The 57,110-nt window shown below is 61.3% G+C and carries 56 protein-coding genes and 1 other RNA gene; 36 read left to right on the plus strand and 21 right to left on the minus strand.

Features of this window, described 5'->3' with window-relative positions; translation table 11 throughout:
• From AW06_RS17430 to AW06_RS17510, 18 genes are all read left to right on the plus strand, one after another.
• Positions 1–1,020, plus strand: a 1,020-nt coding sequence (locus tag AW06_RS17430) for a hypothetical protein (RefSeq protein ID WP_273704844.1), incomplete at its 5' end; no start/stop codon positions are given.
• A gap of 18 nt (positions 1,021–1,038) precedes the next feature.
• The gene (locus AW06_RS17435) at positions 1,039–1,893 is read left to right on the plus strand and encodes a Pvc16 family protein (protein WP_034952784.1); all 855 of its coding nucleotides are present in this window, start codon (positions 1,039–1,041) and stop codon (positions 1,891–1,893) included.
• 150 nt (positions 1,894–2,043) lie between these two features.
• Positions 2,044–3,297 (plus strand): phage tail sheath subtilisin-like domain-containing protein, encoded by a 1,254-nt coding sequence (locus AW06_RS17440; protein WP_034952785.1) that lies wholly within the window; start codon positions 2,044–2,046, stop codon positions 3,295–3,297.
• 9 nt (positions 3,298–3,306) lie between these two features.
• The gene (locus AW06_RS17445) at positions 3,307–4,437 is read left to right on the plus strand and encodes a phage tail sheath subtilisin-like domain-containing protein (RefSeq protein ID WP_034952787.1); all 1,131 of its coding nucleotides are present in this window, start codon (positions 3,307–3,309) and stop codon (positions 4,435–4,437) included.
• A 182-nt stretch (positions 4,438–4,619) separates the two neighbouring features.
• Positions 4,620–5,054, plus strand: a complete 435-nt coding sequence (locus tag AW06_RS17450; RefSeq protein ID WP_034915949.1) for a phage tail protein — start codon at positions 4,620–4,622, stop codon at positions 5,052–5,054.
• A 58-nt stretch (positions 5,055–5,112) separates the two neighbouring features.
• Positions 5,113–5,490, plus strand: coding sequence for a hypothetical protein (locus tag AW06_RS17455; RefSeq protein WP_034952904.1), 378 nt, complete (start codon positions 5,113–5,115; stop codon positions 5,488–5,490).
• Positions 5,491–5,516: 26 nt separating this feature from the next.
• The gene (locus AW06_RS21500) at positions 5,517–5,642 is read left to right on the plus strand and encodes a DUF6760 family protein (protein ID WP_308240066.1); all 126 of its coding nucleotides are present in this window, start codon (positions 5,517–5,519) and stop codon (positions 5,640–5,642) included.
• Positions 5,643–5,657: 15 nt separating this feature from the next.
• Complete coding sequence (locus AW06_RS17460; protein ID WP_034952789.1) at positions 5,658–6,212, plus strand: phage tail protein; 555 nt, start codon at positions 5,658–5,660, stop codon at positions 6,210–6,212.
• Complete coding sequence (locus tag AW06_RS17465) at positions 6,212–8,380, plus strand: hypothetical protein (protein WP_034952791.1); 2,169 nt, start codon at positions 6,212–6,214, stop codon at positions 8,378–8,380. Before AW06_RS17460 ends, AW06_RS17465 begins: the two co-directional genes overlap by 1 nt.
• Complete coding sequence (locus AW06_RS17470) at positions 8,371–9,060, plus strand: LysM peptidoglycan-binding domain-containing protein (RefSeq protein WP_034952793.1); 690 nt, start codon at positions 8,371–8,373, stop codon at positions 9,058–9,060. Before AW06_RS17465 ends, AW06_RS17470 begins: the two co-directional genes overlap by 10 nt.
• A gap of 12 nt (positions 9,061–9,072) precedes the next feature.
• A complete protein-coding gene (locus AW06_RS17475) occupies positions 9,073–10,146 on the plus strand; it encodes a contractile injection system protein, VgrG/Pvc8 family (RefSeq protein WP_034952795.1) in 1,074 nt (357 codons plus the stop codon).
• Positions 10,143–10,778 (plus strand): phage baseplate assembly protein V, encoded by a 636-nt coding sequence (locus AW06_RS17480; protein WP_034952798.1) that lies wholly within the window; start codon positions 10,143–10,145, stop codon positions 10,776–10,778. Before AW06_RS17475 ends, AW06_RS17480 begins: the two co-directional genes overlap by 4 nt.
• A gap of 3 nt (positions 10,779–10,781) precedes the next feature.
• On the plus strand, positions 10,782–11,177 hold the full coding sequence (locus AW06_RS17485; protein ID WP_034952799.1) for a PAAR domain-containing protein: 396 nt from the start codon (positions 10,782–10,784) through the stop codon (positions 11,175–11,177).
• Positions 11,178–11,185: 8 nt separating this feature from the next.
• The gene (locus AW06_RS17490; RefSeq protein WP_034952801.1) at positions 11,186–11,584 is read left to right on the plus strand and encodes a GPW/gp25 family protein; all 399 of its coding nucleotides are present in this window, start codon (positions 11,186–11,188) and stop codon (positions 11,582–11,584) included.
• Complete coding sequence (locus AW06_RS21085; RefSeq protein ID WP_273704845.1) at positions 11,581–14,634, plus strand: putative baseplate assembly protein; 3,054 nt, start codon at positions 11,581–11,583, stop codon at positions 14,632–14,634. The genes AW06_RS17490 and AW06_RS21085 overlap by 4 nt, the downstream gene beginning before the upstream one ends.
• Before the next feature lie 5 nt (positions 14,635–14,639).
• Positions 14,640–15,545, plus strand: coding sequence for a baseplate J/gp47 family protein (locus AW06_RS17500; protein ID WP_034952803.1), 906 nt, complete (start codon positions 14,640–14,642; stop codon positions 15,543–15,545).
• Complete coding sequence (locus AW06_RS17505; RefSeq protein ID WP_273704846.1) at positions 15,542–16,201, plus strand: phage tail protein; 660 nt, start codon at positions 15,542–15,544, stop codon at positions 16,199–16,201. The genes AW06_RS17500 and AW06_RS17505 overlap by 4 nt, the downstream gene beginning before the upstream one ends.
• Positions 16,202–16,221: 20 nt before the next feature.
• Complete coding sequence (locus AW06_RS17510) at positions 16,222–19,185, plus strand: hypothetical protein (RefSeq protein WP_034952805.1); 2,964 nt, start codon at positions 16,222–16,224, stop codon at positions 19,183–19,185.
• Between the two features lie 1,332 nt (positions 19,186–20,517).
• Here AW06_RS17510 and AW06_RS17520 read toward each other — a convergent pair.
• From AW06_RS17520 to AW06_RS17580, 14 genes are all read right to left on the minus strand, one after another.
• A complete protein-coding gene (locus tag AW06_RS17520; RefSeq protein WP_138677703.1) occupies positions 20,518–20,934 on the minus strand; it encodes a ClpXP protease specificity-enhancing factor in 417 nt (138 codons plus the stop codon).
• Positions 20,935–21,005: 71 nt separating this feature from the next.
• Positions 21,006–21,602 (minus strand): glutathione S-transferase N-terminal domain-containing protein, encoded by a 597-nt coding sequence (locus AW06_RS17525; RefSeq protein WP_034929884.1) that lies wholly within the window; start codon positions 21,600–21,602, stop codon positions 21,006–21,008.
• A gap of 94 nt (positions 21,603–21,696) precedes the next feature.
• Positions 21,697–22,407, minus strand: coding sequence for a cytochrome c1 (locus AW06_RS17530; RefSeq protein WP_034952807.1), 711 nt, complete (start codon positions 22,405–22,407; stop codon positions 21,697–21,699).
• Positions 22,408–22,420: 13 nt separating this feature from the next.
• On the minus strand, positions 22,421–23,740 hold the full coding sequence (locus AW06_RS17535) for a cytochrome bc complex cytochrome b subunit (protein ID WP_046536202.1): 1,320 nt from the start codon (positions 23,738–23,740) through the stop codon (positions 22,421–22,423).
• A 3-nt stretch (positions 23,741–23,743) separates the two neighbouring features.
• Positions 23,744–24,340, minus strand: a complete 597-nt coding sequence (gene petA, locus AW06_RS17540) for a ubiquinol-cytochrome c reductase iron-sulfur subunit (RefSeq protein WP_034952809.1) — start codon at positions 24,338–24,340, stop codon at positions 23,744–23,746.
• 100 nt (positions 24,341–24,440) lie between these two features.
• Complete coding sequence (recR, locus tag AW06_RS17545) at positions 24,441–25,043, minus strand: recombination mediator RecR (protein ID WP_034952811.1); 603 nt, start codon at positions 25,041–25,043, stop codon at positions 24,441–24,443.
• Complete coding sequence (locus AW06_RS17550) at positions 25,043–25,366, minus strand: YbaB/EbfC family nucleoid-associated protein (RefSeq protein WP_034952813.1); 324 nt, start codon at positions 25,364–25,366, stop codon at positions 25,043–25,045. The genes recR and AW06_RS17550 overlap by 1 nt, the downstream gene beginning before the upstream one ends.
• Before the next feature lie 23 nt (positions 25,367–25,389).
• On the minus strand, positions 25,390–26,961 hold the full coding sequence (gene dnaX / locus AW06_RS17555; RefSeq protein WP_034952815.1) for a DNA polymerase III subunit gamma/tau: 1,572 nt from the start codon (positions 26,959–26,961) through the stop codon (positions 25,390–25,392).
• 104 nt (positions 26,962–27,065) lie between these two features.
• An RNA gene (ffs, locus tag AW06_RS21090) (signal recognition particle sRNA small type) lies at positions 27,066–27,164 on the minus strand.
• Between the two features lie 18 nt (positions 27,165–27,182).
• On the minus strand, positions 27,183–27,443 hold the full coding sequence (locus AW06_RS17560; RefSeq protein WP_273704847.1) for a hypothetical protein: 261 nt from the start codon (positions 27,441–27,443) through the stop codon (positions 27,183–27,185).
• Positions 27,444–27,461: 18 nt separating this feature from the next.
• Positions 27,462–27,716, minus strand: coding sequence for a MoaD/ThiS family protein (locus AW06_RS17565; protein WP_034952820.1), 255 nt, complete (start codon positions 27,714–27,716; stop codon positions 27,462–27,464).
• Positions 27,716–28,966, minus strand: a complete 1,251-nt coding sequence (locus AW06_RS17570; RefSeq protein WP_034952822.1) for an FAD-dependent oxidoreductase — start codon at positions 28,964–28,966, stop codon at positions 27,716–27,718. The genes AW06_RS17565 and AW06_RS17570 overlap by 1 nt, the downstream gene beginning before the upstream one ends.
• Position 28,967: 1 nt before the next feature.
• Complete coding sequence (locus AW06_RS17575) at positions 28,968–30,815, minus strand: aldehyde ferredoxin oxidoreductase family protein (protein ID WP_034952824.1); 1,848 nt, start codon at positions 30,813–30,815, stop codon at positions 28,968–28,970.
• 12 nt (positions 30,816–30,827) lie between these two features.
• A complete protein-coding gene (locus AW06_RS17580; RefSeq protein ID WP_034952826.1) occupies positions 30,828–31,301 on the minus strand; it encodes a 4Fe-4S dicluster domain-containing protein in 474 nt (157 codons plus the stop codon).
• 302 nt (positions 31,302–31,603) lie between these two features.
• Here AW06_RS17580 and AW06_RS17585 point away from each other — a divergent pair, with 302 nt between their 5' ends.
• From AW06_RS17585 to AW06_RS17595, 3 genes are all read left to right on the plus strand, one after another.
• Entirely contained in the window at positions 31,604–32,299 is a 696-nt protein-coding gene (locus AW06_RS17585; protein WP_034952827.1) for a hypothetical protein, read from the plus strand.
• 105 nt (positions 32,300–32,404) lie between these two features.
• Positions 32,405–33,214 carry a hydrolase 2, exosortase A system-associated gene (locus AW06_RS17590; protein WP_138677701.1) on the plus strand — a complete coding sequence of 270 codons (810 nt, stop codon included), beginning with the start codon at positions 32,405–32,407 and terminating at the stop codon, positions 33,212–33,214.
• On the plus strand, positions 33,211–34,185 hold the full coding sequence (locus AW06_RS17595; RefSeq protein WP_138677700.1) for a hydrolase 1, exosortase A system-associated: 975 nt from the start codon (positions 33,211–33,213) through the stop codon (positions 34,183–34,185). Before AW06_RS17590 ends, AW06_RS17595 begins: the two co-directional genes overlap by 4 nt.
• Positions 34,186–34,317: 132 nt before the next feature.
• On the opposite strand, the gene AW06_RS17600 is transcribed toward AW06_RS17595, so the two are convergent.
• A complete protein-coding gene (locus AW06_RS17600) occupies positions 34,318–37,143 on the minus strand; it encodes an Rne/Rng family ribonuclease (RefSeq protein ID WP_034952830.1) in 2,826 nt (941 codons plus the stop codon).
• A gap of 401 nt (positions 37,144–37,544) precedes the next feature.
• On the opposite strand from AW06_RS17600, the gene AW06_RS17605 reads away from it, so the two are divergent.
• From AW06_RS17605 to AW06_RS17615, 3 genes are read left to right on the plus strand one after another with little or no spacing between them, the layout of a single operon-like run.
• Positions 37,545–38,549, plus strand: a complete 1,005-nt coding sequence (locus AW06_RS17605) for an RluA family pseudouridine synthase (protein ID WP_034952925.1) — start codon at positions 37,545–37,547, stop codon at positions 38,547–38,549.
• A 5-nt stretch (positions 38,550–38,554) separates the two neighbouring features.
• Positions 38,555–38,914 (plus strand): Rieske 2Fe-2S domain-containing protein, encoded by a 360-nt coding sequence (locus AW06_RS17610; RefSeq protein ID WP_034952833.1) that lies wholly within the window; start codon positions 38,555–38,557, stop codon positions 38,912–38,914.
• Entirely contained in the window at positions 38,911–39,864 is a 954-nt protein-coding gene (locus AW06_RS17615; RefSeq protein ID WP_034952836.1) for a S49 family peptidase, read from the plus strand. The genes AW06_RS17610 and AW06_RS17615 overlap by 4 nt, the downstream gene beginning before the upstream one ends.
• An 88-nt stretch (positions 39,865–39,952) precedes the next feature.
• Here the strand turns inward: AW06_RS17615 and AW06_RS17620 are convergent, their stop codons facing one another.
• Positions 39,953–40,663, minus strand: coding sequence for an SAM-dependent methyltransferase (locus AW06_RS17620; RefSeq protein ID WP_034952838.1), 711 nt, complete (start codon positions 40,661–40,663; stop codon positions 39,953–39,955).
• Positions 40,664–40,693: 30 nt separating this feature from the next.
• Entirely contained in the window at positions 40,694–41,278 is a 585-nt protein-coding gene (locus AW06_RS17625) for a Maf family nucleotide pyrophosphatase (protein ID WP_034952839.1), read from the minus strand.
• Positions 41,279–41,456: 178 nt separating this feature from the next.
• Here AW06_RS17625 and AW06_RS17630 point away from each other — a divergent pair, with 178 nt between their 5' ends.
• From AW06_RS17630 to AW06_RS17670, 9 genes are all read left to right on the plus strand, one after another.
• Positions 41,457–41,897 (plus strand): YceD family protein, encoded by a 441-nt coding sequence (locus AW06_RS17630; RefSeq protein WP_273704848.1) that lies wholly within the window; start codon positions 41,457–41,459, stop codon positions 41,895–41,897.
• Between the two features lie 23 nt (positions 41,898–41,920).
• Entirely contained in the window at positions 41,921–42,100 is a 180-nt protein-coding gene (rpmF, locus tag AW06_RS17635; protein ID WP_034952844.1) for a 50S ribosomal protein L32, read from the plus strand.
• 63 nt (positions 42,101–42,163) lie between these two features.
• On the plus strand, positions 42,164–43,177 hold the full coding sequence (gene plsX / locus AW06_RS17640) for a phosphate acyltransferase PlsX (protein ID WP_034952847.1): 1,014 nt from the start codon (positions 42,164–42,166) through the stop codon (positions 43,175–43,177).
• 1 nt (position 43,178) lies between these two features.
• Positions 43,179–44,138: a beta-ketoacyl-ACP synthase III gene (locus AW06_RS17645; protein ID WP_034952849.1), complete on the plus strand. Its 960-nt coding sequence runs from the start codon at positions 43,179–43,181 to the stop codon at positions 44,136–44,138.
• 100 nt (positions 44,139–44,238) lie between these two features.
• Positions 44,239–45,180 carry an ACP S-malonyltransferase gene (gene fabD, locus AW06_RS17650; protein WP_034952851.1) on the plus strand — a complete coding sequence of 314 codons (942 nt, stop codon included), beginning with the start codon at positions 44,239–44,241 and terminating at the stop codon, positions 45,178–45,180.
• A gap of 7 nt (positions 45,181–45,187) precedes the next feature.
• Positions 45,188–45,928 (plus strand): 3-oxoacyl-ACP reductase FabG, encoded by a 741-nt coding sequence (fabG, locus tag AW06_RS17655; RefSeq protein ID WP_034952853.1) that lies wholly within the window; start codon positions 45,188–45,190, stop codon positions 45,926–45,928.
• Positions 45,929–46,081: 153 nt separating this feature from the next.
• Positions 46,082–46,318: an acyl carrier protein gene (gene acpP / locus AW06_RS17660; RefSeq protein WP_034899680.1), complete on the plus strand. Its 237-nt coding sequence runs from the start codon at positions 46,082–46,084 to the stop codon at positions 46,316–46,318.
• Between the two features lie 107 nt (positions 46,319–46,425).
• Positions 46,426–47,664 carry a beta-ketoacyl-ACP synthase II gene (gene fabF / locus AW06_RS17665; protein WP_034952927.1) on the plus strand — a complete coding sequence of 413 codons (1,239 nt, stop codon included), beginning with the start codon at positions 46,426–46,428 and terminating at the stop codon, positions 47,662–47,664.
• Positions 47,665–47,730: 66 nt separating this feature from the next.
• Positions 47,731–48,174, plus strand: coding sequence for a protein YgfX (locus AW06_RS17670; protein WP_273704849.1), 444 nt, complete (start codon positions 47,731–47,733; stop codon positions 48,172–48,174).
• Here the strand turns inward: AW06_RS17670 and nadB are convergent.
• The 4 genes from nadB to AW06_RS17690 all read right to left on the minus strand — a co-directional run bounded on the left by nadB (position 48,140) and on the right by AW06_RS17690 (position 52,159).
• On the minus strand, positions 48,140–49,729 hold the full coding sequence (nadB, locus tag AW06_RS17675) for an L-aspartate oxidase (protein ID WP_034952858.1): 1,590 nt from the start codon (positions 49,727–49,729) through the stop codon (positions 48,140–48,142). The two genes, AW06_RS17670 and nadB, sit on opposite strands and share 35 nt — an antisense overlap.
• A gap of 72 nt (positions 49,730–49,801) precedes the next feature.
• A complete protein-coding gene (gene galU / locus AW06_RS17680; RefSeq protein WP_138677704.1) occupies positions 49,802–50,710 on the minus strand; it encodes a UTP--glucose-1-phosphate uridylyltransferase GalU in 909 nt (302 codons plus the stop codon).
• A gap of 233 nt (positions 50,711–50,943) precedes the next feature.
• Complete coding sequence (locus AW06_RS17685; protein ID WP_034952862.1) at positions 50,944–51,261, minus strand: hypothetical protein; 318 nt, start codon at positions 51,259–51,261, stop codon at positions 50,944–50,946.
• Between the two features lie 76 nt (positions 51,262–51,337).
• Entirely contained in the window at positions 51,338–52,159 is an 822-nt protein-coding gene (locus tag AW06_RS17690) for an SAM-dependent methyltransferase (protein ID WP_034952864.1), read from the minus strand.
• Positions 52,160–52,274: 115 nt separating this feature from the next.
• Between AW06_RS17690 and ylqF the strand changes: the two genes are divergently transcribed.
• The 3 genes from ylqF (at position 52,275) to AW06_RS17705 (ending at position 56,924) form a co-directional block, all read left to right on the plus strand.
• Complete coding sequence (ylqF, locus tag AW06_RS17695) at positions 52,275–53,204, plus strand: ribosome biogenesis GTPase YlqF (RefSeq protein ID WP_034952930.1); 930 nt, start codon at positions 52,275–52,277, stop codon at positions 53,202–53,204.
• Between the two features lie 3 nt (positions 53,205–53,207).
• Positions 53,208–54,104, plus strand: a complete 897-nt coding sequence (locus AW06_RS17700) for an acyltransferase (RefSeq protein ID WP_034952867.1) — start codon at positions 53,208–53,210, stop codon at positions 54,102–54,104.
• Positions 54,105–54,236: 132 nt separating this feature from the next.
• Positions 54,237–56,924 (plus strand): LuxR C-terminal-related transcriptional regulator, encoded by a 2,688-nt coding sequence (locus tag AW06_RS17705; RefSeq protein WP_034952870.1) that lies wholly within the window; start codon positions 54,237–54,239, stop codon positions 56,922–56,924.
• The last annotated feature ends 186 nt before the right edge of the window (positions 56,925–57,110 follow it).

Raw genomic sequence — 57,110 nt, forward strand, 5'->3', positions numbered from 1 at the left:
GTGACCGCGCACGGTATACCACGCCTACAGCGTTTGACCGTGCCGCTGGCAGGCTGGGGTGAGGTGCCGCGATCCATGGACGACTCCAACATGGAGATCAACCTCCGCGTCTCGCTGTTGGTCGGTGGACAAAGAACGGTGGAACGTACTTTTTCCAGCAGTCAACGAGAAAGTATTTCCATCCCTTTGAACACCAATGCCTCTCTGCAAATTGCAGGCTCGGTCACCGTTGAGCGCGACGACCCCATACTCAACAACACCAACTCCTGGGACGTCGATTACACATGGCGGGTTGCGGTGGATGAACGTGGCGCGATAAGACTTTATGCCCCAACGCACGGATTGACGGGTGGCGCCGGGGATGCGCCCTGGTCTCTCAGCGTCACGCCGGTTCAGGGGGAAAGCAGCGTTGGACTGGCTCTGACGCTTGGCTCGACCGAGTCGACGAGCGTGGGCAATGAGATCCCGGTGGAATTTGGCGGCAGCTTTGAGCCGTTCGGTATCGGTGTAGACGCCAGCGCTGGATACTCCCGCTCATGGGGAACGTCTACCGGTTCGACCCTGACCGCCGGACGCGGATTCGTCGTTGACATCGAAACGCCCGCACCCCCGCCGGAGATCAGCTTCGGACCGATCACCGTGATACGACACCACGCTTACTATTTCAACACCGGTCAGGCGACACCAGGGACGAATCCCTCGACACGAGAAGAAGAAAGCATACGTTTGACCACTTTTCTCATGAATCTTGATCCATATGGCGAAGGGGGAAGCGATCTCTCCGGTTTCGTTGACGGCTATGCAAGTCCCCTTGGCAACTTCGAGCGCAACCGGGAGTTGGCGCGCGCGCGCGCTCATTACATCCTCAGTAGAATCAGGGACATATTGCCGCGCGCCAACTTCTTGCCGCGCGTCTATGGCGAAGAAATTTGGCGCGAGGAAGGTGTTCCGGACGTTGATAATAGCGAAAGACACCGGGTGGTCATCCTGGAGATACGGCAGAGTTCACCAGCGGAATAGACGGGATATTCCTGAAGCATGATTCGCGACCTGAGTCTGACACTGCGATCTCTGCTGGACGATCCAGCCCTGGCAAGTGCTTACCCGGAGCTTGCCGCGGCGCAGGTCGTTTTTGACCGGCCGGCGGAGTCCTTCAACCCGGCGCAGACGACGCTCAACCTGTTCTTGTACGACATCCGCGAAAATCTCGAACTGCGCAGCAGCGAGCCGCTGCTCGAACGCCACAGCGGTCAGGCGATCATCCATCCGCCGCCATTGCGGGTCGCCTGTGCGTATCTGGTCACCGCCTGGCCGGTCGGCGGCACCGAGCTACCATTGCAGGAGCATCGTCTGCTGAGCCAGACGCTGCAGGTGCTCGCCCGCTATCCGACGATTCCCGCCGCTTTCCTGCAAGGCCAGCTGCTGGGACAGCAGCCGCCGTTGCCGATGCTTGCCGCGCAAGCCGACGGCCTGAAGGATCCCGCCGATTTCTGGACGGCCATCGGCAACAAGCTGCGTCCGTCAATCACCCTCACGGCAACGCTGGCCATGGAGAGGTTTGCAACGATTACGGAACCGCTCGCGATCACCGGGCAGGTTGATCTCGGGGAACGCATGAACGCTACAGGCGAAGACCTGAAGCCGGCTACCCGGCAAGTCCTCCTGCGCGTCGCCGGGAGGGTTACCGATGCCAGAGGTCTTCCTGTAGCGCACGCCCGGGTGACGCTGCTCCGGACGGGTATCGAGACGGTGACCGACGCGGCAGGCCGCTATTCACTGACGGTACCGGAGGCGGGCACCCATGACTTGCGGGTACAGGCGGGCGCAACCCAGATCACGACCAGCATCACTGTTCCAGTCACCGCTGGACACCACTACGACGTGCAACTTTAGGCTATCCAAACCGCTAACGGTCATGACTTTTCCAGGCCCCCCCGATCATGAATGTCATGACCGTTTCCCTCTCCCCCGACCCCTCCCCCCAAGTGGGGAGGGGAGATTCGTGAGTCGCATACGCGACTTTCACATTAAGGAGTAAGGCGTATGTCACAATACCTGTCACCCGGTGTCTATGTTGAAGAAGTCCCGTCGGCGATCAAGGCCATCGCTGGCGTCAGTACCAGCACGGCCGGTTTCGTCGGCGTCGTACCGGACAAGATCCACCTCCTTGCCAAAGACCCGGCAGCGGCACCCGGAACGACCAAGTTCGTGGACTTCAGCCTCCCAACACCTGCCGGCACTCCCAGGCTGATCACCAGCTGGACGCAATTCACCAAGGCCTTTGGCGACCTGATCGGCAGCGAGGCGGTGGCAGCCACCATGGACCCCGGTCCGGTGATCGACACCGGTCATCGTAACCTCGCCCATGCGGTCTATGGCTTCTTCAACAACGGTGGTAGCCGCTGTTACGTGGTACGGGTTCTCTCGGCGACCGACTTCGACGATGCCCTCAGGGCCTTCGCGGCGATCGACGAAATCGCTCTGGTCGCCGCGCCCGGCATGACCGACGAGGCCAGCCGTGACAAGCTGGTGACGCACTGCCTGCGCACATCCGATCGCTTTGCGATTCTCGACGGACCGGAGAGCGTCAGCGATTTGACGACGCTGACCCGGATTCCCGCTGACGCCAATCCCGGCGTGATGCCCAAAAATACCGATTACGCAGCCTGGTATTTCCCGTGGATCAAGGTGTTCGATCCCGCTGCCAGACTGCAGGGCAGTGATGGCGTGATCGGTGTGCCCCCCAGCGGTCACCTGGCGGGCATTTACGCACGCGTCGACAACCAGCGGGGCGTGCACAAAGCCCCGGCCAACGAAGTCATCCTCGGCGCGCTCAATGTCACGCAACCCCTGAGCAAGGCGGAGCAGGACGGTTTGAACCCGCAAGGGGTCAATTGCATCCGCGTGCTCAACGACAACATCATTGCCTGGGGAGCGCGCACCGTCGGCGGCGACGCCAACGCCGATCTGAAGTACATCAACGTGCGCCGCACCTTGTTGTTCCTGCGCGAATCGATCGATGAAGGTCTGCAATGGGCGGTGTTCGAACCCAACAATCCCGCGCTGTGGCAGAAAATCAATCGCAACGTCACGGCCTTTCTCACCAACGTCTGGCGTTCGGGGGCACTGTTCGGCACCACCGCGCAGGAGGCCTTCTATGTCAAGTGCGATGCGGAAACCAACCCGCCAGAGTTGCGCGAATTGGGTCAGGTAGTCACCGAGATCGGAGTATCGATCGTGCGGCCGGCGGAGTTCGTCATCTTCCGCATCAGTCAGTTCGTTGCACCCGGCAAGTAGGCGACGCGGATGGCCGCCACCTACCAGGCTCCCGGCGTCTACCGCGAGGACGTCTTTCTCCAGCCAGCGAGCGGCCTGCCGACCGGCATCGCCGGTTTCGTCGGCCTGGCGGCGGCCACCGCAGCGGCTGTGCCCGCTCCGATTCTGTTGCATCGCCAGGAAGAACTCGTCGGCACCCTGCCGTCCCCGCCACATGGCTACCTCGGAGCGGCCATCACGGGTTTCTTTGCCAACGGTGGTCGCCGGTGTTATGTGGCACTTGCCAATCCCGCCGCTGGCGACCGGCTGGCCGCCCTGAAAACGGCTCTGGCGAAGCTGGGAGCGCTCATCGACGTCGACCTGGTGGCGATGCCGGACGCTGTACTCCTGCCCGACCCTTCCGCCACCAACGAGGTGCAACACGCCCTGTTGAACCACTGCGCCGAGCACGGCGATCGCCTGGCAATTCTCGATACGGCACCGAACAGTTCGGTAGACAGTGTGCTCGATCAGCGCCGACGCATCACGCAAGGATTGACGGAACCACTGAACGGAGCTCTGTATTATCCCTGGCTGCAAACTGGCCAGGATCAATGGGTCCCGCCTTGCGGGCATGTGGCCGGGATCTTTGCGCGTACCGATGCCCGCGTCGGCGTGTTCAAGGCGCCGGCCAACGAGGAAGTACGCGATGCCCTGGATCTGGAAGTGGCGATCGACAAGCCGTTGCAGGATCGACTCAACCCGGAAGGCGTGAATTGCCTGCGTGTGTTTCCGGGGCGCGGCATCCGCGTCTGGGGCGCGCGCACGCTGAATCGCGATCCCGCCTGGCGCCACATCAACGTCCGACGGCTGTGCCTGACTGTCGGCCGCTGGGTCGACCGGAACATGACCTGGGCGGCTTTCGAGCCTAACGATCCGCGTTTATGGGTACGGATTCAGCGCGAGCTGCATCCGTACCTGACCGGCTTGTGGCGAGCCGGGGCTTTGCAGGGGCAAACGTCGGCCGAAGGGTTTTACGTCAGGTGCGATGCCGATACCAATCCGCCGGAGACCCGCGAGGTCGGGCAGGTGGTGACCGAAATCGGTCTGGCCGCCACAGCACCTGCCGAGTTCATCGTGGTACGCATCATCCACCGGGCGGGGACGACGGACTCCGTCTAACGGTCATGACTTTTCCAGGCACCCCCGATCATGAAAGTCATGACCGCTTCCCTCTCCCCCGACCCCTCCCCCGCGAGGAGGGAGGGGAGATTCGTGAGTCGCATACGCGACTTTCACACTAACCTGCCCGGTCAAATGAGAATCTGTTTTCCCTTTCACCCAACCCAAGCGAAGGAGCTTCCATGCCTACCGGAACACGTACCGATCCCTATCGGGGCTTCAATTTCATGGTCGAAATCGATGGCATCACGCAAGCTGGTTTTCAGGAGTGTGGCGGCCTGGATGTCAGCACCGATCCGGTCGACTATCGCGAAGGGACCGACCCCAATCATGTCCGCAAACTGACCGGCTTGAACAAATACGTCCCCGTCACTCTCAAGCGTGGCATTACCGATTCGGACGAATTGTGGAAATGGCGCCAGACGGTCATCGATGGCAAAGCCGAGCGGCGGAACGGTTCGATCATTCTGCTGGACGAAACCGGCGCGGAAAAGCTGCGCTGGAATTTCGTCGGCGCCTGGCCTTCCAAATGGACTGGTCCGACATTCAACTCGACCAACAATGCCGTCGCCATCGAGGCTCTGGAAATTACGCACGAGGAGCTGAAGAAGGCCTAGCAGCCCGACCTGGAGTCTGATGTGATCATTCATGATTTTCTACGAGACAGGAAAGATGATGCTGCAGACCGAGTTCCCATTCACCCTGCCGATGGGCTATATCGACAGCGAAGGCAACCTGCACAAGGAAGGTGTGATGCGTCTGGCCACAGCTTTTGATGAAATCGCACCGCTGAAGGATCCACGGGTGCACAACAACCCGGCGTACCTGCTGATCATCCTGTTGGCGCGCGTCATCACTCGCCTGGGCACTCTCGAGCAGATCAATCCCAAGATCGTCGAGGGTTTTTTCGCCGCCGATCTGGGATACTTGCAGAATCTTTATCGTCGCCTGAACGATAGTGGCAGCAACCGGTTGCATACCCAGTGCCCGTACTGTGAGAAGGAATTTGAAGTGGAGTTGAGCGAGCAGGGGGAGTCTGGCGCTACCCCGTAGAGCGGCTCTATGAAGAGGTAGCGTACATCGGATTTCATTTTCACTGGCCGCAACACGAGATCATGGATCTCGACCACCTGGAACGGCGCCGTTGGGTGTCAGAGATCGCCAGGATCAATCGACGCCTGAACGAGCAGTCCGAGAGCGGGTAACGAGGAGCAAGCGATATGCCTGAACCGGGTTTGAACGCCGCCTTCAGTCTGGCAACCAACTTGTCGGGGGTGCGTGTCGACCCCTACCAGGCCTTCAATTTCCTGGTGGAGATCGAAGGGATCCTGGCCGGCGGCTTTTCGGAATGCAGTGGGCTGCAAGTGGAAAGCGAAACCTTCGAGTATCGCGAAGGCGGCGTCAATGAGTACATGCATCGTTTTGCCGGACCAACGAGGTCTCCACCACTGCTGCTCAAACACGGCCTGACGCAAATCGATGGACTCTGGGGCTGGCATCAGGATGTCGTACAGGGCAGGATCAATCGCCGGAACGGCACCATCTACCTGCTGAACAAACAGCGCATCCCGGTCATCTGGTGGGATTTCAAGGAGGCCTTCCCCTTCCGCTGGAACGGGCCCTCGCTGGTAGCCAATTCGGGCGGGGTCGCCATTGAAAGCGTGGAACTTGCCCACCGTGGGCTCAGCCGGCCGAGACTGGCAAACGTCGTGGCCGGCGTAGTCGCTGAGCACATCAGTGGCGGTTCGCTGACGTTTTCCGAAGGGCCGTTCTGATGGATGCGCGCCCGCGGCCGATGCGAGCACTGGATGGCTGGCTGAACGCCACGACCGCCCGTAGCAGCGAGGAACCCGGAATGATTGACGTGCGCTGGCCGCAGCAGCATTACGCCCGTACGGCCGTGTGGGCTGGCCAGCGCTTTCCGTTGCTGCAGCGACTGCTGGCCCGTGCCGGTGCTGGCGAGATACAAGCGGGAGATGGCCACGCCGGCTTGGTTTACCGGAAAGCCCGTGCTTTCCCGGTGACCCTGGCGAATAACGGAGCCGATTTGCCGGGAACCGCGGCAACCTGGTTTGACACCCGCTGGCAGGCAAACCCGAATTCCAGCGGCAAGATTGACCTTGCCCCTTATTACCCAGCAGCGAGCACGGAATACGCCGGCCCGCCGCCTGACCACCTGGCACTGCGCACGACTCGACCGCCTGGGGTAATCCGTGTGCAGCAGTCAAGGCAGCAGGCGAGTCGTACCGCCGGTGAGCTCGGACAAACGCTGTCCCAAACGCTGTCCTTTTTGAAACCCCTGCTCTCCCGCCATGACTCTGGCCAGAGGGCCGAGACTCGATCTGGTCTTTTCCGCGTGCTCGCCGCTTCCTCCGCCCCAAGACCGGCCACTGTGCGCAAAGACCACGATCTGACTGCGAGCGCCACGCCTGGCGACTCGCCTGCCAGCAGGCCGGCGGGGGAAGCGGCAAACCATGGACAGATTGGCAGCCGGCGCTCTGTCGTCACCAAAGCCGCGAGCGCAGCACCCGAATTGGCGGTGCAGTCGACCATCGCAGGGCGTATCGACCGACCTGCGGCGACAAGATGGACGGCAGAATCATCGCCGCCAACGGTGGCAAACCTGCGGGTCAGGCGAAAAGCGCTTCCCACGGCGCCCGTGTTCCCGACTCGGCACGGAACACCGCTCAGCGCGAATGGGCCCGTCTACCCGACCCCAGCGTTTCCCTCCGAGGCAGCAGCATCGAATCGACCGGCCATTCACGACGCCCGTGTGGCGGCGAAACTCCCGCTGGCCGCCGCACGGAAAACGATCGCGCATGCGGCGGCGGCGGCCACACGGCCTGGCCGGGCCGACGATGGCGAGGCCACCCTCTGCAGGCGGGCTACAGGCATCCCGATCCGGCAAGCGGGCGACAGCCGGCTCCCGGTTTCGATCCCACCCGCAACGCCCGGTGCAGTCCGTAACCCGGAGCCGATCGACGGCCATCGGTTGGACCAGGCGACCGCACTACCCGCAAGGCTCGCTGCTCCTGTTGGCCCGCCAGCGGCGGCCAGCGCGCGCCCGGCAATCGACCGCACTTCTGCGGACAGGGGCGAACCAGTACACACCCCATTCGTCCTGGACTTCTCTGCCACGACCAACGCCGCCCTGCATGACCTTTCGCTGCCTGATTACCCGACTCCGGCGTTTCCCGCGGAGGAAGCGGCAGAGGATCGACGGGCCATTCCCGACGCCCGGGTGGCGGCGAAACTCCCGCTGGCCGCCGCACGGCAAACGATCGCGCACGCGGCGGCATCGGCCACACGGCCTGACCGGGCCGACGATGGCGGGAGCATTCTCTTCAGGCGGGTCGCCGGCATCTCGACCCGGCAAGCGGGCGACAGCCGGCCCCCGCATGCGGTCCCACCCGCGACGCCCGGCGCAATCCGTAACCCGGCGCCGATCGACGACCATCGAACGGTCGATCCACCGCTTGCAGGCCATGCCTTGATGGCAAGCAGCGCCGCCGAGGGTCGCGACAGCCTGCCCTTTGCCTACCCGACCGCGGCTCGGCACGCGGCTGAAATCAATGAAGCGACACCTGGCACGGCGGTCACGTCGGCACTGCCGGTGATCCAGGAGAAAGCCACTGCGACAGCCACTGACCCGGGTTCAGGAATGGTCTGGCGCCAACGCATCGCCGCCTCGCCCTCTCCCGGAGCCGGAAGCGCGGGAATCCTCGAAAGGACGAAAACGCCGGCTGTCGCCGCCCGTCCGTCAAACAGCGACACCTCTTCGGCACCTACTGACAGCCAGCCCAGCCTTTCCACGCCCACGAGCGATGTCCCTTTGCCAGGAGCCACTCTGGACTGGGAGCCACTGATCGCCCAGCTCAGCCGTCGTATCCACCGCCAACTGACCATTGAACGCGAACGTCGAGGAGTCAAGGGATGGAACTGAGCAAGCTGACGATCACGCCCCTCGACAAAAGCGGCCAATCGATAACGAACAAGAGGTTCGCGGTGCTTTTCAACCCGAATACCTACTCGATCAGCAAGTCAGTCACCTGGAATTCCCTCAGTGCAACCGGCCCGACGGGTGCCCGGACCAACCGCATGGTGAATGCGCCGACCCTGTTCTTTGCTGGCGGTGGCAGCCGATTGTTGAATCTGGAGCTGTTCTACGACGTGACCGAACCGGTCAACGACCTCGTCAGCGGCGACGTGCGCAAGGAGACCAACAAGGTGGTCGAACTGACACGCATCCAGAAGGAGCTGCAGCGCCCACCGGCGGTCGAAATCAGCTGGGGTGCCGCACCGCCGGCCCACTCCGATTTTCCCTTTACCGGCGTGCTCAGCAACCTCGTCCAGCGCTTCACGTTTTTCAGCAGCGACGGCAAACCCTTGCGGGCCACCCTGATGGTCACGGTCACCGAGTTCCTCGACCCGGCGCTGGACCAGCGCCAGACCGACCCGGAGTTCACCACTCGTCGGCTCAAGCGCGGCGACACCCTGAGTGCTATCGCTGCCGAAACCTATCGTGACCCGGCGCAGTGGCGACTGATCGCCGAGGCCAACAACCTGGACGATCCGCGCCATCTGGACGTCGGTCGAACGCTGACGATTCCCAGGCGCGGCTGAGGAAGAGCAACGATGCCCCTCGCCAATCCACGCAGCCCGCTGGTCGCCGATTTCGAGATCACCGTCAACGGATCTCCCCTGTCCAATACTGTCGCAACGCAGGTCATCGCTGTCGAGGTCGACGACAGCGTCGAGCTGCCGAGCATGTTCGCCATTGAACTGGCCGGTTCGGAGCACGACGATCAGCTCCTGGCCTGGATCGACGACCGGAATCTGTTTGCCGTTGGCCAGGTGGCCGAAGTCAGGCTGGGCTATGTGGACGATCTGGCCAGCCTGATCAAGGGCGAGATTACCGCACTGGAACTCGAATTCGTGGCCGACCGCCTGCCTCATCTGACGGTGCGTGGTTATGACCGCCGCCACCGCCTGCAACGGGGTCGCAAGGTGCGCACCTTCGTGCAGCAGAAAGACAGCGATATCGCCGCGCAAATCGCCGGCGAAGCTGGGCTGATTGCGCAGACCAGCGACAGCCGTGTCGTCCATGACTACGTGCTTCAGGCCGGCCAGAGCGATCTGGCGTTTCTTCAGGAGCGCGCTCGCCGGATCGAATACGAAGTCAGCGTCGATGACAAGACGCTGTTTTTCCGGCCGGTAGCCAACGCGGCGAGTGAAATCATGACCCTGACGCTGAACGACGACCTGCTGGAGTTCTACCCGCGGCTTTCTGCGGCGGGCCAGGTCAGCGAAGTCGAGGTACGCGGCTGGAACATCAAGGACAAGCAGGAGATCATCGGCCAAGCCAGGGTCGGGGCAGAAGTCTCGACGATGGGCGGCCGGCAGACTGGCGCGGCTCTCGCGAACAGCGCCTTCGGCGCTGCCGTCGCATTGATCAGCCGGCAGCCGGTGGCTACCCAGGCCGAAGCCGATCAACTGGCCAAGGCCCGCTTCAATCGCGACGTACTGGAACTGATCGAGGGTGAAGGAGCGTGCCGGGGACGCACTGACTTGCGGGCCGGCGCAGTCATCAGGATCGACGGGCTCGGTCAACGTTTCAGCGGCCCGTACTATGTCGTCTCGGCGAACCATGGCTATACGCCCCACCAGGGTTATCTGACCCGTTTCACCGTCAGGAGGAACGCGACGTGAGCTTCTTCAACCTGCTTGTCGAGCATGGCGACGCCACCCGCATCGCCGGCGTGGTGTTTGGCGTGGTGACCAATAATCAGGATCCCGACGGGCTCGGACGGGTCAAGCTCAGGTTCCCCTGGCTGAGCGACGCCGACGAGAGCGCCTGGGCGAGGATCGCCACGCCGATGGCCGGCAGCGGGCGCGGTTGGTACTTCCTGCCGGAAGTGGACGATGAGGTGCTGGTCGCCTTCGAACAGGGCGACCTGCGTTTTCCCTATGTACTCGGCGGCCTGTGGAACGGCAAGGACAAACCCCCGGCCGACAACGCCGACGGCCAGAATGCCTTGCGCCTGATCCGATCGCGCAGCGGCCATCTGGTTCGCCTCAACGACGAGGACGGCAAGGAAAAGATCGAAATCATCGACAAGAGTGAAAGGAACAGCATCGTTTTCGACACCGCGACCAACACGATCACCATTACCAGCGACAAGGACATCAGCTTGTTGGCGCCACAGGGAACGATCAAGCTCGATGCCCGGAAGGTGGAAATCAAGTCCTCCGCCGATACCAGCCTCGAGGCTGGGGTGGGAATCGACGTGACCGCCAGCGCAACGCTGAACATCCAGGGTGCAACCGTCAATATCAACTGAATCATGGGCCAGCCTGCCGCCAAACAGGGCGACCGGATCGTCGCCACCGACACGCATATCGTCATCGTCCCGGGTACACCACCGGTGCCGACGCCCTTGCCGCACCCTTTTACCGGCATCATCAACGGCAATCTGAGCAGCGACGTCAACATCCAGGGGAGGCCGGCGGCGACCGTGGACAGCACGGCCGACAACACGCCTCCCCATCTGCCGACGCCGCCCGGAACCGCTTTTCAGAAACCTCCGGGCAATCGGGCAAGCATCCGGATCGGCAGCCCGACAGTGAAAATCAACGGCAAGATGGCCGCGCGCAACGGTGACCCCGCGACCACCTGCAACGATCCCGCGGACCTGCCGGCTGGCCAGGTCATCGCCGTGGGTACGGTATTCATCGGTTAGGAAGGCCCATGTCGAAACCATTTCTTGGCGTTGGTTGGGGATTCCCCCTCACACTCGATGAACTTGGCTTCTTCAACCACGCCGAGTACGAGGAGAGCGTGCGTCAGTCGATCTGGATCATCCTTGGCACGGCCAAGGGTGAACGCGTGATGCGTCCGGATTTCGGCTGCGGCATTTACGACCTGGTTTTCGAGATCAATAGCGCCTCTACCGCCGGCAGGGTGACGCAGGCCATCCGCCAGGCCCTGCTGCTGTTCGAGCCGCGTATCGATGTGCTCGACATCCAGGTGCAGGCGGCCGAAGGTGGCGAGGTGCTGCTGATCAGCATCGACTATGAGGTACGCGCCACCAATAACGCCTTCAACCTGGTCTATCCGTTCTATCTGGACAGGAGCACGAGCGGATGATCAAAACGGCTCCGCCCATCGATCCGCGTACAGCTGCCGCGATTTCCGGACAGCTGCGCGAGTTGCTGGCTATTTATGCACCTGACTGGCACGAGCAATATACCGATCCCGAGACCGGACAGATCCGAAGTGATCCTCTGGGGACGGCGCTGATTGGCATCTTCAGTCGCTTTGCCGAAATCATCCTGCAACGGCTCAACCAGGTTCCGGACAAGAACCTCCTCGCCTTTCTCGACCTGCTCGGCGAGGCATGCTTGCCACCGCAACCCGCCCGGGTTCCGCTCACCTTCTCGCTGGCGCCCGGCAGCACCACCGAGGCGATTGTGCCGAGCGGGACCCAGGTCGCCTCGCCACCGGCCGAAGGCGAGAACGAGCCGGTGTTGTTCGAGACCACAGGTGAACTGGTGGTTGGCGCAGCGCAGCTTTCCTGCCTGTTTGTCCGCGAACCGGAAGTCGATCGCTATGCCGACCACAGCTCTTGGCTGAACACACCAGCGGCAATCGCCATTCCGGTCTTCGCGGGCAACCGGGCGCTCGAGCATGTCCTCTATCTCGGCGACGACGCGTTGTTCGGACGATCCGATCTGCAGGAATTGCGCCTGACCTTCGAACTGACGAGCGAGAACCCGGCTCCCGATCCCCGTACCGTGCAATGGGAAATCTGGGACGGCAAGGAGGGCTGCCCGCTCGCACCCGTCGATCAGACCGAAGCGCTGACGCGCAACGGCGATGTCGTGCTGACTGCCGGCCTGCACGCCTTTCCGATCGCCGAGCAGCGTCTCGCCAACCAGACCAGCCGCTGGCTGCGATGCCGTCTGCTGACGCCGATCACGCCTGCTGACGCTTTTCAGGCCGGGAGGGTGCGCGCCAGCCACTTGCCTGAGATCGCGTCTCTCAGCGCACAAGTCACTCTCGGAGCGACCGGCCTGGCCGCCGACGTAGCCTTCGCCAACCAGCTTCCGGTCGACCTGGGCAAGGATTTCTTTCCTTTCGGCGACAAGCCCCGCTTCGGCGATACGCTGTATCTGGCGCGTGCTCGGGCCTTTGCTGAAGCGGGCAGTACGATCACCCTGCGCATCGAGCTGACCAATCCCAGGGAGGCCAAAAAGCCACCCATTCCAGCGACCCGCGCGTCGGAAGATCTCGAGCTTGCCTGGGACTACTGGGACGGCCAGGCGTGGGTACCGCCAGACGATATGGTCGATACCACCGCGAACCTGACCCAGTCCGGGACGATCACCTGCAAACTGGGCAAGCCGCCGCAGCGGACAACCCTCAATGGCCTCGAGAAATACTGGCTGCGTGTACGCCTCGATGCCGGCGATTATGGCCAGGAAGCCCGTTACGAGCCGGTCGATCCGGAACATCCGGAACGGGGTTATCGCTTCATCCCGGCTACCTTTTCCCCCCCTTCGATCCGGCGACTCAGCATCGACTACCTGCTGGCCCGAACAACGCCGCTCGAAGCAGTGCTGACGTACAACGATTTTGCCTACACTGCCGTCCCCAGCACCCCGTTCCAGCCGTTTCAGGCCACCTTCGAACCGCGGCCAACGGTCTATCTGGGTTTCACCCTGCCCGCGGCGCGTCGAGACTTTCCCAATCGCAAGCTCAGCCTGTACCTCGCCAGTGCCGAGTTGAAGTACGGCGAGGCCAGCGCCCCTTCCCCGGCAGCGCACTCGGCCGATCCCTTGCGGCTTGCCTGGGCGTACTGGAACGGGATGCAGTGGAGCGATCTGAAGGTTCAGGATGGCTCGGAAAACTTCACCCGCTCGGGTCTGCTCGAATGGCTGGCGCCCAGCGATTTTTCCAGCCGTGCCGAGTTTGCCCGGCAGGCGTACTGGTTACGCGCCCGCTGGGAAAGCGGCGACTACCCGCTGGCACCGCATCTGAGCCGCGTGCTCTTCAACACGACGATGGCCTTGCAGGCCGTCACCGTGCGCAACGAAATCCTCGGTTCGAGCGATGGCAGCGAAAACCAGCGTTTTCGTACGATCCGCACGCCCCTGCTGGCTGACGAACGCCTCGAAGTGCGTGAACGCGAACTGCCGGCCAACGCCGAACAGACGCTGATCCAGCAAGCCAGCGGCGACGCTGCGATCACGATCACTGAAGGAGCGGGCGGCCGGCCGCCCGAGATCTGGGTACGCTGGCGGCCGGTAGCCGACTTTTATGGATCGGGTCCGCGCGACCGGCACTACGTTCTTGACGCCCTGAGCGGCGAAATTCGCTTCGGCAATGGCCGCAACGGCCTCATCCCGCCGGCCGGTACCGGCAATGTCCGCCTGGCCCACTACCGGACCGGCGGCGGCGTCGTCGGCAACCGGCCGGCGAATGCCATTGTGCAGTTGAAGACCACCGTCCCGTATGTGAACCAGGTGAGCAACCTGGAACCGGCGCTGGGTGGTGCCGAAGCGGAAACGCTGGATTCGCTGCGGCAACGCGCGCCGCGCGCCCTGTGTCATCGGCAGCGCGCGGTCAGCATCGAGGATTACCAGGACCTGGCGGTGCTGGCCTCGCCGGCAGTGGCGCGCGCCCGCTGCGTCCCGCTCCACGATCTGGCCCGCGACCCCGCTGCCCTGCGCTCCTGGCCGGGTACCGTCAGCCTGATCGTCGTGCCTCGCACGCGCGATGCCAAGCCCCTGCCGAGCCTGACACTCCTCGACGAGGTCAGGCACTACCTCGATCAACGCCGCATTCCAACAGCCGATCTGGTCGTCGTCGGACCCGAGTACGTGCGCGTCGACGTCTCCGTCGAACTGGCGCTGCTTTCCCTTGAGGGCGCCAGCGCGGTGGAAAGCGAGGTGGCGCAGACGCTGGCCCGCTTCCTGCACCCCTTGACCGGCGGGCTCGATCGCAAGGGCTGGGATTTCGGCCGCAAGCCGCATCGTTCGGACCTCTACGCGCTGCTCGAAGCAGTACCGGGGGTCGACCATCTGCGCAGCCTGCAAGTCACCGAGAGCGAGGAACGTCCGGGTGCGCTGGCAAGCGGCCGTTTCCTGGTTTACTCCGGCATCCATGACATTCGTTTGACCTTCGCGGAAACCTGATCGCCATGCCGCTGACCCTCCCCGATCTCGACGATCGCCGCTATGCCGACCTGGTCGAGGAAGCGCGCACGCTGATCCCCGGCTACGCGCCGGAATGGACCAATCACAATCCGTCCGACCCCGGCATCACCCTGATCGAGCTGTTCGCCTGGTTGTCCGAGATGCTGATTTACCGGCTGAACCGGGTGAGTGACGACAACCTCCGTACTTTTCTGAAGCTGCTCAACGGCAAGGACTGGACGCCTTCGGGGATGACCCCGGAAGCCCTGGCGGCCGATATCCGCGCCAGCGTCCAGGCGCTCAGGCGCCAGGACCGGGCGGTCTCCTGCGATGACTTCGAAGCGCTGGCGCTCGCGGCCGATGCACGCGTCGCCCGCGTCCGCTGCCTGCCGCGGCGCAACGCGCTGATCGACTTCGAAGCCGAGCAGCCGGGCCATGTCAGCCTAATCGTCGTGCCCCGGCACGACGGCGACCTGAGTTCGGTGATCGAGGCGGTGGCAGCCTACCTCGAGCCACGCCGGCTGCTGACGACCTTTGTCCATGTCCTCGGCCCACAATCCGTGCCGGTGGATATCGAGGCAACGATGGTTCCGCTACCCGATGCCGAGCCCGGCGGGCTGTTGCCGCGCGCCGCCACCGCCCTGCGTGCTTTTCTCGATCCGCTGCGCGGCGGGGAGCAACAGACCGGCTGGCCTTTCGGGCGCAATGTCTTCGTCTCCGAAATCTACCAGCTGCTCGATCAATTGCCGGGAGTCGATTATGTGACCGAGGTCATGCTGGCCAGCAACGATTCCGCGCGCCTGATCCACGACGCGCAAGGCAAGCAGATCGGTCTGACAGTCAAGCCCCACGAACTGGTCAGCACACGGACGCTGACCGCGATGGCCGTGACGATCCAGGAGAAGGGATGATGACGATCGACGCCAGGCGGACCAGCAGCTATCTCGAGTATCTGCCGGCCATCTTCTCCGAAGACCCGTTGCTGGGTCGCTTTCTGCTCGCCTTCGAGCAGGTCCTGACGGGTCTCGACGGCAGCGAAAACGAACCTCGCCGGGGGCTGGAACAGATCATCGCCGCCATCCCGCAGCTCTTCGATCCACTGACGACGCCGCGCGAGTTTCTCGACTGGCTGGCCGGCTGGGTGGCGCTGGGACTGCGTGCCGACTGGCGCGAAGAGCAGAAAAGGGAGTTCCTCGCCAGAATCGTTCCGCTGTATCGGCGCCGTGGCACGAAGCAGAATCTGATCGAGCTGCTGAAGATCTATACGGGCCTGGACCCGGAAATCTCGGAAGGCGGGAACACCGTCTTCCAGATCGGCGACCATTCGACCGTCGGCGTCGATACCCAGCTCAACGGGAATGCGCCGCACTACTTCCGGGTGCATGTGACGATCCCCAATCCCGATCCGGCCACCCTGCAGCGCCAGAACCAGATCATCCGGGCCATGATCGACCTCGAGAAGCCGGCCCACACCGCCTATGACTACCATCCCGCGCACACCACGATGCAGATCGGCGTGCACTCCCAGATCGGCGTCGACACGCTGCTCGGCGATCTCGCCCATTAACCCGAGAGGCAAGGACCACCATGGCTGATATCAAGCGTTTGCACTATTTCAATCACCAGTTCCTGGTCGAGTCGGATTTCACCGACGAACAGCAATACCATCTGGCGATGCGCCGCCGGCACAACGCGGCGCTGCACGACTACGGCGTCGCCGACGGCCTGGCGGTCAGCAGGAGCGGCGACCGGGAGATCACCATCCAGCCCGGAATGGCCATCGATCGCGGCGGACGCGAGCTGGTATTGCTCGACAGCCGCATCGTCAGCCTGAGCGACTCGGCGGCTTTCCCTGCCGGGGCGACGGTCCATGTCACGATCGCCTACCACGAAGAGGGAAGCGATCCCAGTACCGCCACCGGCGTCACGGGCGACACCCGTACCATGGAAAGGCCGCAGGTCCTGGCGTCCACCACGGCGCCGGCGGGTGATGGGAGCGTGATCCGCCTGGCGCACTTCACGCTGACCGCTGGCGGCAACCTTCCCGGCAATCTCGGCGATGTATTCCCTGACGGGCGGCAAATCGCCGGCGCGGCACTGGCGCCGGCTGCGGTGACGACCGACAAGCTCGCGGACGGTGCCGTCGAGGAGAGCAAGCTGAGTGCCGGCGCTCGCGGCAAGCTGGTCACCCACGGCGATGCTCACGACCACTCCGGCGGCGATGGCGCGCAGATCCGGCACAGCTCGCTGAGTCTCGATGGCGGCAGCAATCCGCACGGGACGACGGCGGCGGATGTCGGTGCGCTGGCGAGCACGGGTGGAACGATAGTCGGCAACTTGCAGCTGCATGCTGGCAATGTCGGTCTGGGAACCATGCCGCAGCCGCTGAGCAGACTCTCGCTGAGGTCCGATGACGGCCCGGCAGGAATTGCTTTTGCGACCCTCGCGACAACGTCCAGCGATGGCAGCGGCAACGTCACCGCTGTCGATGTCAGTGCGGCGGGCAGCGGTAGTGGCGGGAAACATGGAATCACCAGCAGGGTGAGCGGCACGGGCGAAAAGCACGCCGGCTACTTCAGCGCGACGAGCGGAGCCGGCTCGGACTTCACCCAGGCGCTGCATGCCGATGCCAGCAGCGAAGGTTCTGGCGTGGTGATGGGTCTATGGACGGGCCTGTCCGGCTCGGGAAGCGGGTTGAAGATCGGGGTCGTCAGTGAGGTGAGTGGAGCTGGCGACAAGTTCGCTGGGCAGTTCAATGCATCCAGTCCAGCCGGCTCACCAGCCTCCACCAATGCACTTAGCGCTGGCGCGGGCAGCGATGGAACGGGTAACGTTCGAGCTCTTTCGGTAAACTCAGGAGGCTCCGGAGCGGGGCAAAAGGAGGGTATGGTCTGTACCGTCGATGGGTCAGGGCACAAGTATGGCGGGCAGTTTTATTCCTATAACCGCAATGCTGGTACGGCCGACGTCACGGAAGGACTTCGGGCGATTGCCAGCAGCGCTGGGACCGGCGACACGACTGCGTTCAGAACAAGCGCCGGCGGGCCTGGAACAGGGCCCAAGAATGGCCTCGTTGCCCACGCCGAGGGTGCCGGCCGAAAGACCGCTGGCGTGTTCCGCGCAATTGGCGGCGGTTCCGCCGACGGTACCTATGGCGTCTGGGCCGAGGTGCTGAACGACGGGAGCGGGGAGCCGATCGCGATCGTCGCCAGTTCCGGCGGCGCTGGCACGGGGCAGAAATGCGCCGTTTCGGCCCACGCCTACGGTGCTGGTCACAAGCTGGCCGGCGCGTTTCGCGCGGATGGCAGCACGGATTCCACGGACAGCACACTCGCACTCGAAGCCCTTGCCCAGAGCAAAGGTTCCGGGTCCGTTTCCGGCATTCGAGCATTTGCAACCGGCGAAGGAAGCGGATGGAAAGAGGCGCTCAGTTGTTCTGCAACGGGTGCCGGCCCGAAGCGGGCGGCATACTTCGCTGCTGAAAGTCCAGCGGACTCAACCGACCGAACCGAGGGCATTGTGGTCAACACCGACAGCAACGGCAAGGGTGATGTCGTTGGCCTGAGAATCGATGCGACCGGAACAGGCACTGGCGGCAAGTACGGCCTGTACAGTCACGTTGACGGCATTGGACCAAAATGGGCTGGTTACTTCGTCGGCAACGTCCAAGTCAACGGCAACCTCCACGTCAACGGCGTCCTCTCGAAAGGCAGCGGCACCTTCCTGATCGACCACCCGCTCGATCCCGAAAACAAGACGCTGCGCCACAGTTTCGTCGAATCGCCCGAAGACCTCTGCCTGTACCGAGGCAAGGTGCAGCTCGACGCCGCGGGCAAGGGAACCGTCAAGATGCCCTCCTACTTCGCCGCGTTGACCAGGGAGGAAGACGCCACGGTCAGCCTGACCGCGATCGGCAGCAAGCCGTTCCTGACCGCTTACGAGTGGAATCGCAACTTCACCGCGTTCACCGTTTACGGCGAACCGGGCCGGGAGGTCAGCTACCTCGTTCTGGCGGATCGCGACGATCCGCTCATCCATCAGCTCAGACGCCCGGTCGAAGAGAAAAAAGGGGCAGGCCATTTTGAGAAAGGCCAGTTGCTCAACCCCGAGGCCTATGGCAAAGCCCCGAAAGCGGCACCGGACGGCGTAAGCGCCCGCCAGACGACAGCGCAGATGGACATGGCACCCCCAAGCTTCCCGGATTCTCCCGCTCCCCCAACCCCCACGGCGCCGCCGGTTTTTTCATCGTCCCCGGCTCCCACGGCCCCCTTCCCTGCGCTGGATGAAGAGCAGCAGCGAATGGAAGAGGCCTGGGCCAGGACCCGCGAAGAGCAGCGACAACGGATGGCATCCTTCCAGCAAGAAGAGGAACAACGCCGGAGACAGCTCGAAGAAGCCCTGGCGGCAGCACATCGGCAAGCCGATCAGACTCCGCAAGAGCACGGCGGCCCGATCGAGACGGATGACGAGGCTCCGGAGACCCCGAGCGCCGCCCCCAAGAGCGCGTACCCCCGCCGCAAGAAGGGCGTCGCCGATCGCAAGAAAAGCTAGCCTTGCCAAAGCGACTCGCGCCGCTTGCTGACACTGGATCACGCGCTCCTGCTGCAGGCGGTGCCGGGTGCGAAAGCTCGTCATCAGGTATTGATCTGACGGACCTTCCTGGCCTAAAAGATGTAAGTCGTTGATTATTAGTGAAAGGCCAAGAAACTCCTGGGAGTGTAGGCATGTAAGCCGTGTAGGTTGGGCTGAGCCCCCGAAGCCCAACACCAAGGTATCCTTCTCGCATCCTTCCACTTCCACACACTTCCCGCCGGGTCCATGAGCTTGGGCTTTGCCGGCCCAGCCGAAGCTACGGCGCCTCCTGGCCGCCTCGTCTTGGGATCTCGGGCTTGGCAAGCTCAGTCCAACCTACGGCGATGGGATGCTTTTGAGAATCTGATGCCGACGATTCCGGCAGCGCTTGCCACGGAGGTGCCGGCCAGGGAGTAGCGATCCCTGCAGTAGAGACGGCCGTCCATGCCGATCGAGGGATTTCACTTGGAACCATGCAAAGCAGCCAGCCAACCTGAAGAAGCACGGGCCTGACCATGCTGATACGTCACGGGGTTCGCAGGGCATACCTTGACGCGCCCGGATACGCGCTGCCCCGACGATGAGGCGCGGTTTTCCACGAGGGGTTGTTCAGAATCGGGGGGGGATTGCGCACACCGAAATCGAAGAAACGATCCAGGTCATTTCGATGCGAAAGACGGATCGTCATGAATGAGAATACTACTGTGCCAGCCTCTGACGATCTTGATCGATCCGGATTTAGTAGCGTGGTTAAAACAGCAGGCTGGTGAACGTGGCTACCTGACGGCTGATCAACGCCAGTTGGCTCGAAGCGATGCAGCAAAAGGCCATTGCACCCGGCGTGAATGCCGGAGCTCTTGGGTTGGAACCAACGGGCAGGTCGATTTCTGGCCAGACCTTATCAGCATCCTCGAGGGCGGGCGCATTGCCTGGAATGCCGTACCCTGCTCCCCTGCTCCCCGGCTCCCCCAGGTGAGCGACGTTTATCTCCTGGCGCTAGCGGTGCAGCAAGGTGGCCGCCTGGTGACGCTGGATCGCGTGTTCCCGCTACCAGCCGTTCCTGACGCGAGAACACGTCATTTCGTCGTGATCCACCTCCCCCGGCAGGGCCAGAGCGATTCAGAGGATGCCTCGAGCGGGCCAGAGGCCATCTGGTGTCGTGGTGGACGAGCAGGGCAGTGGTGGCGGAGGCTCGCCTGCGCATCGGCCACGGCCTGGGGCAATGCACTTTCCAGGCGACTGTCCCGCATGGGTCTGGGGTCGGTCGACGGCCTCTGTTGATGGGGGAACCTGGCACCTGCCAGGCGTCGCTCATTTGACGCGCTGCAACCTGGCACGGCTTACTGGCGACGGCGGGGGATCCGGTGGACTGTCCTGGTTCGCTTCGCTGCTGGCGGCGTCTTCGGAAGTGCTTCTGTCTTCGGGCTCGAAAGCCATGCCGGCGCCGTTTTCGCGGGCGTAGATCGCGGATACGTTGCCAATCGGGATCGCGATGTCGCGAGCCACGCCACCAAAACGAGCCTGGAACGAGATGCTGTCGTTACCCATGCTGAGATGGGCGGTGGCATCATAGCCGACATTGAGGACGATCTGGCCGTCGCGGACGTGCTCGCGCGGTACGCGCGTGCGAGCATCGACGGCAACGACCAGATAGGGGGTGAAACCGTTGTCACAGCACCATTGGTGGATGGCGCGGATCAGGTAGGGTTTGGTCGACGGCAGGTCCACGTTCTCACACTCCCTCAAGGGGTGTTGGGGCAGGCAAGCCGGGAGATGCTTGTGCTGGTCATCACCGGCGGCTATTTGCGCATCGCTTTTTCGGATGGCGTCAGCGCGTCGATGAAGCCCTGACGACTGAAAATCCGTTCGCCGTACTTCATCAATGGGGCAGCCACCCTCGACAGCTCGATGCCGTAATGGTCGAGCCGCCAGAGCAGGGGCGCAATCGCGACATCGAGCATCGAAAAGTCTTCGCCGAGCATGTGCTTTTGCTTGACGAACACCGGCGCCATTTCGGTCAGGCGGTCACGAATCTGCTGGCGCGAGCGTTCGGCGGCCTTGTTGTTCTTTTCGAGTGGCTCGATGTAGGCGAAGACTTCTCGCTCCATGGTGATCAGGAGCTGGCGCGCGCGCGCGCGCATGATCGGATCGGCCGGCATCAGTTGCGGATGCGGGAAGCGCTCGTCAATGTACTCATTGATGATATTCGGCTCATAAAGGATGAGGTCGCGTTCCACGAGTACCGGCACCCGCCCGTAAGGATTGATGATGGCAATCTCTTCGGCCTTGGCAAAAAGATCGACATCGATCACCTGGAAATCCATACCTTTTTCATAAAGGACGATACGGCAGCGGTGACTGAAGGGGCAGGTGGTTCCCGAATAGAGATTCATCATGATCAATACCCTCAAAAACGAATCGGCATCGCGGTGGCTATGGGCGCTTGTCGCGCCCTCGCCGGCGATGCCGCGGTGAAACCCGGCGCTGCTGCTACTTGACGTCTTTCCAGTACGCTTTCTTCAGCGGATAGGCGACGGCGAAAAGCAGCACCAGAAAGGCCAGAACGCCGAAGCCGATCTTCCTGCGGAACCCTGCGTCTGGCTCGGCAATCCAGACCAGGAAACCCACCAGATCACCGATCTGCTTGTCGTACTCGGCAGGGGTCAGCGTACCGGGCACAGCCAGTTCCAGGTGGTGATCCTTGTTCAGCACCTGCTGACCCTGCAACTGCCACAGGACGTGCGGCATACCGACATTGGCGAACAGGGTGTTGTTCCAGCCGGTCGGGCGGGCTTCGTCAACATAGAAAGAACGCAGATAGGTGTACAGCCAGTCGGCGCCGCTGCCATCTTCCGACGCGCGCGCGCGTGCCACCAGCGAGAGATCCGGAGGTGCTGCGCCGAACCAAATTTTCTGCTCATCGGGGCGAGCGGCAATGCGCATCGTCTCGCCGGTCTTGACCGCGGTAAACATCAGGTTTTCCTTGACCTGCTGCTCGGTGAGACCGAGATCGGTCAGGCGGTTGTAGCGGACAAAACTTGTGCCGTGGCAGTTCAGGCAATAGTTCACGAAGGTCCGTGCGCCGCTTTGCAGGGCAGCCTTGTCACCCTGCACGTCCGGCGCCTTGTCAAGATGTACGCTAGCGCCGCTGGCGAGGGCGATGACCGGGGTAAAGAGCAATGCCATAAGCAGTTTTTTCATTTTGTGCAGTCCTTTACATCGTCACGCGATCGGGTTCCGGCTTGTACTTGTCGATCCTTGACCACCAAGGCATGGTCAGAAAATAGAGAAAGTAGAAAGCGCTGAGCACCTGCGCCACAGGTGCACCGGGGATGACGCCGAAGAAGGCGTAGGACGGCGGCTTCGTCCCGAGGAAACCCAGGATGGCGAAGGAGATCACGAACAAGGTCAGCAGGGTCTTGAAGATCGGGCCGCGATAGCGGATCGACTTGACCGGACTGCGATCAAGCCAGGGCAGGAAGGCAAGAATGACGACACCGGCCCCCATCGCCACAACCCCCCAGAACTTGGCGTCGATCCCGAACAGCGGCCAGACCATGGCGCGCAGCAGCGAGTAGTAGGGAGTGAAATACCAGACCGGCGCGATGTGCGGCGGGGTTTTGAGCGGATCGGCGGGCAGAAAGTTGTTGTATTCGAGTAAGTAGCCGCCACCTTCGGGAGCGAAGAAAACGATGATCGAGAAGACCATCAGGAATACCACCACGCCGACGATGTCCTTGACCGTGTAGTACGGATGGAAGGGAATGCCATCGAGCGGATTGCCGTGAACGTCCTTGCGCTTCTTGATCTCGACGCCGTCCGGGTTGTTCGAGCCGACTTCGTGCAGCGCCAGGATGTGCGCGGCAACGAGGCCGAGCAACACCAGCGGAACCGCGATGACGTGAAACGAGAAGAAGCGGTTGAGCGTAGCATCGCCGACGACAAAGTCACCACGAATCCAGATCGACAGCGGATCGCCGATCAGCGGAATGGCAGAAAACAGGTTGACGATCACTTGCGCACCCCAGAAGGACATCTGTCCCCAGGGCAGAAGATAGCCCATGAAAGCTTCGGCCATCAGACAAAGGAAGAGCAGCGTACCAAAGACCCAGATCAGCTCGCGCGGCTGCCGGTACGATCCGTATAGCATGCCACGAAACATGTGCAGGTACACCACGATGAAGAACGCCGAAGCGCCAGTCGAGTGCATGTAGCGGATCAGCCAGCCCCAGGGTACGTCGCGCATGATGTATTCGACGCTGGCAAAGGCCACCGGGATGCCATTGGCGTTGAGCGAAGCGTCGGGCTTGTAGTGCATCACCAGGAAGATGCCGGTCAGAATCTGGATGACCAGCACCATCATCGCCAGCGACCCGAAGAAGTACCAGAAATTGAAATTCTTCGGCGCGTAGTACTCGGAGAGGTGCCCGCGCCACATCGAGGTAGCCGGGAAACGGGCATCAAACCACTCGAGCAGATTGCCCTGCAGGGAACCGTCAGACTTGTACTTTTCGAAATTGGTATTCGATGCCATGGCTTAAGCCCCCTTCTTGTCTTCGCCGATGAGAATCCGCTTATCGGACAGATACATGTGCGGCGGCACTTCCAGATTGTCCGGTGCCGGCTTGCTCTTGAAGACACGGCCCGCAAAATCAAAAGTGGAACCGTGGCAGGGACACAGGAAACCGCCCAGCCAACTGCTGTCCATGCCTTCGTCGGTACCCTTCTTGAACTTGTTCGAGGGTGAGCAGCCCAGATGCGTGCAGATGCCCACCGCAACCAGGATTTCCGGCTTGATCGAACGCGTCTCGTTCTTGCAATAAGCTGGCTGCATATTCTTCTCGGACTTCGGGTCAGCCACAGAGTCATCGAGCTTGGGCAGCGTTTCGAGCATGGATGGGCTACGATTGAAGATCCACACCGGTTTGCCTCGCCATTCGACGGTGATCATCTGGCCAGGCTCAAGGCTCCCGATGTCGACTTCGACCGGCGCGCCGGCCGCCTTGGCACGCTCGGATGGCAGCATGCTGGACAGGAAAGGTACGAGCGCCGCTAACGCTCCTACCCCGCCGACTGCAGCAGTGGCGACGACCAGTCGCCGCCTGCCGCAGTCCACTTTGCTCTCATTGCTCATAGCGCTGATCCCTAGAACGTAATGAAAAGTTGGTACGAACTAAACCGCCGCATTATACGTCCAATCAAGTTCGAATTGAATCGCAAAACGCCCAAAACGCTTAATCAGCAAGCGGTCGACGCTCGCGCAGGGCTTGCGCCAAGGTTCCTGCGTCGACATATTCGAGTTCGCCGCCGACCGGCACGCCGCGTGCAATGCGCGATACGCTGATGCCACGACTTTTGAGCAATTCGGAGAGGTAGTGCGCAGTTGCTTCACCCTCATTGGTATAGTTGGTGGCGATGATCACTTCCCGCACCACGCCATCACAGGCACGAGCCAGCAAACGCTCGAGGTGCAAGTCGCCAGGGCCGATCCCGTCGAGCGGTGAAACGCGGCCCATCAACACGTAGTACAAGCCCGAGTAGGCGTGCGTCTGTTCGAGCATGTTCATGTCCACCGGCGTTTCGACGACGCAGAGCAGCTTTGGGTCTCGCTTGTGCGAGAGGCAGCGGGCGCAGATTTCTGACTCGGTCAAGGTGTTGCAGCGCTGGCAGTGACGGAGTGCGCCGAGCGCCCGTTGCAGCGAGTCAGCCAGACGCTGGGCGCCGGTGCGGTTGTGCTGCAGCAGGTGATAAGCCATGCGCTGTGCCGATTTTGGGCCCACACCCGGCAGGCAGCGCAAAGCCTCGATCAATGATTCGAGGCTTGACGGGGTATTCATCAGAACGGCATTTTGAACCCGGGTGGCAGATTGAGTCCAGCGGAAAAACCGGCCATCCGTTGCTGGGAGGCTTCCTCGGCGCGCCGCATGGCGTCGTTCAGGGCAGCGGCAACGAGATCCTCGAGCATCTCCCTGTCGTCCATCACCGAAGGGTCGATTGTCACCCTTCTCACACTGTGGCCACCGGTCATCAGCACCTTGACCATGCCGGCACCGGATTGCCCCTCGACTTCGAGCTGCGCCAGCTCTTCCTGGGCTTTCTTCATGTTTTCCTGCATCTGCTGAGCCTGTTTCATCAGGCCGGCGATTCCGCCTTTCATCATCTTGCTTGCCTCGCTGTGAACGATTAAATGGGTTTTATGGAAGATTCGATCAGGGTGGCGTCGAAGGTCTCGATGACCTGCCGTACGAAGCCATCCTGCTCGACCGAAGCGATGGCACGATCCATGCGTTCACGGTGGTCTCGTTGTGCGGCAGCGGCGGGAGTATCCCCCGAGCCTTCTTCAAGTTCGATCGCTAGTTGCAGCGGATGGCCAAAATGCCCGGCAAGCGATTGCTGCAGCTTGTCCTGTGCGGGTTTCATCAGCAGATGGCGGTGCGTCGGAGAAAGGCCGAGGACCATCCGTGCCTTCCCAAGTTCGCGCAATTCGCAGTGCTGCGCCAGTTCCCGCGCCATGCCGCCGAGCTTGAGGGCGGCGAGAATGTCATGCCAGCCGACCCCGGCACCGGCTTCTGCAGGAGCTGCAGTTTGCCCCGGCGCCAGCGTCGAGGAGGATGCCACCGGGCCATCAGCCGGCGCGGCGCCTTGCTGTCGTCCGCCAGATTCATCGTCGGGCACAGGACGAAAGGCATACAAACGCAGCAGCGTCATGATGAAACCAGCCTGTTCATCAGGTGCCAAAGGTAATTCCTGGCGGCCATGCACGGCAATCTGGTAAGCGAGCTGAACGAACTCCGGATCGAGTCTGGCCGCGATTTCGAGAAGGCGCGAACGCTCCGGCAAATCGTCGGCGATCGCCTGGGGGGCGAGCTGGGCAATCTGCAAACGCGTAAACAGGCCGGCCATCTCCTGCAGTGCTGTGTCAAAGGACAGGCTGCGCGTGGCCATATCATCGGCAACCTGAAGCATGGCTGCCGCATCTCCAGCGAGCAGAGCGTCGGCAATCGAAAACAGGTGGTCAAGATCAACCGCGCCGAGCATCTCGCGCACCTGCGCTCCCTCGATCTTGCCCGAACCATGCGCAATCGCCTGGTCGAGCAGCGACAGCGCATCGCGCATGCTGCCTGCCGCCGAGCGCGCGAGTAGTTGCAGGGCTGCTGCTTCGGCGCTGATCGACTCGGCTTCGAGGATATGTTTGAGATGGCCGGCAATCAACGGCGGTGTCATCTGCTTGAGATTGAACTGCAGGCAGCGTGACAGCACGGTTACCGGAATCTTTTGCGGATCGGTGGTTGCAAGAATGAATTTGACGTGCTCCGGAGGTTCCTCGAGGGTCTTCAGCATGGCGTTGAAGGCCGAGTTCGAGAGCATATGGACTTCGTCGATCACATAGACCTTGAAGCGGCCACGCGTTGGCGCATAGACCGCGTTCTCGAGAAGCTGCCGCATTTCGTCGACCTTGGTATTGGTCGCCGCGTCCACTTCGAGAAGATCGACGAAACGCCCGGAGTCGATTTCCCGACAGGCCGAACAGACGCCACAGGGAGTCGCCGTGACGCCACTTTCGCAATTCAGCGCTTTGGCAAGAATGCGCGCCAGCGTGGTTTTCCCAACCCCGCGCGTACCGGTAAACAGATAGGCATGATGCAGACGTTGTTCGGTCAGTGCATGCGTCAATGCCCGGACAACGTGTTCCTGCCCGACCAGGCTGGCAAACGTTCGCGGGCGCCATTTGCGCGCCAAGACTTGGTAACTCATGAGCGGGGATTCTAGCAGATGGCGTTACCGGTCCCACTGAAGTTGTTGACCACGGGGGTTCGGGGCAAATCTGGGCAAAGGTCGGCAGCAGAAGGGGAGCGGAGGGTGGCGAGCCTTACCCCCGGCACTCACATCAGACGGCTGTGGCTGCTTCCTTCCGGACCTGACCAGGTTCACCATCCTGCGATGCGGGGAGACCCGCCACCAGAGATGCTACCACATCAGCCGCCGCCGCGCCGGAAATAACGCAGGAAGTCTTCGATGAAATCGGCTTCCTGGTCGGCGTTGCCGCTAAAGGCAATTGACACATCGAGACACGGCAGCAGCAGTACGCCAAGCCGCAGCGCCGGTCGCTGCCAGCAGGAAATGATTACGCTGCGCTCTGGACGCCAGAGGTGCCAACCATGCGCTTGTGGTTCGGCTGTCCAGCCGGTCAACAGCGGCTGCAATTGGCGCTCGAATTCACCAAGCGTCAAGGTCATCGTGAAATCGGCCACGGCTTAACCGCCGGCAATCGGTGGCCAGATCGCCAGTGCGTCGCCTGGCGCCAGGCAGCGCTCGGCGCGTAACTGCGGCGGAATGAATTCACCATTGACCAGGACCAGATGCACCAGGCGCGGCGGCAGCGCCAAGGAATCAATGACCGAGGCGACGCTGCACCCGTCGGCGACGTCGAGCGCCAGGGTATTGGTCCGCCGGGCCGTCGCGGGCAGGTAATCGGAAAGCGAAGCAAACAGCTTTAAGGTGATTTCCATCAGTGCGCAATGGCCAGTCCCTTGGCGATATAGGCTTCACTGAGTTGCAGGGGGTTGGCGAGAAGTCGATCTTTCCATTCTCCGAGACGAACCCGTCCCTGAATCAGCCCACGCAGCACCCCGATATGCTCGGTATGGCCGATGCAATTGGCGCCGACCAGCTGATCACCGCCAAACGCCAGACGCAGGTAACGAAACCGGGTTTCGTCAAGGAGTTGCGCGGTTTCGCCACCGGCGACGCCCTGCCATTGACCAAAGGACGCGGAAATCAGCCCCAGGGTGTCGAGAACGTTGAAAACGAAGGTGCCGGGTAAGGCTGCCGACTGACCGGCCATGTTGAGTGCCGCGATCCGCCCCTGCTCGACGGCATCAGGCTGGATGGCATTGACGACGCGCAGACCGCTGCCGAACTCGACCGCTTCAGCAACGTCGCCAGCCGCGTAGATACCGGCGACACTGGTCTGCAGCGTCGTGTCGACGAGTACCCCGGCATTGACTGCGACACCACTGCCATCGAGGAAAGCGATATTCGGCCTGACCCCCGTCGCGCTGATCAGCGCGTCGACCTCTAGCGTCTCGCCATCGTCGAACCTGACTAGCAGCGCTTCTCCTACCGACGCAATCGCCACCACTCGCCGGCCGGTCAGGACGCGCACCCCCCGCGCCTCGCACCAGCGTCGAAGCATCGTCCCGGCCACGGCATCGAGCATCCGCGGCACCATCCGGTCGCCCATCTCGACGACCGTCAGTTGCGGGCCGCGCGCCGCCAGCGATTCCATGATGATGCAACCGATGAAACCGGCGCCCATCTGCAGCACACGCATGCCCCGGCCTATGCCGGCGACGATTGCCCGCGCATCGGCCAGTGTCCAGCACGACAAGACCTTCGGCAAATCGATGCCGGGAACCGGCGGACGAACCGGCTGCGCGCCGCTGGCGATCAGCAGGCGATCGTAGGGAAGCACGCTACCATCCGCCAGGCTGAGCATGCGTGCGCCGCTATTAATGGCGGTGACCCGGCCAAACAGCAAGCGGATGCGCAAACGCTCAAAATGCTCCGCATCTTTGCGCAGATAGGTGCCCGCTTCGTCGATTTTCCCCATCAATAGGTAGGGAATTGCCATCCGGGAATACGGTGGCTCGGCTTCATCGCCAATCAGGGTAATCCCGGCCTCTGCATCGGCACGCCGCAGGGTCTCCGCAGCAACGACCCCAGCCGGGCCGTTGCCGATGATGACGTGGCGGGTCACCTCAGAGACCCAGACGCGCGCGTGTAGCCGTCGTCGGGACGCCGTCCGGGGTCCAGCCGCGCAGGCGGTAATACTCTGGCAGCATTTTCCCGAGTTCGGCCACCATGCCCTTCGAAGCACCTGTCTTGCACGGTTCGGTGAGCAGGCGCGGTGGCAGGGTATCGTCCTTGCTGGAGAGGCCTGCCGCAAGGTTGAAGTCGCGTTCGAGGTTCCAGATTCTCTCGCCCATCGCCAGCAGCGATTCGAGCGACCAGTCGCCCGGGCAAGCCGCCTGAATCTGAGGCTGAATATCGTTCAGGGTCCACGCAAAGGTGGTGAAAACGCACAGACCGCTCGAATCGACGATCGCTGTGGCATCCTGAAAAGCTTTCAGGAGTTCGGGCTTGCCGTCGGTGTCCCTGGGATCGGTCTTGACCGGAATGCCGAATACCTCGCTGGAAACCACGTAGCCTCGCAAATGGCAGGCACCACGGTTCGAGGTCGCATAGGCCAGACCCATGCCCTGTAGCGCGCGTCCGTCGTAGGCCGGAAACTCCTGCCCCTTGACGGTCATCGACAACTCCGGCCGGCCGTACTGGGTACACAAACGCTTCGATCCCTGCCCAACGATCTTGCCGAAGCCTTCGCCGCGCACCGTCATTTCTGCCAGTCTGCACAAGGCGGCGGCGGAACCGAAGGGTGCGTCGAGGCCGATGTCCTCCCTGGTCAGGATACCCAGTTCGAAAAGCTCCATGACCGCACCGACCGTTGCCCCGAACGAGATCGGATCCATGCCGTCTTCGTTGCACAGCAGGTTGGCGTACTGCAAGGCCTCGAGATCGTCGACGCCGTTGGCATTGCCCAGCGCCCAGGCGCTTTCATATTCGAGACCCCCGTTGGCGCCCCAGTATTCCGGTTTGGTCTGAACCGAGAAGTGTGTTTCGTCGATCCGCGAAATCCGGCCGCAGGCGATGGTGCAGCCAAAGCAGGCCTGATTGGTGACCAGATGTGTCCTGCCGTCGGTGGCGCGTTTTTCGTGCATCGCTTCTGCCGAAATCTTGCGTGCCCCTTCGAACTGTACATCGCGGTGGTTGCGCGTTGGCGAGGCGCCCATTTCGTTGATTACGTTCATCAGCACCTGCGTGCCATAGGTCGGCAGACCCTGGCCGGTGACCGCATTCTCCGCCAGGACCTTCTTGCCGGCGGTCACGGCCGCCATGAAAGCCTTGGGATCGGCGATATTGCCCACACCGAGCGTCCCGCGCACGGCAACCGCCTTGAGATTCTTCGACCCCATCACAGCGCCGACACCGGAGCGGCCGGCGGCGCGGTGCAAGTCATTGACGATCGCTGCGAACAGGACCTGGTTTTCTCCGGCGCGGCCGATGCTCGATACCCGCAGCAGCGAATCCTGATGACGCTTCTTTAGGGTGCCTTCGGTGTCCCAGACAGTCTTTCCCCACAGGTCGTCTGCGGGCAGCAGGGTCGCTTGCTGGTTTTCAATGTGCAGGTAGACCGGTTGCGGCGACTTGCCCTCGAAGATGATCATATCCCAGCCCGCCGATTTCAGTTCGGCCCCAAAATAGCCCCCCGAATTCGAGCAGGCAATCGCGCCGGTCAGGGGTCCTTTGGTAATCACCGAATAGCGGCCGCCAGTCGACGCCATGGTGCCGGTCAGCGGGCCGGTCGCGTAGATCAGCTTGTTTTCCGGGGACAACGGGTCGACCTGCGGGTCGATCTCGCTGACCAGGTATTTGCTGGCCAGTCCGCGCTGGCCAAGATATTGTGCTGCCCAGGCCATGTTCAGCGGTTCGCTGCTGCAGGTTCCCTGGGTCAGGTTGACGCGAAGAATCTTGCGTGTCCAAGCCATGATCGATCCTCCTCAAAGGCATGCTGCACTGTCGGTTTTCTGTGCCCACTGACGCATCCGTTGCAGGCCCGTCCAGTCCGCATCAATGTAGGTGATGGCGCCGGTCGGGCAAGCTGTGGCGCAGGCTGGGTCACCGCCACAGAGGTCACACTTCTGGACCTTTCCTGATTCGTGATTGTAGTTGATCGTCCCGAACGGACAGGCAATCGTGCACACCTTGCAGCCCACGCAGATTGCTTCGAGAACCACCTTGGCACCACTGCCACTATCGATCTTGATCGCCTCGACTGGACAGGCATTGAGACACCACGCTTCCGCGCACTGCGTACAGGTATAGGGCACCTTGCGGCCTTCGTGGTGAAAATCGAAAACCTTGATTCGCGATTTGGACGGATTGAAGATCCCGGTGTGCTCGTAAGAGCAGGCCATTTCGCACTGCAAGCAACCGGTGCATTTGCCCGGATCGATGAGCAAGGACTTCTGCATGACGTCGTCTCCTCCGTTGAGTGATCGATGATCCTGTTGAATGACGTCGCACCGCCGACCGCGACTGGAATGATCACTATAGGCAACGCCAGGCATTAATGAAAGTTGCGCTGCAACAATGTGGCGCATATGGCTGGCGTCGGCAATTCATGGATGATCGAATACGTGCTTGCGCTGAAATGTGGGATATACGTCACGGCCCAAAGCGTAGTCTTCATTCTATAGTAGGGGTCGAGTGAACGACCCTGACCGCCTGGAGCCAGGTTTGAACACAAAAAAACAGAAAGCGGGGAACGCGTTAAATGTTCAGTTCTTTGAAATCGGCGATTGACGACCTTGGCTTCATCAACGGGATGCTCTATCTTCTTGGCCGGGTAATGCAGGCTCTCAGCGGTGGGCGTAGCCGCCTGATCCGCTACCATATCGTCGCCCAACCAGTTTCCCGCGAGTTCGTTCCGGTCTGCCGGCCCTCGGCAACGGAAAAGGTGATCGAGATCGCAGCGCAAGAAGCGATAATCGAGAGCTTTCCACGCCCACCGGAGGTTCTGAAATCACGCTTTTCAAGGGGGCATGTGTGCTTGGCTGCGGTTAACAAGGGAGTCTTCGCCGGCTTTCTGTGGTATGCCCGAGACCATTACGAGGAGGATGAGGTTCATTGCCGTTTCAGCCTGAGTGAGCCAGACTCGACCGTCTGGGATTACGATGTGCACGTCGAGCCGCGTTTCAGAATGGGAAGAACCTTCGCGCGCCTTTGGGATGCGGCAAACGAGCGTCTGGCAGCCCTGGGTGTGGACTGGAGTTGTTCGCGGATATCGGCGTTCAACCGACAATCCCTTCAGTCCCATCGACGCCTGGGCATCAGTGTGCTTGAAACATTGACTTTCATTTGCATCGGATCGCTGCAGGTGGCTCTGATGTCCTGCAAACCATTCATCAACTTCAGCTGGAATGGTGCTGGTCGCCCCAGTGTGCGGATCTCGCTGCGGTCAAGGCCCTGAGTCACTGCGATTAAGCGGGTGGTATATTTGGCCATAGGGGGACACTGCGCTTGATCGGAACTGTGCCGTTGCGGTAACCATTTTAACCTTGGGGGCGATTAAGCCTTGCAGCCATTTATTATTCCAGCAGAGAGAGGGACTCGTTTCTGCCTCTATCACCCAGCAGCCAATGGTCGGACGCGTGGCGCGATCATTTATCTGCATCCATTTGCCGAAGAAATGAACAAATCTCGCCGCATGGCTGCCCTGCAGGCAAGGGCCATGGCCAGGATTGGCTACGATGTCCTGCAGATCGACCTGTTGGGCTGTGGAGACAGTTCAGGCGACTTCGCAGAAGCGCGCTGGCAAGACTGGGAGGATGATGTTCATCTGGCCCATCGCTGGCTGCGCGCCCGAAGTGATGCACCGGTATGTCTCTGGGGCTTGCGCGCTGGCTGCCTGCTAGCAGCCAGCGCTGCGGTCAAACTCAAGGACACCACCAATTTCATCTTCTGGCAGCCGGTCGTCTCCGGCAAACAACATTGGCAACAGTTCATGCGCCTGAAGATGGCCTCAGTGCTGGCAGCAGGGCAGGCGAAAGCCGTTTCCGACCAATTGCGGCAGCAATTATCGACTGGCCAGGCTGTTGAAATCGCTGGCTACACCTTGGCTCCAGCACTTGTCGAGAGCCTGGAGGCCGCCGAACTCAAACCCCCGGGCGCTATTGGCGGACGGACTGCATGGCTGGAGTTGTCGACTCGCGAGGGTGCCACATTCTCTCCGGTGTCCACGAAATGCATCGGACATTGGGAAGCTGCCGCCTACAAGTTGGATGCCCGGATGGTGAATGGCCCAGGTTTCTGGCAGACCAGCGAGATCGAAGACGCTCCCGCATTGATTACGGCAACCCTGGCTGTATTGGAGTCCTGGCAATGAAATTCACAGAACGGGCCTTTGTCTTCCCGTGTGCTGGAGAAAACCTACTTGGCATCGTTGCCTCTCCCTCCGGGGAGGCGGCACGGAAAGGGGTGCTGATCATTGTTGGGGGACCGCAATATCGCGCAGGCAGTCATCGTCAGTTCGTCCTTTTGTCGCGTACCCTAGCGGAAGCAGGCTACCCGGCAATGCGTTTCGACTACCGGGGCATGGGTGACAGCACCGGGGGGATGCGCAATTTCGAACACATCAATGCGGATATTGCCGCTGCCATCAATGCATTCATGGCGTCCTGCCCGCAGCTGCAGCAGATCGTCCTCTGGGGTTTGTGCGATGCGGCATCCGCCGGTCTGCTGTATTGGGATGCAACCCAGGACCATCGAGTGACCGGAATGGTGATGCTCAACCCCTGGGTCCGTACCGAAGCAGGGCTGGCGAAAGCCCACCTCAAGCATCACTACGGTCAACGGCTTTTGCAGGCAGACTTCTGGCGTAAATTGCTCACGGGAAACCTGGCATTGGGTCGGTCGCTCAAGGGATTCATTACCAGCATCCAGGCCGCGCGTCAGACCAGTCACTCGTCAGGTGACGATCAACCGCTCCCATTCCAGAAGAAGATGGCACGTGGCCTTGAGCGATTTCGGGGATCGGCATTGGTGATCCTCAGCGGCAACGATTTCACCGCGCGGGAATTTGCCGAAGCCCTGAAAACCGATCGCGCCTGGCAGGCATCATTGCAGCGTGGCCATACCACGTTCGTCGCCATTGACGACGCTGACCACACTTTTTCATCAACTGCCTGGCGCAATTGCGTAGCCACGGCGGTTACGGACTGGCTTCAGCGAGAGGATTCCAGCAGACGCTGCGAGAAACCGCAGGAACCGGTTTTGACCCGCTCATTGACCAGCTGCCTGGGCTGCTGGTCGCGTAATCGGTCTGTGTCTGGTGCAAAAGCCGGTCTCGAGCCGTAGTATCGTAAAATCTCCCGCTGTCGCTGGCAGACGACCGCGGGAAAACCTCCAGGGCCGGGATTGATCGACACGCCCGGTCGCGCGCTCGATATGGGAATCCACGGCCCTCTCGCAAAACTGGCGGCTGGTCTTCTACTTCCGCGTTTCGATCATCACCAGCGGCTCATCGGGAATGACCACGCTGACCCGTCTGCGGCGTGGTGGTCTGGGCGCTGCAATGGGATCGCTCTCCGGCGATGGCGTCTGAACCTGGTCTTTTCTGGTCTCGATCATGATCAGACCACTGCCTGTAATCGCTTGCTGGATGGAGGGTGCGAGTGGGCGGGCGACAGGCGGCTCGACAGGCTCACCAGCCTCCGGCAGGGAAGGCGATAGGCCGATGTTCGCAGCGGCCAGGAGCGCCGCCTGGGATTCGACGCCGTGCTGCTCTACGAACAACGGCTGGGCGTCGATCATTGGCGGGGTGGTGACAAACGCGGCTGCTTCCGGCGCCACCACGGTCGATGCGATTTCGACTGTTGCCGGAGTATCGCCTGCGTCGGAGGCATCGACCAGAGCGGCGGGAACCGCTACTGGGCAGGATGCTTCGCTGGATGCCACTGCAGTCGAAAAGGTTTCAGCGGTAATGGCCGGAGGAGTTCCGGCAATGGCGGTCGCTGGCTGAGAGATGTCTTGCGCAGCCAGTGTTGTACCAGGCTCGCCAGGCAGTACTGGGAGCGGTTCGACGCTTAGGACTGCCGTGACCATGTCGGTCGTTATGGGACTTACCGCAGCGCTTGCCAGGTCTTGAACCGCGGCCGGGTTCTCGATTCGTTCGCTACGTTCACGGCGTCCGCCACGACGACCGCGGCGACGTGGCATGCTGCCAGGGTCGTCGCCAATTTGTTCCGGCACGGAAACGGCACGCGCGGGCGGCGCGGCCGGCATGATCTCGGTGTTTGCCGTGACGGATGCCGCGGATGGTGGTTTGCGTTCGCTGCGCGGGCGGCGTGGCTCGCGTGCCACACTCGGTTCGTTCGGCGCACGCGCTTCGCGCGGTCTCTGTGCTTCGCTACGAGCAGTTGCAGCTGTGTGGGTCTGTGGCGACATTTCCTTGGCATCCCGATTGACGCGTGTCTCTGGCAGGTCGCGCGTTTCGTCACGGCGAGGTCCGCGCACACCAGAGCGGCGATTGTCTCGTGGCCACTCGCGCGCAGACGCGCTGGCAGGGGTCGGTTGTGAAGGTTCAGGAACGGCGGCAGGCTGGTGGCGAAACCAGGAAATGATTTTCTTCCAGAAATGACTGCCTGCCGTGACGGGTTTCTTGACATCGCTCGATACTCTTTCGGTAGCGATCGGTGCCGGCTGTGACGGTGTCACACCCTTGATCGCTGCTTCCGCTCGAGGTGCTCTGGTTTCGCCGCCAGTTGATACAACGTTCTTGTGCTCCTCTTCTGTCGGCAGCGCAACCATCCGGTACGATGCTTGTTGCAGCAGTTCCGGGCCTGCTTCGTCCTGGCGCAGGCGCACGAACGTGTGCTGCGGCGTTTCGAGGTGGATATTGGGGATCAGCATGACCGTGACCTTGTGCCGCTGTTCGATGGCCTGAACTTCGGTCCGCTTTTCGTTCAGAAGGAAGGTGGCGACATCGACCGGAACCTGTGCCTGCACGGCGGCGGTGTTGTCCTTCATCGCCTCCTCTTCGAGAATACGCAGGATGTGCAGAGCTGCGGATTCCGTGCTGCGGATGTGGCCAGTTCCCGAACAACGCGGGCAGGGAATGTAGCTGGTTTCGGCAAGTGCCGGGCGCAGGCGCTGGCGCGACAGCTCGAACAGACCGAAACGGCTGATCTTGCCGGTCTGCACGCGCGCTCGATCGAAACGCAGCGCCTCGCGAACGCGGTTTTCGACCTCGCGTTGATTGCGCTGATTCTCCATGTCGATGAAGTCAATGATGATCAAACCGCCGAGGTCGCGTAGACGCAGTTGGCGGGCCACTTCTTCTGCGGCCTCGAGGTTGGTCTTCAGAGCCGTCTCCTCGATGTCGGCCCCGCGTGTCGAGCGGCCCGAGTTCACATCGACGGAAACCAGCGCTTCGGTATGATCGATGACGATCGCACCGCCCGAAGGCAGGGTGACCTGGCGGGAGTAGGCTGATTCGATCTGATGTTCGATCTGGAAGCGCGAGAACAGCGGGACATCATCGCGATAGCGCTTGATGCGATTGACGGTCCCCGGCATCACATGTTCCATGAACTTCTGCGCTTGCTCAAAGACTTCGTCGGTATCGATCAGGATTTCACCAATATCGGGCTGAAAGTAGTCACGGATGGCGCGGATGACCAGGCTGCCCTCCTGGTAGATCAGGAACGCCCCTCTCTGCTGCTGGGCTGCGGCTTCAATGGCTTTCCACAACTGCAGCAGATAATTGAGATCCCATTGCAGTTCTTCGGCGTTGCGCCCAATCGCTGCGGTACGGGCGATAAGACTCATTCCGAGCGGAACCTGTAGCTGATCCATCACTTCCCGCAGTTCCGTACGCTCGTCGCCTTCGACGCGACGCGAGACCCCGCCGCCACGTGGGTTGTTCGGCATCAGCACCAAATATCGGCCAGCGAGACTGATGAAGGTCGTCAGCGCGGCACCCTTGTTGCCGCGTTCGTCCTTGTCCACCTGGACGATCAGTTCCTGGCCTTCTCGCAGTGCCTCCTTGATGCTGGCGCGACCGGATTCGACACCAGGCTGGAAGAAGGTGCGGGCAACTTCCTTGAAGGGCAAAAAGCCGTGTCGTTCCGACCCGTAATCGACAAACGCCGCTTCGAGGCTGGGCTCGATGCGGGTAATGACTGCTTTATAAATGTTGCTCTTTTTCTGTTCCTTGTTCGCCGATTCGATGTCCAGGTCAATGAGCTTCTGACCGTCGACAATGGCAACGCGGAGTTCCTCAGCCTGTGTTGCGTTAAACAGCATGCGTTTCATGATTTGGGCTCCCGCGCGCTTTCTCGGGGGCAAGGGTCTTGTGCAGGCATTAACGGATTAGTTGTGCGGGATGCTTGAGAAGCATCCCGATCGTGCAACTAATAGGGGTATCTCGCCGACTCGATTGCTCGTCGGGCCTCGAAAGTCAAGGACTCGGGAATCTGCCAGGGCCGCTCCACAGGTGCCAGGCGCGCGCAGTTCAAGTAGTATCGCTACTTCGTGGTGAGCGTACTTAACCAGGTGATTGGCGTTGAGTAATATTGCGCAGGTTGGCGCAAGAGAGGCGGCTCAAGCCTGCCGGAAAGTGCGTCGCAATGGCTATACAATCGGCGTCGCTCGACGGTCTCACGGGTCAGCGCCTCTTTCAATCCAAAACGCAAATCGGGTCGAGTATATTCAAAATGGCCGAAGTTAGCAAAAACTCTGTTACCCAAGCGCTGATTACAGAGAATGAGCATGGACAGCGCCTCGACAACATGCTGCTCAAGAAATGCAAAGGGGTGCCCAAGAGCCACGTCTACAGCATCATGCGTAGCGGTCAGGTACGGGTCAACGGTCGGCGTGTGGAGGTTTCCTATCGACTGCAGAGTGGCGATGTGCTGCGTATCCCGCCGTTGCGAATCGCCAGAATCGAACAGGAAGTGGTCGCTGGCGCCGAATTCAAGGTGCATCTCCCCATTGTTTTTGAGGACGAAGGCCTGTTGGTCGTCGACAAGCCGGCCGGCATCGCCGTGCATGGCGGCAGTGGCGAAAGTTTTGGGATCATCGAGGCCCTGCGACGGCAGCGGCCGAATGCGCATTTTCTCGAACTTGCGCACCGGCTTGACCGCGAGACCTCGGGAATCCTGTTGCTGGGCAAGAAACGCTCGGCACTCCTCGCCTTGCAGGAAATGTTCCGCACCAGCGCTGTTGGCAGCGGCGGCCAAGGCGCCGACAAGCGTTACCTGGTCCTGGTCTGCGGTCGCTGGATGGACCCTCTGCGCAATGTTCGGCTACCCTTGCTCAAGTATATGCAGGCATCGGGCGAGCGACGAGTGCGCGTCTCCGAAGAGGGCAAGACCGCACATACCATTTTCCGCCTCATGGCGCGCTGGGAACGCTTCAGCTTGCTGGAGGCGCAGCTGAAAACCGGGCGTACGCACCAGATCCGCGTGCATCTCGCGCATCTGGGCTTTCCGGTTGCCGGTGACGAGAAGTATGGGGACTTTGCGCTAAATAAGGCGCTCTCCCGAGAGGGGCTGAAGCGCATGTTCCTGCACGCCTCGCGGATGTGCCTGCCGCATCCGCTGGAGGGGCGGGAATTGGTGGTTGAAGCGGCGCTGCCGGCAGCGCTGCAAGGCTTCGTGCACAGCATTTCGGCAAAGGAGAAGCAGGATTATGGCGAAAAGTTTGAGCTGGGGGATTGATTTGCATGGTGTTGGCTGCCCGCCTGATCTGTTTTTCCGGTGAGTTGCTGGACGGGGGGCCGGGGGTCCGCTTTACGGTCAGGCATGACGGCACCGAAGCGCCGGCATTTGCGGTACGCTTTCAGGGACGTGTCTTTGCCTACTACAATCGCTGTGCGCATGTTCCCATCGAACTCGACTGGCAGCCCAACGAATTCTTCGATGATTCCAAGGTATACTTGATTTGCGCAACGCATGGCGCGCTCTATTCGCCGGCAGACGGCAGCTGCCTGGGTGGCCGTTGTAACGGCAGAGGGTTGACGCCGCTACCCGTCGAAGAGCGTCATGGCGCGATCTATTTCATCCCCAGCGAGCAGACATCTTGAGTACCCCCGATAACGAACCACCTTGGGAACGGCAGTTGCTGGAGAAAGTCGCCTTTGCGGCGCTGCACGAGCAGCGGGCGAAGCGGCGCTGGGGTATTTTTTTCAAGCTGGCCGGCCTGACCTACCTGGTCGCCGTCCTGGTGCTGGTCGTTGATTGGGGGGGAGCCGAGCAGCGTGCCGATGGTCGACATACGGCGGTTATCCATCTACATGGCACGATCGAAGCCCAAGGCGAGGCCAGCGCACAGAATGTCAACGACGCACTTGAAGCCGCTTTCGCGGATAAGGGTACGGCGGGCGTCATCCTGCGGGTTAACAGCCCGGGTGGCAGCCCTGTTCAGGCGGGTATCGTCCATGATGAAATTCGCCGCTTGCGTACCAAACACCCGCAGATCCCGCTTTACGCCGTGGTCGAAGATCTCTGCGCTTCCGGTGGCTACTACGTTGCTGTGGCAGCGGACAAGATTTTCGTCGACAAGGCCAGCATAGTCGGTTCAATCGGCGTGCTGATGGACGGTTTCGGTTTCACCGGGACGATGGACAAGCTCGGCGTCGAACGTCGGTTGCTGACCGCTGGGGAAAACAAGGGCTTCCTCGACCCTTTCTCGCCGCAGGACGCGAAGCAGAAGGAACACGCGCGCGTGTTGCTGCGCGAAATTCACAAGCAATTCATCGAGGTCGTCAGACGAGGACGCGGCACGCGACTCAAGGAAACACCGGAAATGTTCAGTGGCCTGATGTGGACAGGCAGTCAAAGTATCAGTCTGGGTCTCGCCGACGGGCTTGGGACCGTTGGCTCGGTGGCGCGGGACGTGATCAAGGCAGAGCGGATCGTCGAGTTCACCATCAAGGAAAACATCGCCGAGCGTTTTGCCAAGCGTCTGCGTGCCGATGCGGCGCAAGGTATGACAGGCACGCTACTGGGTTTCAGCCAGACGCTGTTTCATTGACCCCGCTTGTGCCGGCCGGAATGCGCCCCGCCAGGAAGGGGAACGGTCATGATTAGCATGGTCGTGGGGCCAGGAAAAATCATGATCATTAGGCCTGCAGGAGGAATACGGTCGGACGGCGGCTGATCTCGGGGTACTGCTGGCACCGCCATTCGGAAACGGGTCGAGTCGTGATCTGTTCCCCGGCGAGCGTGAGGTCGGTCGCGACGCAGATGCGCGTGCTTGGCGCACAGGTATTGACGAGAGCGCCAAACACCTGGAGGTTACGGTAGGGGGTTTCGATGAAGATCTGGGTGCGCCGCTGCTGCCGTGACTCCTTTTCCAGTTCGCGCAAGCGTTTTTCGCGTTCTTGAGTGCCGCTCGGAAGGTAGCCGTGAAACGCGAAGTTCTGGCCGCTCAGTCCCGAAGCCATCAAGGCGAGCAGGATCGACGAGGGGCCGATCATGGGAACGACCTGTACGCCTCGCTGATGGGCCAGCGCAACCAGAGCGGCGCCCGGGTCGGCAACGGCGGGGCAGCCGACCTCAGAGATCAGTCCAAGGTCGTTGCCCGCTAGAGCCGGTGCCAGAAGCCGGGGTAGCGCGCTGGCCGCAGTATGTTCGTTGAGCTCCAGAATCTCGATCTGCTGTAGCGGCTTGTCGGCAGGCAATGATTTGAGGAAGGCACGCGCCGTCCTGGCGTTCTCGGCGACGAAATTCACGAGTCTTTGCGCACAGGCCCGAACGGGTTCTGGCAGCACGTTCGTCACCGGCGTTTGACCAAGCGGCACCGGGATCAGGTAAAGCCGGCCTGTTTTCATCAAGTTAGCCTCCAGATGATCTGCTGATGATCAGAATACCGAGACGTTTTCGATCCGCAGCAGGTCACAGAGCGCGATCAGCGGCAGTCCGATCAATGCATTCGGGTCTTCGCCGTCGATTCTGGCAATCAGGGCGATTCCCAACCCCTCCGATTTGGCGCTACCGGCACAGTTGTACGGTTTTTCCTTGTGCAGGTAGCTTTCGATTTCCTCGTCGGTCAGGTTCCTGAAGGTGACCAGTGTCGCCACGCCACGCTGATGGGCATTGCCAGTTCTTGCATTCAGGAGGCAAAGACCAGTGAAAAAGTTCACGCGGCGACCGCGCATGACCTGCAACTGGCGCAGCGCATTGTCGTGTGTTCCCGGTTTTCCGAAAATCTGGCCGTCAAGGCAGGCCACCTGGTCGCTGCCAATGATCAGAGCGTCACGGTGCGAGCTAGCGACGGCGCGTGCCTTGGCTTCCGACAGGCGTAGGGCGCCTGCTTCAGGGCTTTCATCCGCAAGCAGGGCTTCGTCAACGGCGGGATTGGCAGTCTCGAACGGCAATCCGAGACGTGTCAGCAGAACACGGCGAAACGGAGAGGTCGAGGCGAGAATGAGTTGCGGCTTGGGCATCGGCGGATCAACTTCAGCGTGGAAACCTGAGCAAGGCGGAAAAACAGTCGCATGCAACGATTTGCAGCGTCGCCGCTTTGACTTCAAAAGCCGAAGATAATATCATGCGCCCCTTGTGTCGCGTCGAGTTGTGATCAAGGTGATTGACAGCCAGGTTTTTGCAAATGAAGGAGGTTCGTTGCAAGGCGAACTGCCGGTCGCAGCGCTGACGCGATTGCTCGATTTGTTAGCCGCTGCCGATGGCTTTCTGAAGTACCGGATCAAGGGGCAAATGGGGCCTTACAATCGCCCACAGTTTCTGGTGGAGGTTGATGGCGTCATGTCGTTGTGCTGTCAACGCTGCCTCGAGGCAATTGAGCACCCGATCGAGGTACGTAGTCTGCTTGAATTTGTCGATAGCGACGGCGACCTGACGCAGGAGGAGCTGGAGGATGACTCCAGGGACTTTCTACCCAATCAGAAGGAACTCGATATTGCCGTATTGATCGAGGATGAAATTCTGCTTGCCCTTCCGATCGCACCGCGCCACGACGATTGTCTCCCGCCTGGAGCTGCTCGGGGGTCGGCAAAAGTGTCGCCGTTTTCAGTGTTGGCCGGCCTGCAGGGCAAGGCCGAGTAAGTTTGATTCTCTAGGAGTTCGTGATGGCTGTGCAACAGAACAAGAAATCCCCTTCCAAGCGTGGCATGCATCGTGCGCACGATTCCTTGAGCAACATGCCCCTGGCCATCGAGCCGACGACGGGCGAGGTCCATCTGCGCCACCACGTCAGCCCAACGGGTTTTTATCGGGGCAAAAAGGTCATCAAAAGCGCCAGCGAATAACCCTTCGGGATTGGGTGGGCGCCTTCCCGTGATCGAGAGTTGCCAGTCCCGGTCGGCCATCGCATGACCATTACCGTCGCCATCGACTGCATGGGAGGGGACCATGGTCCCCGCGTGACCGTTCCGGCAGCCATCCAGTTCGTGCGCAACCATTCTGATGTCCGTGTCATTCTGGTGGGTCTGACCGAGAGCATTCGTCCTTTCCTGGGCGACGCTGCGATCGGTCGGATTACCGTACGTCATGCCACGGAAGTGGTGGCGATGGATGAGTCGCCGGCGCTGACGCTGCGTACCAAGAAAGATTCGTCGATGCGTGTCGCCATCAACCTGGTCAAACAGGGCGAAGCGGATGCCTGTGTTTCGGCCGGGAACACCGGTGCGCTGATGGCCATTTCCCGATTCGTCCTGAAGATGCTGCCTGGTATCGATCGACCGGCAATCTGTGCAGTGCTGCCGACGCTCACCGGGCATACGCATGTGCTTGATCTCGGCGCCAATGTGGATTGCAGCCCCGGGCATCTGCTGCAGTTTGGCATCATGGGCGCCTCGCTGGTTTCTGCCATTGAGCATCGGGATCGACCAACAGTCGGGATCCTCAACATCGGCGAGGAAGACATCAAGGGCAATGATGTCGCGAAGCGGGCCGCCGAGTTGCTCTGGGCATCAGGTTTGAATTTCATCGGCAATATCGAAGGTGACGGACTCTACAAAGGTGAGGCAGACGTCATTGTTTGCGATGGCTTTGTCGGCAATGTCGCGCTGAAGGCGTCGGAAGGTCTGGCACAACTGCTGGCTACTTTCCTGCGGCAGGAATTCCGGCGGAATCTGTTTACCAAGCTGGCGGCGGTGGTCGCCATGCCGGTACTCAACAAGTTCAAGAAGCGGGTTGATCACCGCCAGTACAACGGTGCTACCCTGCTTGGCCTGAAGGGTATCGTCGTCAAGAGCCATGGATCGGCTGATGTCCTGGCTTTTACGCGCGCGCTGCAGCGTGCCACAGAGGAGGCCCGCAGTGGCGTTCTTGCGCGCATCAGCGAACGCATTGCGCAGCAACAACCACTTCAGGAGACCGCCTAGCATGTTCTCCCGCATTACCGGGACCGGCAGTTTTCTGCCCGGCCCTCCCGTCAGCAACGACGATCTCGTGCGCCGTGGCATCGAAACCAACGATGACTGGATCACCAGTCGCACAGGGATACGCTACCGTCATCTCGCGGACAACGGCGAGACGTCCAGTGATCTGGGCCTGGAGGCGAGCCGCCGGGCGTTGACGGCCGCAGGTCTTGAGGCCTCCGATCTGGACCTGATCATCGTCGCGACCTCGACCCCGGATTTCATTTTTCCGAGTACTGCTTGCTTGCTACAGGGCAAACTGGGGAATCATGGTGCTACGACGTTTGACGTGCAAGCGGTTTGCAGCGGCTTTGTCTACGCGCTGGCGATTGCCGACAAGTTCATCCGTTCAGGCAGCCATCAACGGGCCTTGGTGGTCGGAGCCGAAGTCTTCTCGCACATTCTCGACTGGTCAGATCGCGCCACCTGCGTGTTATTCGGCGATGGTGCCGGCGCAGTGGTACTTGAGGCGTCAGATCGAACAGGAATCCTGGCAACCGCCCTGCATGCCGACGGAGCGCACCACGGTATCCTGTCGGTTCCGGGCAGCGTCAGTGGCGGCCGGGTAACTGGCGATCCTTTCCTGCGGATGGATGGGCAGGCGGTGTTCAAGTTTGCCGTGCGTGTCCTTGCAGAAGTTGGCGAGGAGTGCTGTCAGGCGGCAGGCATTGCCTCGTCAGGGGTCGACTGGCTGATTCCGCACCAGGCCAATATTCGCATTCTTGAAGCCACGGCCAGAAGAATGAAAATGCCGATGGACAAGGTCATTGTCACCGTGGACCGGCACGGCAACACCTCGGCGGCCTCGGTTCCTCTGGCTCTGGATGTGGCCATTCGTGATCGACGCATAGAGGCCGGACAGAAGATCATGCTCGAAGGTGTGGGTGGTGGCTTTACCTGGGGCGCAGTTCTGCTTGAACTCTGACGGTCATGACTTTTCCCGGCGCCCCCGGCCATTTACCCGCTTGCGTGAAAAGTGTGATTCGTAAGTCGCTGACGAGACTTTCAAATTTAAGGAAGTATGCATGACTTTCGCGTTGGTTTTTCCCGGTCAAGGGTCGCAGGCAGTGGCAATGATGGCAGCCTACGGCGACTCTGCGGTCGTACGGGCCACTTTCGCCGAGGCATCGGAGGCGCTGAACCAGGACCTCTGGCAACTGCTTGCCGAGGGCCCCGCAGAAGCCCTGGCACAGACCGTCAATACACAACCCGTGATGCTGAGCGCCGGTGTGGCGGTCTATCGCCTGTGGCTCGACTTGGGTGGCAGGCTGCCGACGGTCGTTGCCGGGCACAGTCTCGGCGAATACACCGCGCTGGTGGTTGCCGGAGTGATCGCCTTCAAAGATGCCGTGCCTCTGGTTCGCCTGCGTGCAGCGGCGATGCAGGAAGCAGTTCCCGAGGGCGAGGGGGCTATGGCCGCCATTCTCGGCCTCGATGACGACAAGATTGCCATGGCCTGTGCCGAAGCCAGAGCAGCAGGCAGCGCTGCCGAGGTGGTTGAACCGGTCAATTACAATGGGCCCGGGCAGACCGTCATTGCCGGCAGCAAGGCAGCGGTGGAACGAGCCTGCGCCGAATGCAAGGCGCGTGGCGCCAAGCGCGCGCTGCTGCTGCCGGTTTCCGCGCCCTTTCACTCCTCGCTGATGCGGCCGGCGGCTACCAAGCTGGCCACCCGACTGGCCGAGTTGAATTTTGCCGCCGCACAGATGCCGGTCATCAACAATGTAGATGTGGCGATCGAATCGGACCCCGACCGGATCAAGGATGCTCTGGTTCGGCAGGCGTACTCACCGGTGCGCTGGGTCGAGACGATCCGAAAAATGGCCGCCATGGACATCACGACCGTCGCCGAGTGCGGACCTGGCAAGGTTCTGGCGGGTCTCAGCAAGCGCTGTGCAGACCAGTTGACGAGTATCGCACTGGCTGATCGGGCAGCGATGGAAGCTGCCGTCACCAACCTGGAGTAAGCCCCCCATGCTGGAAGGACAAGTGGCCCTTGTGACCGGTGCGTCGCGGGGTATCGGTCAGGCAATCGCACTGGAATTGGGTCGCCTGGGAGCGACCGTGATCGGGACGGCAACCAGCCCCGAAGGCGCTGCAAGAATCGCAGCATACCTGAACGACGCCGGCCACCAGGGCGAGGGAGCGCTCCTGGAGGTACGCGATGCCGGACAGATTGATGCCCTGGTCGGCCATATCGAGAAGACCCATGGCCCGGTATCGATCCTGATCAACAACGCCGGCATTACTCGCGACAACCTCGCGTTGCGTCTCAAGGACGACGAGTGGGACACTGTCCTCGATACTGACCTGAAATCCGTATTCCGGCTTTCCAGGGCAGTCATGCGCGGCATGATCAAGGCCAGATACGGGCGGATCATCAACGTGACCTCGGTCGTCGGTCATGCCGGCAATGCCGGTCAGGCGAATTACTGCGCAGCCAAGGCTGGCGTCGCCGGCATGAGCCGAGCCCTGGCTCGAGAGCTCGCCAGTCGCAATATCACCGTCAATTGCGTGGCGCCAGGGCTGATCGACACGGACATGACGAGGGCACTCGATGACAAGCAGAAAACGGCACTGCTTGTGAATGTTCCGCTCGGTCGCTTCGGAGCGGCTCATGAAGTGGCCGCTGCGGTGGCTTTTCTGGCCTCGGCAGGGGCGGCTTATGTCACCGGTACAACGATGCACGTCAATGGTGGCATGTTCATGGCTTGAGTACCCCTGGAAGTCTTCGGCTGCCAGGGTTCTGGCATGATAAAAGAGAACAAATTTACCCTGGGCGATCGGGTGGATCATTGGTAACTTGCAGCCGTTTTGTTAGAATGGTACGTTTTGTTTTACATTTGAACCTTGAGAAGGAAGACTTTGATGGAAAATATTGAGCAGCGTGTCAAAAAGATCGTCGCAGAACAACTCGGTGTCAATGAAGCGGACATCAAGAACGAATCTTCGTTTGTCGATGATCTTGGTGCTGATTCGCTGGACACGGTGGAACTGGTGATGGCGCTGGAAGAGGAGTTTGAGTGCGAGATTCCGGACGATGAAGCAGAAAAAATCACTACCGTGCAGCAGGCCATCGACTACGTGACCGCTCACAAGAAGTAATCGACCAGCATCCCTGCGGACAGCTCGCTGTAGTGGCAGCGTCCTGCAGGATGGATGAGTGAAGAGGGATTCCCCTTTTCCACGTGTATAGATCGTCGGAGTTCAAGTTGGCACGTCGCAGAGTCGTCATCACAGGCCTAGGCATCATTTCTCCAGTCGGTAATTCCGTCGCAGAAGCCTGGCAGAACATTCTTGCGGGACGCTCGGGGATAGGCCGGGTGACCCGTTTCGATGTCACCGGCTTCCCCGTGCAAATCGCTGGTGAGGTGCGTGATTTTGATGTTGGCCGGTATCTCTCGCCGAAAGAAGCGCGCCGGATGGACGTTTTCATCCACTATGGAATGGCGGCGGGACTGCAAGCCATACGGGATGCCGGCCTCGATGCTCAGCCAGTCGCACCGGAGCGGGTTGGGGTGTCGATTGGTTCGGGGATTGGTGGCCTGCCAATGATCGAAAATACTTGTGACGACTTTTCCGTGGGCGGCGTGCGCAAGATTTCGCCGTTTTTCGTTCCCGGTTCGATCATTAACATGATCTCCGGTAACCTGTCGATCATGTGTGGTTACAAAGGCCCCAATATCTCGCTGGTCAGCGCCTGTGCGACGGGCACGCACAGCATCGGCGATGCTGGTCGTCTGATCGAATACGGGGATGCTGACATCATGATTGCCGGCGGTTCCGAAGGCTGTATCTCGAAACTCGGCCTGGGAGGTTTCTGTGCACCGCGAGCCCTCTCGACGCGCAACGACGATCCGCAGACGGCAAGCCGCCCCTGGGACAGGGATCGCGACGGCTTTGTGCTCGGTGAAGGAGCTGGCGTCGTGGTTCTCGAGGAGTATGCGCATGCAAAAGCGCGTGGCGCCCGGATTTACTGTGAACTTGCGGGCTTCGGCATGAGTTCGGATGCCCACCACATGACCGCACCCTGCGAAGACGGAGAAGGTGCCGCGCGTTGCATGGTAAACACCTTGCAAAATGCCGGACTGAATGTGGATCAAGTGCAGTACATCAATGCACATGGGACTTCGACGCCGCTCGGTGACAAGGCCGAAACCATTGCTGTCAAGCGGGCGTTCGGCGAGCATGCGCACAAGTTGGTGGTCAATTCGACCAAGTCGATGACTGGCCATCTGTTGGGCGCCGCAGGCGGTATCGAGGCCCTGTTTACCATATTGGCGATCTACCACCAGGTTTCGCCGCCGACGATCAATATCTTCAATCAGGATGAGTCCTGCGACCTCGATTACTGTGCCAACACGGCGCGTCAGATGAAGATCGACGTCGGGATTTCGAACTCCTTCGGCTTTGGTGGTACCAACGCCACCGTTGCTTTCAAACGTCTCTAGATCCCGTGTCCTGCTCACGGGCCGGCACACGGGCTAGGGTGGTCGTGCTGCTGCGATAAGGTGCGGGTGCTTTTCCCGATCACCATTGAGCTGCGCCGTTCGCGTTTCCTGTCCTTGCTGATGGTCTTGCTGCATGCTCTGGCAGGCGCTTGTCTATGGGTCCTGCCCTGGGCGGCGACACGCCAATGGCTGCTGCTGATCGTCGCGCTGTCGCTATGGCACGCGCTGCGACCGTCGAGAATCGTCGGCTTGCGCCTCGGTGAGCACGGTGAACTAACTCTACTGTCTAGCGACGGCGTTTCGGTTCTCGTCTCACCGCAAGCCGACAGCACTGTGTTCAGCCAGTTGATCGTCGTACGCACGCGGGATGGCGATCACGGTCGGCTGCCTAGCCTGAGCCTGGTCCTGCTGCCCGACAGCATGCCAGCAGAGCAATTCCGCCTGCTACGCTTATGGTTGCGTTGGCATGTCCGTGTCAATCCTGGTGATCAGGCCGAAGGCGGCGTCTGATCACGGTATTGCGCGCGCGCGGCAGTGTCTCCGGATAATTGCAGCTGAAGTGCAGCCCCCGGCTTTCGTGGCGCCGCAGCGCGCAGCGGATGATCAGGTCAGCGGTGACCACGAGGTTGCGCAGTTCAATCAAATCGTGACTGACCCGGAAGTGCGAGTAAAAATCGTCGATTTCGCGTGTCAGCAGGCGGATCCGGTTCTGCGCGCGCTGTAATCGCTTGGTGGTGCGGACAATGCCGACGTAGTCCCACATGAAGCGGCGTAGTTCATCCCAGTTGTGAGAAATCACGATCTCTTCATCCGGATCACTGACGCGGCTGGCATCCCAGAGCGGAAGCGCTGGGCAATCTCTTGCAGGCTGTTCGAGAATGTCATTGGCCGCAGCCTCGGCGAATACCAGGCATTCGAGCAGCGAATTGCTGGCCAGCCGATTGGCGCCGTGCAAGCCGGTGCACGAGGCTTCGCCGGCGACGTAGAGACCTGGAATGTCGGTGCGCGCCCGCAGATCGGTGACGACGCCGCCACAAGTGTAGTGCGCGGCGGGAACGACCGGAATCGCCTGGCGGGTGATGTCGATTCCCAGGTCGAGGCAGCGCGCCAGAATGTTCGGGAAATGCTCGCCGAGAAAATCGGCTGATTTGTGCGAGATGTCGAGATAGACGCAATCCAGGCCGCGCTTCTTCATCTCGAAATCGATCGCTCTGGCCACCACATCACGGGGGGCTAGTTCGCCGCGCGCATCGTGCCAGGGCATGAACCGGGTGCCGTCGGGCAACAGCAGGCGTCCGCCTTCGCCGCGTACTGCCTCGGAGATCAGGAAGGACTTGGCCTGTGGATGATAGAGGCAGGTGGGATGAAACTGGATGAACTCCATGTTTGCGATACGGCAGCCGGCACGCCAGGCCATGGCGATACCGTCGCCGGTCGAAGTGTCCGGATTGGTCGTGTAAAGATAAACTTTGCCAGCACCACCGGCAGCGATCAAGGTATGTCTTGCGCCCACCGTCAGGACTTCGCCGCTGGCATTGTCGAGTACATAGGCACCGTGGCAGCGCTGGTCTCCGAGTCGCAGCTTGTCACCGGTAATCAGGTCGATGGCGATGTGCTGTTCGAGGACCGTAATGTTCGGCTGCTGGCGAATCAGGCTGGTCAGCGTGTTCTGAACCGCGAGGCCGGTCGCGTCAGCGACATGAATCACCCGCCGTGCGCTGTGACCTCCCTCGCGGGTCAGGTGGTAGCCGTCGTCATCACGTGTAAAGGGAACGCCCTGTGCAATCAGCCAGTCGACGGCGCGACGACCGTTTTCGATCACGAAGCGAGTCGCTCGGGGGTCATTGAGCAATCCACCGGCAGTGATCGTGTCGCGAATGTGCGCTTCGATCGAATCGCGGTTATCGAGCACGGCCGCAATGCCGCCCTGCGCCCAGCTCGACGCACTGTCTTCAAGGCTGCGCTTGCTAACTAGTGCGACCCTGTGGGTCGGTGCCAACCGGAGTGCTGCAGCTTGTCCAGCCAGACCACTGCCAATGATGAGAACGTCGAAGCAGAGCGCCAAGAGAGTTCTTCCTGCCAAAAAGGGCTGCAACTATAGCACGGGAAAACACGACGACAAGCCAGGTGCCTCGGTTCAGAACGCCGGCAATGATGCCGATTCCTGCCGATTCTTCAGCCAGGCCGAGAACTCACGCCCGAGTTCCGGGTGGGTTTCCCCGAGAACGACGCTGGCCTGCATCAGGCCGAGTTTGCTGCCACAGTCGTAGCGCTGGCCGTGGTAGCGGTAGGCCAGTACCTGCTCGCTGGCCAGCAGGGCGGCAATGCCATCGGTGAGCTGAATTTCGCCACCTGCACCACGTGGCTGCGTGCGGATCAGGTCAAATACCGCCGGGGTCAGGATGTAGCGGCCCGCAACCGCGAGGTTGGAAGGGGCTGCGCTCGGGTGCGGTTTCTCGATCAGGCCCTTGATATTCACCAGATCGGGCGACATCGGTTCGCCCTTGACGATCCCGTAGCGGTTGGTCTGATCCTCCGGCACCTCCTGTACGGCGAGGATGCTGCACTGGCGTGCGGCGAACAATTCGGTCATTTGTCGCATGATCGGTGGCGTGCCGATCATCAGGTCATCGGCCAGCAGAACGGCGAAGGCCTCTCCCTGCACCAAGCGCTCGGCGCAGAGTATCGCGTGCCCAAGACCCAACGCCCTCGGTTGGCGCACATAAACACAATCCATGTCGTCCGGCTTGATCGAGTGCACCAGCGCCATCAGCTCATCCTTACCCGTGGCGGCAAGTTCTGCCTCAAGCTCGTAGGCGGTATCAAAGTGGTCCTCGATCGAGCGCTTGTTGCGACCGGTGACGAAGATCATTTCCCGAATCCCGGCTGCGTAGGCTTCTTCAACCGCGTACTGTATCAGTGGCTTGTCCACCACAGCGAGCATTTCCTTTGGGCTGGCCTTGGTGGCCGGCAGGAAACGCGTGCCGAGACCCGCGACCGGGAATACCGCTTTCTTTACCACCAAATCGACTTCCAGCCTGGTCATCATGAACTCCGGTTGGGTATGGTTAATGTGCAAGTCGCGTCGGCGACTCACGAATCTCCTCCCTCTCCACTCGCGGGAAAGCCTACATAGGGTTGGGGGAGGGAAGCGGTCATCACCGTTAGCGCGCCATTCTATCGTTTTCGTACCCCCGGATGCCGCTCTTTTCCCCGAATACGGCACCGGATTTCTTTCCACTGCGGGTTGGTCGCTGCGGGCAAGGCGGCCAGCCTGGGTCAGGGAAAGCGCGCGGCGGTCCACGACATGCCGCCGGATACCGCCAGCAGCGACGCGATCAGCAGGGTGACGCAAAACGCCAGGTACAGTCTGGGGCTGCCGGTCCGGTCGGCCATCGCGAGGATGTGCAGGGCACCCCATGCGACGGCCAGGCCGACGATCAGTGGAATCACAAGTACCTGCAACTCGACTCTGTTGAGCGACAGCATTCGGTTTTCCCGCCAGGGGACGGAGAGGAAGATGCCGAAGGTCCAGAACAGAGCGGTACTTCCAGCGGCGCAGATCACGGCAACAGTGCGGATGATCCATTTTTCCATAGACAGTCCTTGAGTGGTGGCCGGGTTGTGATGGCAGTGGCCGACCGGCAGCCGCTTGCCTGCCGGTTTGTGTTTCTCAGTAGATGAAACGCGCGCGCAACTCATCGAGGTTCAGTTGCTGCAGGATCTGTTCGAGTCGCGTCGTGGCGTTGCCGCGCGCGACACCGGTGTGCCTGGCGATGATCAGTTCGTTCTTCATTGAGTGTTCCCAGCCGACGAGCTCGGTCACCGTCAGTTGATAGCCCTGCGCTTCGAGCTGCAGGCAACGTAGGGCATTGGTCAGCTGGCTGCCGAATTCGCGGGTGTGGATGGGATGCCGCCAGAGTTCCGACAGCGGCATCTGCGCCAGGGATTCGCCTTTCCTGCTGCGCAGCACTCCGGCGACTTCGGCCTGACAGCAGGGGACGAGAACAATGAACTTCGCCTGCTTGTGGAGGGCGAAGCGGATCGCATCGTCAGTGGCAGTGTCACAGGCGTGCAGGGCGGTGACAATGTCCACCCGCGCGGGTAGCTCAGGCGACTCGATGGCGTTCTCGACGCGCAGGTTCAAAAAGGACATGCGCGTGAAAGCGAGTCGGCTGGCGAGACAGCGCGCGTGCTCGACGAGTTCTGCGCGGGACTCGACACCGTAAATGTGCCCCTGGTCGCGGTGACTGAAGAACAGATCGTAGAGGAGGAAGCCGAGGTAGGATTTGCCTGCGCCGTGATCGACAAGCGTCAGGCTGCCACCACTGTCGGCAATCTCGGCGAGCAGCGGTTCGATGAAATGGTACAGATGATGGACCTGCTTGAGCTTGCGCCGGCTGTCCTGATTGAGTTTGCCGTCGCGGGTCAGGATGTGCAACGCCTTGAGCAGTTCGATCGACTGCCCGGGCCTGATTTCGGGGATCGCCGACAAGCGGATACCTGACACGGGATGGAAGGAGCTGCATTTTAACGCTTTACTCGGCTGCAAGCGCCGAGCTGGCCAAACAGGTGGGATAATGGCCATCTTTCAGATCATCCGTACCTTCATGGCCATCCAGTGGTATCCCGGTCACATGACCTCTGCGCGCAAGAAAGCGGCCGAGACGATGGCTTCTATCGACGTGGTCATCGAGGTGGTCGATGCACGCCTGCCCGAGGCAAGCACTAATCCCCTGGTCCGCGAGCTTCGCCTGCTGCGCCAGCGTCCGTGCCTGAAGGTCCTGAACAAGGCCGACCTTGCAGACCCGCAGGTGACGCAGGCATGGATCGCCTATTACAACCGGCAGGAGAGCGTGCGCGCGGTGGCGCTGTCGTGCAAGAGGCCCAGCGAGGTGGCCCGCCTTCCCGGCCTGTGCGAGGCTCTGGCACCCCATCGCAGCGAAAATACCAAGCCGCTGCGGATGATGATCATGGGCATCCCGAATGTCGGCAAATCGACGCTGATGAATGTCCTTCTCAAGCGCAAACTGGCCAAGGTCGGCGACGAACCGGCAGTGACCCGCGCGCAGCAGACCTCGCTGCTCGATCTAAGGCACTCGATTACCGATACACCCGGACTGCTTTGGCCGAAAATCGAACATCCAAGCGATGGCCTGATGCTCGCCGCAAGCCATGCCGTCGGCCAAAATGCGATGATCGACGAGGAAGTGGCCAACTTTCTTGCCGGACTGCTGCTGGCACGTTACCCTGCCTTGCTGGCAAAGCGCTACGGCTTCCCTGTCGATATGAGCGAGCACTTCGATGCCGTGACGGTGATTGCCGAGATCGCCAGACGCCGCGGCCTGCGCGTCCGTGGCGGGGCAGCCGATCTCGAAAGGGCAGCGAAGACGCTGCTGCAGGATTACCGGGACGGTCTGCTCGGCCGCATCAGCCTAGAGACCCCGGCAACGCGCACTGTCATGCTGGCGGCTGCCCGGGCGCAGACGGCGATCCTCCTGCCGGCAGCGGACAACCGGTTACCGACCGCCTTCACTTGAGCGATGCTGAATTTCCTCCCGGCGCCGTTGATCGGCCTGATGGCCTTTTCGCTGCTGGCGATCAACTCGTTCTTCTGGGTGCCGGTCCTGTTGTTCCTGGCCGTCTTCAAGCTGCTCCTGCCGTTCCGATCGGTTCGCCTGCGCCTCGACCCGATGCTGGTGCGCATTGCCGAAGCCTGGATCGCATGCAACAGTGGCTGGATGGCGCTGACCCAGAAAGCGCACTGGGATGTCCAGGGGATCGAGGGGCTCGACCCGCGCGGTTGGTATCTGGTCAACTGCAACCATCAATCGTGGGCCGACATCCTTGTCCTGCAACATCTGTTGACGCGGCGCATTCCCTTGCTCAAATTTTTCCTCAAGCAGCAACTGCTTTGGGTGCCGGTGATGGGTCTGGCTTGGTGGGCGCTCGATTTTCCGTTCATGCGCCGCCATGGTGAAGAAGTGCTCAAAGCGCACCCGGAATTGCGCGCCATGGACCAGGAGACGACCCGCCTGGCCTGCGAGAAGTTTTCGCTGATCCCGACCAGCGTGATGAATTTCTGCGAGGGAACGCGCTTCACGCTGGCCAAACATCAGCGGCAGCAGTCACCGTATCGTCACCTGCTGAAGCCGAAAGCCGGAGGAATTGCGCTGGCTTTGAATGTGATGGGCGACAAGTTCCACGCGATTCTCGATGTGACCATCGTTTATCCTGATAGGGCTCCTAATTTCTGGGAATTCCTCTGCGGCAGGATGCGGCGCGTGCGGGTTCGCGTGCAGAGGATTGCGGTGCCCAAGCATCTGGCGACCGGAGACTACGCTAATGACCCGGCGATTCGCGAGGCCTTCCAGCAGTGGATGCAGCAGATCTGGCAAAACAAGGACTCGCAGATCGAAGGACTGCTCGCAAGCGACTGACCGCGGCCCGCCCCTGGCTTCCCGCCCTGGTCAGGCAACGGCCACCGCCCGCATGGGATCCAAAATGAATACGCAATTCCCGCAGTTCCGAGCGCCTGACGTATCATCGTATTCTTTCGCTTCAGATCAGAGATGCCATCGCTCCAGATCGTCCGCAGCAAGCTGCAGCGTCCCCGTGAGAGCGGCGACTTCATCGCGCGCAGCGAGTTGCTGGCATTGCTCGAGGCTGGCAGCAACCGGCCACTGACCCTGCTGGTGGCACCCGCAGGTTATGGCAAGACGGCGCTCGTCGCGCATTGGCTCGCTGGCCGTAATGGCCTGGCTGCCTGGCTCTCGCTCGACCGCGATGACAGCGATCCGATCGTTTTCATCCACTACCTCGCCACCGCGTTGCGCACGGCGGTTCCCGATGCCTGCGCCGAGACGCTGGCGCATCTCGATGCCGTGCAGCAAGTGCCGTGGGCGCTTCTTGCCGGTAGTCTGAGCAATGATCTGGCAGCGCTGCCGGTTCCGCTGGTACTGGTGCTCGACAATTATCACCACATCGATTCGCCACCGATACACGCACTGCTCGATCGCCTGCTGGCGCATCCGGCGAGTGCTCTGCATTTGCTGCTGATCGCCCGGCACGATCCCCCCTTGTCCCTGGGCGCGCTACGCGTCCGCGAGGAGGTGAACGAGATCCGGATGCGTGACCTGCAATTGAGCCAGCGTGAAACGGCGATCCTGCTCGAACGCTGTACCGGACATCCCATCTCGGCAGCGGCGCTGGACAGACTACAGACCTGCTGCGAGGGCTGGCCGGTTGGCGTTCGCCTCGCAGCTCGGGCGCTACGAAGACAGCGCGATGTAGTCGACGTACTGGAGCCCCCCTTCAGCGGCAGTACGCGCGAGGTCGAGCAATATTTCTTCGAGGAAGTGCTTGCCGGACAAAGCGTAACCACACGTGACTACCTGCTCAGGACCTCGATTCTCGACCGTTTCTGTGAGCCCTTGTGCAACGCCATCCTCGGGGAAGTTCGCGATGGGCATTCCTTCATGCAGTGGGTGTCGAGCGGCTCGCTGCTCTGCATCGCCATCGACGATCACCTGAATTGGTATCGCCATCTGCGTCTGTTCCGGGAGTTTCTGCAGCGGCAGCTCGACCTGCATTATCCGGCGAGCGAGATCGCCGAACTGCATCGCCGTGCGGCAGCCTGGTTCGAAACGCAAGACCTGCTCGAAGAAGCGATTCCGCAAGTGCTGGCTGCAGCCGGTGCGACCGCGGCAGGCCATCTGCTGGTGCGTCACGGCCGGCGACTTCTCAACCAGGAGCAGCGGCCACGACTCGAACGTTGTCTGCGTCTGTTGCCACCTGATACCGTCGAAGAGAAACCCGAACTGCTGCTGCTCAAGGCCTGGCTGATGTATCACCAAGGGCGGCATGTCGAGACCCCGTCGCTTCTCGACCGGATCGAGGTGTTGCTCGAAAGCGCCGCTGATGATCTGCCCGCGGCCGCTGTGCGTGACAACGTGCTAGCGCTGCGCAGCCTGCAGCACTACCTCGAAGGGCAGGCGGACATGGCCACCCGTGCTGCCGAGCAGGCGCTGCAGAGCCTGCCGAAGGAGTATGCGCAGGCCCGCGTCCTGGCCCAGGCAGTCATCGCAGGAGCCCGGCAAATGTGCGGCGACCTGGTCGGTGCTCGTCAGAGTCTGCATGCGGAGCTGGCACGGGCGTCGGGACCGGTCGACGTTTGCCAGGCGCCGCTGCTTGCTGCCTTGTGCTTCATCGACTGGATGGCTGCAGATCTGTCGGCACTTAAGTGGACCGCCAACCAGCACTACCCGCTCTGTGGAGATCGTTTGCCCGGCGTAGGCAGTCCGGTCCTCGGACGCTACTTCCATGGCCTGGTACAGTATCAGCGCAACGAGCTGGCGCTGGCCGAGGCCACGCTGCTGCCTGCACTCGCCCCGGGGTCGGCGCCGCGGCCCGGCTACCGAACCGAAGTTTCCTTCGTTCTGTCAGCGGTCTATCAGGCGCTCGGCCAGACCGATCTGGCGCGCGAACTCGTCGATACGGTTTGCGAGCACCTGCGGCGCAGCGGCAATTCGCCGGCTCTGTTTCGTGCGCACGCCTGTCAGGCCGACCTGGCGCTGCGCCAGGGGCGGACTGATGCGGCCCGGGAATGGGCACGCAACTTCGATCCCGGTCCGATCCAGTTTGTCTACCGCTTCAGCAACGCGCCTCACCTGACTCTGGCCAGGGTGTGGATCGCCGAGGGAAGTGCCGAAAGCCACGAGCAGGCGACTCGCCTCTTGCAATTGCTGGAAACCGAGTTGATGGCCAGGCACAACGTCCGTTTCCTGATCGAGGTCCTGGCGCTTAAGGCGCTGCTGCGGCATCTCCACGGCGAGGAGACAGCCGCTTGCGAGCTGCTGGGCCGTGCCGTCGTGCTTGCGCAGCCCGGAGGTTTCATCCGGTTGTTCGTCGATCTTGGGCAGGAACTCGTGCCGCCGCTGAAACGGCTGCAAACCGGCCAGGGGATTGTCGGCCACGCCGCCCATGTCCGTTACGTCGGTCAGATCCTCGCCGCATTCAACGACGACTGGCTGGTCAATGCAGGACGCCAGCAGATGGCTGCAGACCTGACCCGCCGTGAACTGAAGATTCTCAAACTGCTCGCTGTCAGGTTGAGCAACATCGAGATTTCGGAGGAATTGTGCATTTCACGGGCGACGGTCAAGCGGCATACCCAGAACATCTATCGCAAGCTGCGCGCTTCAAGCCGACGTGAAGCCGTCTTCAAGGCCAGGACCCTCAACCTTCTTGTCGACGCTTGAGCGCTTTCCCGCCCAGGCTGCCACCATCGTGGTTTTGCAGGGGCAGGTTTCCTGCCATGGCTGGCTGTGAGCATATCTTCCTTGACCTTAATCAAGGATACGGGCCGTTTATCAAAAAATGGCCCATTTCATGGCCCATTGCGGGCCCATTTCGGCTTGTCCGTTTTTCTCGCGATGGCATAATTA

The sequence above is a fragment of the Candidatus Accumulibacter cognatus genome, from assembly GCF_000584975.1.
Taxonomy (GTDB): domain Bacteria; phylum Pseudomonadota; class Gammaproteobacteria; order Burkholderiales; family Rhodocyclaceae; genus Accumulibacter; species Accumulibacter cognatus.

What these genes read in the sequence shown, in the direction of transcription:
- galU (WP_138677704.1), bottom strand. Translation starts at nt 50,710, where the DNA reads ATGACCAGGCTGGAAGTCGATTTGGTGGTAAAGAAAGCGGTATTCCCG.
- AW06_RS17455 (WP_034952904.1), top strand. Translation starts at nt 5,113, where the DNA reads ATGCTGCAGACCGAGTTCCCATTCACCCTGCCGATGGGCTATATCGAC.
- AW06_RS17500 (WP_034952803.1), top strand. Translation starts at nt 14,640, where the DNA reads ATGCCGCTGACCCTCCCCGATCTCGACGATCGCCGCTATGCCGACCTG.
- AW06_RS21085 (WP_273704845.1), top strand. Translation starts at nt 11,581, where the DNA reads ATGATCAAAACGGCTCCGCCCATCGATCCGCGTACAGCTGCCGCGATT.
- AW06_RS17700 (WP_034952867.1), top strand. Translation starts at nt 53,208, where the DNA reads ATGCTGAATTTCCTCCCGGCGCCGTTGATCGGCCTGATGGCCTTTTCG.
- plsX (WP_034952847.1), top strand. Translation starts at nt 42,164, where the DNA reads ATGACCATTACCGTCGCCATCGACTGCATGGGAGGGGACCATGGTCCC.
- AW06_RS17705 (WP_034952870.1), top strand. Translation starts at nt 54,237, where the DNA reads ATGCCATCGCTCCAGATCGTCCGCAGCAAGCTGCAGCGTCCCCGTGAG.
- AW06_RS17505 (WP_273704846.1), top strand. Translation starts at nt 15,542, where the DNA reads ATGATGACGATCGACGCCAGGCGGACCAGCAGCTATCTCGAGTATCTG.
- AW06_RS17565 (WP_034952820.1), bottom strand. Translation starts at nt 27,716, where the DNA reads ATGGAAATCACCTTAAAGCTGTTTGCTTCGCTTTCCGATTACCTGCCC.
- ylqF (WP_034952930.1), top strand. Translation starts at nt 52,275, where the DNA reads ATGGCCATCCAGTGGTATCCCGGTCACATGACCTCTGCGCGCAAGAAA.
- AW06_RS17620 (WP_034952838.1), bottom strand. Translation starts at nt 40,663, where the DNA reads ATGAAAACAGGCCGGCTTTACCTGATCCCGGTGCCGCTTGGTCAAACG.
- AW06_RS17560 (WP_273704847.1), bottom strand. Translation starts at nt 27,443, where the DNA reads ATGACCTTGACGCTTGGTGAATTCGAGCGCCAATTGCAGCCGCTGTTG.
- AW06_RS17645 (WP_034952849.1), top strand. Translation starts at nt 43,179, where the DNA reads ATGTTCTCCCGCATTACCGGGACCGGCAGTTTTCTGCCCGGCCCTCCC.
- rpmF (WP_034952844.1), top strand. Translation starts at nt 41,921, where the DNA reads ATGGCTGTGCAACAGAACAAGAAATCCCCTTCCAAGCGTGGCATGCAT.
- AW06_RS17475 (WP_034952795.1), top strand. Translation starts at nt 9,073, where the DNA reads ATGCCCCTCGCCAATCCACGCAGCCCGCTGGTCGCCGATTTCGAGATC.
- AW06_RS17585 (WP_034952827.1), top strand. Translation starts at nt 31,604, where the DNA reads ATGTTCAGTTCTTTGAAATCGGCGATTGACGACCTTGGCTTCATCAAC.
- AW06_RS17490 (WP_034952801.1), top strand. Translation starts at nt 11,186, where the DNA reads ATGTCGAAACCATTTCTTGGCGTTGGTTGGGGATTCCCCCTCACACTC.
- fabD (WP_034952851.1), top strand. Translation starts at nt 44,239, where the DNA reads ATGACTTTCGCGTTGGTTTTTCCCGGTCAAGGGTCGCAGGCAGTGGCA.
- AW06_RS17605 (WP_034952925.1), top strand. Translation starts at nt 37,545, where the DNA reads ATGGCCGAAGTTAGCAAAAACTCTGTTACCCAAGCGCTGATTACAGAG.
- AW06_RS17685 (WP_034952862.1), bottom strand. Translation starts at nt 51,261, where the DNA reads ATGGAAAAATGGATCATCCGCACTGTTGCCGTGATCTGCGCCGCTGGA.
- fabG (WP_034952853.1), top strand. Translation starts at nt 45,188, where the DNA reads ATGCTGGAAGGACAAGTGGCCCTTGTGACCGGTGCGTCGCGGGGTATC.
- AW06_RS17530 (WP_034952807.1), bottom strand. Translation starts at nt 22,407, where the DNA reads ATGAAAAAACTGCTTATGGCATTGCTCTTTACCCCGGTCATCGCCCTC.
- dnaX (WP_034952815.1), bottom strand. Translation starts at nt 26,961, where the DNA reads ATGAGTTACCAAGTCTTGGCGCGCAAATGGCGCCCGCGAACGTTTGCC.
- AW06_RS17600 (WP_034952830.1), bottom strand. Translation starts at nt 37,143, where the DNA reads ATGAAACGCATGCTGTTTAACGCAACACAGGCTGAGGAACTCCGCGTT.
- petA (WP_034952809.1), bottom strand. Translation starts at nt 24,340, where the DNA reads ATGAGCAATGAGAGCAAAGTGGACTGCGGCAGGCGGCGACTGGTCGTC.
- AW06_RS17450 (WP_034915949.1), top strand. Translation starts at nt 4,620, where the DNA reads ATGCCTACCGGAACACGTACCGATCCCTATCGGGGCTTCAATTTCATG.
- AW06_RS17485 (WP_034952799.1), top strand. Translation starts at nt 10,782, where the DNA reads ATGGGCCAGCCTGCCGCCAAACAGGGCGACCGGATCGTCGCCACCGAC.
- AW06_RS17445 (WP_034952787.1), top strand. Translation starts at nt 3,307, where the DNA reads ATGGCCGCCACCTACCAGGCTCCCGGCGTCTACCGCGAGGACGTCTTT.
- recR (WP_034952811.1), bottom strand. Translation starts at nt 25,043, where the DNA reads ATGAATACCCCGTCAAGCCTCGAATCATTGATCGAGGCTTTGCGCTGC.
- AW06_RS17435 (WP_034952784.1), top strand. Translation starts at nt 1,039, where the DNA reads ATGATTCGCGACCTGAGTCTGACACTGCGATCTCTGCTGGACGATCCA.
- AW06_RS17575 (WP_034952824.1), bottom strand. Translation starts at nt 30,815, where the DNA reads ATGGCTTGGACACGCAAGATTCTTCGCGTCAACCTGACCCAGGGAACC.
- AW06_RS17510 (WP_034952805.1), top strand. Translation starts at nt 16,222, where the DNA reads ATGGCTGATATCAAGCGTTTGCACTATTTCAATCACCAGTTCCTGGTC.
- acpP (WP_034899680.1), top strand. Translation starts at nt 46,082, where the DNA reads ATGGAAAATATTGAGCAGCGTGTCAAAAAGATCGTCGCAGAACAACTC.
- AW06_RS17460 (WP_034952789.1), top strand. Translation starts at nt 5,658, where the DNA reads ATGCCTGAACCGGGTTTGAACGCCGCCTTCAGTCTGGCAACCAACTTG.
- AW06_RS17595 (WP_138677700.1), top strand. Translation starts at nt 33,211, where the DNA reads ATGAAATTCACAGAACGGGCCTTTGTCTTCCCGTGTGCTGGAGAAAAC.
- AW06_RS17610 (WP_034952833.1), top strand. Translation starts at nt 38,555, where the DNA reads ATGGTGTTGGCTGCCCGCCTGATCTGTTTTTCCGGTGAGTTGCTGGAC.
- AW06_RS17625 (WP_034952839.1), bottom strand. Translation starts at nt 41,278, where the DNA reads ATGCCCAAGCCGCAACTCATTCTCGCCTCGACCTCTCCGTTTCGCCGT.
- AW06_RS17535 (WP_046536202.1), bottom strand. Translation starts at nt 23,740, where the DNA reads ATGGCATCGAATACCAATTTCGAAAAGTACAAGTCTGACGGTTCCCTG.
- AW06_RS17550 (WP_034952813.1), bottom strand. Translation starts at nt 25,366, where the DNA reads ATGATGAAAGGCGGAATCGCCGGCCTGATGAAACAGGCTCAGCAGATG.
- AW06_RS17465 (WP_034952791.1), top strand. Translation starts at nt 6,212, where the DNA reads ATGGATGCGCGCCCGCGGCCGATGCGAGCACTGGATGGCTGGCTGAAC.
- AW06_RS17440 (WP_034952785.1), top strand. Translation starts at nt 2,044, where the DNA reads ATGTCACAATACCTGTCACCCGGTGTCTATGTTGAAGAAGTCCCGTCG.
- AW06_RS17525 (WP_034929884.1), bottom strand. Translation starts at nt 21,602, where the DNA reads ATGATGAATCTCTATTCGGGAACCACCTGCCCCTTCAGTCACCGCTGC.
- AW06_RS17470 (WP_034952793.1), top strand. Translation starts at nt 8,371, where the DNA reads ATGGAACTGAGCAAGCTGACGATCACGCCCCTCGACAAAAGCGGCCAA.
- AW06_RS17580 (WP_034952826.1), bottom strand. Translation starts at nt 31,301, where the DNA reads ATGCAGAAGTCCTTGCTCATCGATCCGGGCAAATGCACCGGTTGCTTG.